Here is a 57,671-nt window from a genome sequence, read left to right as displayed (position 1 = left end):
CGATCGGTCTTCAGATCGTCGGCCGGTTTGGCGACGAGGCCACACTGGTCCGTGTTGCACGTGATCTGGAGGAGGCAAGACCCTGGAGCGTCCGGCGACCAAAGGTTCGAGCAGGGTAGCTGACGATCCCCCTCCACAGTTTCCAATCTGAATGCTAGCAATGTTCGTGACCAACGCGATGTTGTCGCATAAGTTCTCCATCAAGCAACAAAATCACTTCTCTGCACGGCTAATCGCGGGCTTGTGCCCGTAGATGTCCGGTCTTGGTACTTCCGCGGCTAAGTCGAACACCCATGGCCTGGGCGAGACCTTCGGCTTATCCGGAGCCGCTCGTCCACGGGGTGCAGATGTCAAAGACTCCGAGTAGGGCCCCTTAGGCAGATAATCGAAGGGCCGCAGCACCGGTTACCTACTTCAATCTCGATTCGCGATGAACGGACCCTCGTATCTGTATTGGACTTTGTCGGTTGCATTCATACAGTTCGCGCTGTCGCCGCACCGTAACGCTCGGCAAAGCAATGGCAAGCCTCGACCTGTCAGCGCTGGTCTCTCCAGTTTTTGCCAGTCGAAAACTCTTTTGGGTGATTGAATGCGCGTTCTAAATTTTTCCGAAGCTGAGTACAGGTCGCGACTGGACCGCGTAAAGAAGCGTATGGCGGAAGTTGGTCTAGATGTACTTGTCGTCACGGAGCCAGCGAACTTATATTATCTAAGTGGATACGACGCTTGGTCATTTTATACTGTTCAGGCATTAATCGTGTTCCAAGATGTTGAGTTGCCCCTGTGGATTGGGAGACTGGTTGACTCGGCAACCGCGCATGTCACGACCTACCTCCCAGCCGACCGCATAATCCCGTATCCCGATGTCTATGTTCAAGCTGCGGATCGGCACGCGTCACAGTTCATTGCCGAAATGATACTGCAGGAATCGCCAAGCGCGAATGTAGTGGGAGTTGAGATGGGTGCCTACTACTACACGGCTCGAGACCACGCGGAGTTTGTGAAGGCAATGCCCAACGTTCACTTCAAGGACGCCGAACTTCTTGTGAACTGGGTGCGGTTTGTGAAGAGCGGCGAAGAAGTCGCATATATGCGACAAGCAGGCGAGATCACCGAGCGCATGATGGCTCGCGCTGTTGAAGTCGCCGCTCCCGGTGTAAGAGAGTGCGACGTGGCGGCAGCCATCTACCACGCACAAATGTCGGGAACCGAGTCTTTCGGTGGGCTTCCCGCGACTAGCCCGCCTCATATGGGGTTCGGCGCACGAGCTCGTGAAGCTCACCCGATTTTCAGTGATCGCCCTATTGACCCCAACTCTGTTGCAAATATCGAAATTTCCGGCTGCCGGCTACGCTACCATGCTCCGATGAGCCGCACGATTTACTTTGGTGAACCGCCTCAAAGTTACCGTGATTTGGCGTCCCACGTCATTGAAGGCATCGACGCATCCCTTGATGTGGTGCGGCCGGGAGCGACATGCGAAGAGATCGAACTGGCATGGCGGAAGACTATGAGCGCTCACGGCATCGAGAAAGAGAACCGGTTGGGATATTCGATAGGAGTCGCCTATACGCCGACCTGGGGCGAGCGTACGGCAAGTATTCGTCGAGGAGATCACACAGTTCTTCAGCCCGGGGTGGCACTCCACTTGATGGCCGGCCTTTGGCTCAAAGACACAGGCATCACGATCACCCAGTCGTTTGTTGTTACTAACGGTGGTTATGAGGCGCTTACCAGAACCGCTCGTGAGCTGATTGTTAAGGACTGAATGATGCGAGACGAGATACTGCATGACGTCTCAGAGAGCTTCTCAGAGACGTATTTCGAAGCGCGCGAGAAGTTCCTGAAGCTCGCTGATTCAGCCAAGTCAGCCAGATCATATAAATCGCCAGCCCGGGGACCCGGAGGCGAGGAACTGTTCACTGACGTCGCTTGGTTTGGCGATCCAGAAGCACATCATCTCGGCATATTGATCTCGGCCACTCACGGCGTCGAGGGCTACTGCGGCTCCGCTGGACAGGTGGACTGGACGCGGAGGGGCATTGCGGACTCGCTGACGCCGGGCCAAGCGATGCTGATGATACATGCACTCAACCCTTACGGGTTTGCATGGAATCGCCGCGTGACGGAGGAGGGCTGCGATCTAAATCGAAACTTCGTAGACTTTTCGCAACCTGTTCCAGCCAATCCCGGTTACGACGCACTTGCAGATTACCTGGTCCCGGCAGAAGTCGAGGGGCCGGTGTTCGAGGCTTCCGAGAGGGCTATTGAGGAATTCCGCAAGGAAAGAGGCGAAGTCGCGTTTCAAACAGCGAGGAAGGCTGGCCAGTACAGCCACCCCAATGGTGTGTTCTTTGGAGGGTTCGGTCCCAGCCATTCTCGTTTAATGCTAGAGAATATTGCCGAGGACTTTGATCTGAAGTCACGAGATCGGGTAGTGATTGTTGACACACATACGGGTCTTGGCCCCTTCGGCTACGGAGAGCTTCAGACTGAGCAGCCCTCTGGCTTGGCTGGATATGAGCGTGCGTTGGCAATGTTCGGTCGATCGGTCACTTCGCCGGATCTCGGGACGTCGTCGTCAGTGCCGATACGTGGCTGTATTGATGAATTTTGGCAGCGGCTGCTTGGTGAACGGCACGTGTATGTGGCGCTTGAATTCGGCACGTTTGATCCTGAGAACGGTCGACGTGTCCTGCGAGAGGACCACTGGTTGGCAAAAAATTCAGATGTAGACCCCAAACTCGCAGGAGCTATCCGCCTACGTCTTCGCGAACACTACGATCCGAGATCAGCGGACTGGCGGGAAATGATCATTTGGCGCAGCCGCCAGGTGCATCGCCAAATGTTTGAGTGGCCTGCACAGTTTTGAAGGTTGGCGCGTTATCGAGCGACGTCATGCACGTGAGGCATGATAGTGGCGCGAGGGAGGGCGATTGGTGTGTGTACCTAGCTTGCGCGCCAAAGGCACTGCCACAACATCTACCACGTCACGGCAGCAGTCGAGCCAAGCCGCCCGGTGCAATCTAAGGCAACGGTTAGAAAAATGTTCCGATCAGGAGACGCGCCGTGAATAACAAGACTTTGGGGATTTTGGAACTCGAAAATAGACCGATCGGTCATCCCGGAGCGCTGTGCGCGCCCGAAACACATCAATTTCCGATCAAGTGCCTGACCGTCGAAGGTGCAAACGTGGCCAGGCTTGTGGCTGGCGATCGATCAGTAAAGGATGCCTACATCCGTGGAGCACAAAAGCTGGAGAGCGAGGGTGTGGCAGCCATAACCACCAACTGCGGCTTCAGCTCACTGCATCAAGCCGAAGTAGCGGCAGCGGTTTCTGTACCTGTTGTGATGTCGAGCCTCGCGCTCGTGCCGCTTGTCGCCAAGAGTCTGCCTTTGGGGCGCAAAGTAGGAATTCTGACCTATGACTCTACCAAACTTGCTGAACGCCATCTCATTGGGGCCGGATGGTCGTCAACCGAGATAGACGTAGCAATTGGCGGTATCGAAGGCTCTTTAACGTGGCAGCGGCTTGCAGACACCTTCCCCGACGCCACTCCCGACCTTATCACAGCCGATGTACTGGCGGGGGCGAAATCGCTTTTGAATGCGGAGCCAACGGTAGGTGCACTCGTTTTCGAATGCGCCGGCTTCACACTCGCAGCAGAAGCAGTTCGGCGCGACACTGGCTTGTTGGTCGCAGACTTCGTAACTCTCGCAAAGATGCTTATAGAAGTCAGTCCCCCTGTGTGACGTCCAACAACGCGCCGGTTCCCGCGAACGTGGTGCGCTGGGCCAAGTCGTTGGAGGCGCAGCGGCGCTGGACGCTGCGATTGCGTAGAGGCTTCGGTGCCGGAAAGGTGTGCTGGGGCAATGCGCGACCGCGGTCATGTGGCGGCAGTTGGCAACATTGGCGGCGGGATGAGTGCAATCCGGTTCGATGCGAACGGTGCATGACTAGGGCCGCGTGTTGGCGCGCCGACGGCACGCCGATCGGCGCCGGCGGCGAGTTGGCGCGGCGTGGACAGCGCCGGGAACCCAGACCCCCGTCAGCTCCAGCGTGACAGCACCCCGACGGTTGGTCTTGACGCGCTCCCCCAGGAGCACCTCGGGAAAACAAGGGCCGGAGCGACCACCATGCAAGCTGGCCAGGCTCCCGGTAACCGGACGGGCCAGCTTCGAAACAGACATGGAGCCGGCCATGTCGCCTCACCAGCTTTTGAGCGTCAGCTCGATTGCCGCCGCGCTGTTCTCAACCCCGCCGAGAAACCGGCCCCCTCCGGCCCCTCGGCGACAGCCACGCGTGCTTCGCTGCGCGACGGCGAATGCGACAAACGCCTCGCTCTACTCTCCCGTGGTCCGCCCCCGATGCACGAGACTCGGCTTGCCCGGAGCAACCCTCGTTCCCACACGAAGAACCGGCCACCGCTGCTGACCGGGAACATGACGTCTAGCGGCTCGTACGTGTCCGCCCGAAGATGAGAAGCCGCATGCGGCATGCAGATGCTGACCACATTTCAAAGCACGCCGCCCGTGTGCGGCTCGCATTTCAGTAGCCACCGCATTTTGGCGCAAGCTCTCCGTGCCGAGATGCTACCCATTTCAGGATGTTGTCTCGTGGTCAGGTCATTCGCGGGAGAATGAGGGTCTGCCCTTTTGAGATCGAAATGCCTCACGCGTAGCGTCAACAGCACTGATAGGTGCGGATTAACCGCGCCAGTGGCTCAAAGGGGAGGAACTAGAAGATGACGATTTCTCGACGCGACCTCATTAAGATCGGCATGGCCGCAGGAACGGTTGTATCGATCCCTTCGATTCTGCGGGCACAGACAGCGCCAACCGCCGCACAGATGGTCCGCATGGTGAAGACCGGAGAACTCCGTGTCTTCGATCCGATCTGGACGACGGCTAGCATCACCGCTGACCATGGCGCGGCAATTTACGACACGCTGTTCGCACTCGACTCCAAGTTTATGCCGCAGCCTCAAATGGTGGGAAAGTGGGGCGTATCCGACGACAAGAAGACATATACGCTCGAGGTGCGGGATGGCCTAGGCTGGCACGACGGCACTCCCGTCACTGCGGCGGACTGTGTGGCCTCGATCCGCCGCTGGGCCCAGGTGGCTCCCGGCGGACAACTGATCATGGAACGAGCGAAGGATATTTCGAAGAAGGATGACAAGACCTTCACGATCTCACTCAGAGAGCCACTTAGACTTTTGATCCATATCCTGGCGGACCTTACGACGCCGTGCCTGTTCATCATGCGCGAGAAGGACGCTAATCACCCTGCGACCGAACAGGTGAGCACGAATATCGGATCAGGACCGTTCAAGTTCAATGAGGCTCTTGCCAGGCCTGGCGCGAGCTTTGCCTATGACCGAAATGAACAGTACGTACCGCGCAATAACCCGCCCGATGGATTCGCCGGCGGGAAGATCGTCAAGGTCAATCGCGTCACCTGGGATAACATAAGCGATCAGCAGACAGCTTTGGCAGCCCTGCAAGCAGGCGAGATTGATTACTTTGAGTCGCCACCAGCCGATCTTCACACATTGATCGAGAGTGATCCCAATCTTGAACTTCAGGTTCTGGACAAGGCGGGCTGGGACGTGGTCCTGCGCATGAATTTTCTGCAAAAGCCATTTGATAACGTCAAGACGCGACAAGCCGTCCTCCACCTGATCGATCAGGAAGCTTTCATGCGCGTCATGAACCCGAACTATGGCCGCCCCGTGACTTCAATATTCGGCAACGATACACCTGTATCTAACGACGAAAACACGGGATGGTATAAGAAGGGCGGCGATCCGGAAAAAGCGAAGCAACTCTTCAAAGAGGCCGGTTATGCCGGTGAGAAGGTCGTCATTCTCCAGCCGACAGATTGGTCGGGAGCCAGCAATGCCTCGCAGCTATTGGCGGCGGCGCTGCGGAAGATCGGGGTCAACGCCGAGCTTGCACCGAGCGATTGGGGTGGAGTTGTTACACGCCGGGCGAACAAGGGCCCCATCGGGGACGGCGGCTGGAGCATCTTCATCACGGACGAACCCGATTATTCCCTCGGCAATCCGCTCACTGAACCCATGCTAACCGCTAATGGCGACAAGGCTTGGTACGGCTGGCCGAAGAGCGACGAATATGAGGCTCTTCGGGCCGAATGGTCAAATGTCGAAACGCTCGAAGAACGCGAGGCACTGGCTCGGAAGATGCAGCGAGTTTGGTGGGATTTTGTCGGCGATGTTAGGCTGGGGAAATACGTCTCGCCAATCGCGCGCGCCAAGACTCTCACTGGCTCAATTGGCATGCCAATGATCGTCCCGATGTGGAACATGCAGAAGGTCTGAGGAGCGCGCTGGTTGCGATAGACAAACGTGAGGCTGGGGGTCTCTTGATGGGTATGCTCGAATTCGACGGACAGCGCTATCTCGACGGCCGCGCGTCCGATCCGCGCAAACTCGGCTGGATGTGTGGTGCACCGCCGCCCGCGGACAAGCGCATTAACCGTGAAGGTGACAATTTTCTCGAGTTCCCGCAGAGGCGCTGGTCGCTGTCACACATGCGCGAGTTTTTGGCGACTGTGAATGTGTCGCGCGGGGAGGCGCGGCCTTCGCCGCTCGATCGTAGTGAGAAGGCGGCCGACATCGACGCGATCACCTTCGTCCAGCCGAACGAGCGTAGCCGCCGGTTCGATGAGGCGCTGTTCGACACCTACACCGACGGCATCGTGGTGCTGCACCGCGGCCGCATTGTATATGAGCGCTATTTTGGCGCGCTTCAGCCGCACCTTCCGCATTCGTGTCAGTCGGTCACAAAATCGTACGCTGGCACGCTTGCCGCAGCGTTCGTGCACGAAGGCGTGCTCGATGAGGGTAAGGTAATCTCGTATTACCTGCCCGAGTTGCGCGGCACCGCTTGGGAGGATGCTACGCTGCGCCAGGTAATGGATATGCAGACGGGTCTAGCCTACACAGGTGATTATACGGACGAGCATTCTGGTGTTCGGGCGTTTGGCCGAGCCGTGGGCTATCGGTGGCGGCCGCCCGGCTACGTCGGCCCGCAAACTTTGTGCGACTATCTGCGCACAATACGCAAGGAAGGCGCGCACGGCGAACGGTTCTCGTACAAGTGCGTTGACACGGAGGTCATGGCTTGGGTGATGGCGCGCGCGACCGGCCGCTCGTTCGCGCAGCTCCTGCACGAGCGCCTTTGGGCGCCGCTGGGCTGCGAGGAGAATGCCTACATTGTCGTCGACTCGGGAGGCATGCCGATGGTCTGCGGCGGCCTGAGCTCTACCTTGCGTGACTTGGCGCGCTTCGGCGAGCTGATGCGTCGCGAAGGCGAGTGGAATGGAAAGCAGCTCATTCCCGCGTCCGTCGTATACGAGGTGCAAAAGGGCGTTGAGTCCGAGAAGTGCCCCAATGTGCCGCAGCCCGGCTGTTCGTATCGCAGCCAGTGGTGGGTGACACACAACGAGCTGGGTGCCTTGGAAGCTCGGGGCATGTACGGTCAGCGCCTATATGTCGCGCCGAGGGCGGAGATGGTGGTCGCCCGCTTCGCGTCGCACCCGCTGCTGACAAATGCTGGGAATGACTCGATCACTGTCCCGCAAATGCTGGCACTGGGGCGGATGCTGCGTGCATAGCCCGCACGACGGGCACGCTCGCGTCGAGCAGTCCAGATTCCAGAGACGTTGGGAAGAATTTGAGCATTCGTACCGATTGTGGTCGAAACGCCGATGACGTTCTGATCGCCTTTTGGATCTGCTTGCGCTCGGAACGCCTCAAAAAGCAATCTTAGCTCGAAGGACTCGTCGAGCCCCGTGAAAAAGCTATTGGCGCAGGCACCGCAGCGTCCAGTCGACGGCCGAGGATCTGCCGCTTCAAGGCTTGTGTTTGGACGAAACCGGGCGGGAGTATTTTATCTTGCTCCATGTTGGCCAGGCTACCTCGTCGATAGCGGAGGGAGGGGTCCCCATCCGTGAGCGCCATTTCTTAGTCCACCGGCCCGGCGGCGGGACAACGACGCGCGCTTCATCGCCCGCTCGGCCTCTGAGCGCATGGTGTCAAAGGGCTTACTCTTGCGCCGTTCAAGCTCGAACTCAATCAAGAGAGCAAGAGAGACGCAGGCGGGCGTCACCGTCTTCCAAGATCTATCTGGCTGCGAGATAGCAAAAATAGTGAAACAGTATTTGACCAATAGGGACCCATATTTGACGGTCGACGGACCGAACAGCACTTGCCTGCGGCGTCGGCTGTTCGATCGATCGGTTAAACTAGTGCGGACCAATGAAGCCGATGACCATAGTCGAATTCCGGGCGAGTCGCTGTCAAGTACACGCATTGAAGGTGATACATTCGCCTCCGCCGACAAGAGCAGTCAGACGTCAGTGAAGACAGATAAAGAGAAATAAGGAAGGGAACGTCAATGACACGAAATGCTAGTTGGCTCGACAATCTTCGCGCTGGCCTTACGCCTCCCGAAAACCACTTAATAGATGGGTACGTCGATGGTCGCGTAAGTCGTCGCGAATTTTTGCGGCATGGCAGTTTGCTTGGCCTGTCGCTGCCCTTTCTTGGCCGGGTCGGGCTGGCAACTGGCTTGGGCGCCGCGCCGTCCGTAGCTCGGGCCGCGGGCCAGCCAGGCGCAACCATTCGGGTTGCCTGCACAGCGCCGGAGGCGGAGATCGACCCTGTCCTGGTGGGTGACTATGGTGCGTTCCTGATGCTCCAGCAGGTCGGCGAGTTCCTCTGCGTGGATGGGCCCGACTTGCTGCTAAGGCCCTCGCTTGCGACAAGCTGGAAGTCCAATGAGGACGGCTCCGTCTGGACCTTCACGTTGCGCAAGGGCGTCAAATTTCATTCTGGCGGCGAGATGAGAGCTGACGATGTCGTCGCCACCATGGACCGCCTGGCTGATCCCAAGAATTCCTCGAACGCACTTTCGGTGTTCAAGGGCATCCTTCAGTCGGGCGCTACTCGCAAAGTGGACGATTACACCGTCGAGTTCCATCTCAACGGTCCGAACGGCAACTTTCCTTACCTGGTTTCGTCAGACAACTATAATGCGATCATTCTGCCTGCCAGCTATCCCGGGCACTACGAGACGGCTTGGGACGGTACCGGACCGTTTAGACTGCACAAATACACCCGAAATGTGGGCGCGAGCTTCATCCGGAATGAAGAGTACTGGGGACGTAAGTCGCTGCCAGCAAGGACAGAATTTACCTTCTTCGCTGATATCCAGCCTCAAATACTCGCGTTGCAGGCTGGAGAGGTAGACATAATCAACAAGCTTCCCGCGCTCGCCGGCGTGGCGCTACTGAACGATCCTAGCGTCAACGTTATGACCATAAAGTCTTCCGCGCATCAGCCAGTTCACATGCAATGCGACAGTGAGGTGTTCAAGGACCCGCGCGTCCGTCAGGCGGTGTCCCTATGTCTCGACCGCGAAAAGCTCAAGACGGGTCTAATGAAAGACCGTGCCATTATCGGGAACGACAGTCCCCTCGCCTCGGTCTATCCCTCCGCGGACCCGAGCGTGCCGCAGCGCAAGCAGGACATCCGAAAGGCCAGAGAACTGATGAAGGCGGCAGGGAAGGAGAATGGCTTCCAAGTAGCGCTTACAACCGAGCAGTATCTGGAAATCCCGGCCTATGCGCAGCTGATCCAGCGCTGGGTAAAGGAGATCGGCATCGATCTGACTTTGGACATTATGGACCGGAATGTTTTCTACGGCGATGCGGTAAGAGGCAAATCGCCGTGGCGGGACTCGGTCATGGGTATAGCTGACTTCGGCCACCGCGGGGTGCCGAACGTCTTTTTAACAGCGATACTCACAAGCGACGGCTCTTGGAATTCAGCAAATCTCCAGAACAGAGAATATGACGCCCTGGCCAAATCCTACATCGGAACTCTTGATCTGGAATCGCAGCGCCAAGTTGCAGGGCAAATCCAGCGGCTTTTGCTTGAGGAGACGCCGGTGCTCTACGGTTATTTCTTCGACCATCTGACAGCGATGGCGAAACATATCGTAGGCGTCCAACCGACCGCCATGGGGCAACTTTTCCTGCAGGAGGCGGGCAAGGCATAATGCGGGTAAGGCACATGCGCGGTCGGTCGGCCTTGGTCACCAGGCCGACCGAATTAGCAATCTTTCCGCCACCTCATCCGGGCACGATCCAATGAGCCGTTTCCTAGGTAGGCGCTTCGCCTTTTCGTTGACCACGCTGTTTTTGCTGAGCCTCCTCGTGTTCTTTGTCGGACAGGTTCTGCCCGGCAATGTGGGCCGAACTATCCTTGGCCCTTTGGCCGATCAGGAGGCCGTAGATGCGCTGAATCGCCAGTTTGGCCTCGATCGACCGATCGTCGAGCAATACGGCACGTGGATATGGCATTTCCTTCAAGGCGACATGGGCCAGTCATACATCTATGGGGTGCCCGTCGCGCCCTTCATAGTGCAGGCCCTCGGCAATTCATTAAAGCTTGCGTTGGTGGCCTTCATGCTCGTCGTTCCGCTCGGCATTCTAGGAGGAGTGCTGGCTGCCCTAAATGCTGACAGGCCAATCGACAGAGTTATTAGCATGGGGGGGCTGTCGGCGACCGTGATGCCGGAATTCGTTAGTGGCGTTGTGCTGATAATGATCTTTGGCGTTTGGCTGCGCTGGCTACCGATTTCTGCTGCTTGGCCGGAAGGTGCGGGCCCCCTAACCCAACTCTACTATGTGATCTTGCCCGCCATTCCGCTCGTTCTCGTCCTGTTCGGCTACATTGCCCGAATGACGCGCGCAAGCATGATCGAAGCGCTCGACTCGGACTATACTCGCACTGCCGTCCTCAAGGGGCTGACTTGGCGCCGTGTCATCTGGCGGCACGTACTAAGGAACGCACTGCTGCCCACGATTACGGTCATAGCTAGCCAGACCGGTTACCTTATAGGCGGCCTTATCGTGGTGGAGACGCTGTTCCGATACCAAGGGATCGGATCGCTGATTTTCAGGGCAGCCAAGGCCAAGGATTTCGCAATGCTGGAGGCGGGCGTACTGATTATAGGCATCACCTATGCCGTGGCGACTTTGCTCGCCGATATCCTGTACTCCATTCTCAACCCACGTATTCAGATGGAGACGGCGAATGACTGATGTTGACGCTAGTCACCGCCAACGCCGTATCCACGAAGTGTTCGCGGCGCTGTTCGTCTCCGGCTCCTTTGTGACGGGCATGACGATAGTTCTTTTTTGGGCGCTTTGTACCGTTCTCGGCCGGCACCTTGTGCCGTATGATCCGCTGGCTGACGATATCTTGAATGCGCTGGCACCTCCCTCTGCAGAACATTGGTTCGGGACTGACCAACTAGGCCGTGACATTTTTTCCCGGGTCATTGTCGGTTCGCGAGACATTCTTACAGTAGCGCCTCTGGCGACGATCTTGGCGACTGGTGTTGGCACAGTACTCGGTCTTCTAACCGGCTATTTTCGAGGTGTTGTAGACGACGTCGTCTCGCGCTTTAACGAAGCGATGATGGCGATGCCGTCGGTCATTGTTGCGCTACTTGCGATCGTCGCGCTGGGTACCTCAGAAACAACGGTGATCATCGTCATCGGTCTGTCTTTCGCCCCTGTTATCGCCCGCACTGTCCGCTCTACTGTTCTCGCAGAGCGTGAACTCGATTACATCGCGGCTGCCAAGCTCCGTCATGAGAATTCCATGCACATCATGTTCGTCGAAATTCTTCCCAACATACTCCCTCCCATCCTCGTCGAATTCACGGTGCGTCTTGGCTATGCGATCTTTGCAGTCGCCACACTGAGCTTCATCGGTTTCGGCTTACAGCCGCCATCACCTGACTGGGGGCTGTCAATATCGACCAACTACTCAATGATCAGCGGAGGTTATTGGTGGGCCGTGGTGTTTGATGCGCTAGCCATTGCCAGCCTTGTGATCGGGATAAATTTGGTGGCCGACGGGCTGCAAGGAGCACTCAATGACTAAACCGACTCTCTCCCTGGATCGCCTCTCTGTCGGGTACCGGTCTGGGGAGCGGGAGCACGCCGTGGTGCGCGACGTCAGTTTGCAAATTGCACCGGGAGAGGCTTACGGGCTAGTCGGCGAAAGCGGCTGTGGCAAATCCACGGTGGCACTCACTGTTGTGCGCTATCTTCCGCGTAACGGCAAGATTACCGGCGGATCGGTCAACCTCGACGGTGCTGATGTCATGCAGCTTGGGCCTGAAGCGCTTCGGAGCCTGCGCGCAAAAAAGGTCTCGATGGTCTACCAAGATCCCGGTAAAGCACTCAATCCTTCGCTAAAGGTGGGCCGCCAGCTAGCGGAGGTGTTTGAAGTGATGGGGGTACCGCCGGCAGAGCGCGAACCTCGCGCGGTCGAAATGCTGAAGAAGGTGCGGATCGCCGATCCTGATTCAGTGATGCAGCGCTATCCTCATCAGCTTTCAGGCGGGATGCAGCAGCGAGTCGCGATCGCCATGGCTCTGGCAAACGATCCGACAATGCTGATTCTTGACGAGCCGACCACCGGTCTTGACGTCACCGTAGAAGCCGAGGTGCTCGACCTTGTCGCTGATCTGCGGAATGAAATCGGCGCCTCCATCCTATTCATCAGCCACAATCTCGCGGTAGTGGCTAAAATGTGTGACCGGGTTGGGGTCCTTTATGCCGGGATGCTTGTGGAGGAAGGGCCTGCACGCGACATATTCGGTTCACCGAGTCATCCCTACACTGTCGCACTTCTGCGTTGCATGCCGCATGCTGGGCAGACAAAAACTCATGGGCTGCTTGAGTCTATTCCGGGCTTCCTACCTCCGCCCGGCGCGCAGCTTTCCGGCTGTCCCTTTGTCAAGCGTTGTCCTCTCGCCGACGGCCGCTGTCGCGCAGAAATCCCTGAACTACAGGACTGCGGCGGCCGGCTCGTGCGTTGCCACTACCCGGATCGGGCGGCTAACCTTCCGCCCAGCATAGAGGCTGGCGACGTACTTCCGAAGCCTCCATCCGAAGCCGCGCAGATACTTCGGGTTAGCAATCTCTCGAAGACCTACGGTCAAGGAAACCATGCCATCCGAGTGGTAACCGACGTTTCACTAAGCTTGCAGGCAGGCGAAACACTCGGCCTGGTTGGTGAGTCGGGCTCGGGCAAAACCACGCTCGCCCGAATGCTCCTGGGCTTGGTACCGCCCGACCCCGGCGGAAGCATTGAGCTCGACGGCAGACCCCTCGCCGGTAGTCTCGAGCGGCGACGGGAGGACGAGGTAAAGGCGGTGCAGATCGTGTTCCAAAACCCAGACTCGGCCTTGAACCGCTCCCACTCCGTCGCACGTATCATTGGTCGCGCACTGCGCAGGCTCGGAGGCTTTCGGGGAACCGACTTGGCTAAGCGTCTCGACAATCTTGTTGAGGCGGTCCGATTGTCGCCTCGACATCTAACTTTGCGCCCGAGGCAACTTTCTGGGGGGCTCAAGCAGCGCGTGGCCATAGCGAGAAGCTTCGCTGGCGATCCTCGCGTCGTAGTCTGCGACGAGCCTACTTCTGCGCTTGACGTTTCGGTCCAGGCAGCAATCCTCAACCTTCTCACTGAGCTTCAAGCAGCCCGGGCGGTAAGTTACGTGTTCATCTCCCACGACCTAGGGGTCGTGCGATACCTCTCAGACCGGATTGCGGTCCTTTATCTGGGCCGAGTTATGGAGATGGGACCATCTGAGCGTGTATTCGGAGGGCCAAACCATCCATATACCGAGGCGCTTCTTTCCGCTGTCCCGAGCATAGGAGGCACTCAAACCAACCGTATCCGCCTCACCGGCGAGAGTCCCTCCGCCGCCAACCCGCCGCCCGGGTGCGTCTTCCAAAGCAGATGCCCGCGAAAGATTGGCGGGATCTGCGAGGTGTCCGAGCCGCCAGTTACCGAGGCCGAGCCCGGCCACTTCATCCGTTGCCACATCAGTGCGAAAGATCTCATGCGCATTCAGCTACAAAACAAGGGCGGTGCTAGCACGAGGCGTTCGGTGCAAAGTGCCCCCTCGGTCGCGACCCTCTCATGAAGTATGCCAAAGGACAAACGCTTCAAAAGAGCGGCCAGCTCGTTGAGCACGTTTCCCAGTGAACCTCCAATCAATACCTGTCCCGCGGACGAGCCGGGCGTCGGATCCGCAGAAACGCAAGCAGTTTGGGCAGCTTGCGGGGCGGTTTCACCGTCAGGCCAGACCGTGTTCTCCCTCGACCGCGATTTAGCCTGAAGTACAAATAACTTGAGTCTTCGATATGAAGCCGCTGAGGGAAACTAGGATGACTTTGAGCGAGTACACAGAATATGATGCCACCGGTTTGGCCTCTCTTGTGCGGAGAGGGGAAGTATCGCCCTTAGAGTTGACGCGGTTAGCTCGGGAGGCCCATGACGAGGTCAATTCGCGGATCAACGCCGTGATCGAATTCTATGCAGATGCCGAGACTGTTACCGGTGCGGACGAAGGAATTTTCCATGGCGTACCGTTCTTTCGCAAGGATGTTGGAGCCACCGAAACTGGCCGCCTGCAAGAGAGAGGGAGCCGTCTGTTCAAGGGCTGCCGTGCCGATACCGACAGCTATTTCTTCCGTCGCGCCCAGAAGGCCGGACTCCGAACCATTGGGCGAACCAGGGACGCGTCGTTTGGTCGAAGTCGGCAGTTTGTTGTATGCCGGACGGTCCGCGATATGGCGGCTGCCCTGGACGTCTTTTCAGGTCCCCATCCGGGCGACCCATTTATAATCGTACAGCCCAACCGTCCCTATAGAGAAGAGCTTTCGCGACCCACCGGCAAATTGCGGGTAGGGCTGGCAAGAACCAAGTGGGGTACGGTCGATCTCGATCCGGAAGTTGTGAGCGCAGTGGAGTCGACTGCCTCACTTCTCGAAGAAATGGGCCACCTTGTGACCGAAGTTGAGCCACCATATGCGTCCCGTGAGTACACGCGAGTCATGCTCGCCGGGTCAAGTTATTTCGCCATTTCACTCGAAGAAGCCGCGCAGACTATTGGTCGCGAGATCAACGCGGAGACTTTGGAGCCAATCAATCTGAAGATCTATGAATACGGCCGGAGTTCGCAGCGTCCTTCAGGCGACATCGAAGAGGTCTTGAGGAGGCTGCGGTTCCGCGTCGGCGAGGCAGTCGATCCTTATGATATCCTGCTTACGCCAACGATGCCAATGGTGGCCCTGCCGCATGGCGGCATCTTCAGTACGATCAACCCTACGCTCTCCGCGGAGGAATTCAAGGAAGCGGATGCCGCGCTCTATCAGTACACTGGCGTATTCAATGTCACTGGACAACCTTCTGTGTCTCTACCTGTGGCACAAAGCACCGCTGGGCTACCAATTGGAATTCAGATCGTCGGTCGCTTTGGTGACGAAGCCACTCTGGTTCGCGTCGCACGCGATATCGAGGAAGCCAGACCTTGGAAGAACCGCCTACCCGATAGTCGAGCAGGCAGAAGGAGAAGCTGACATCGCTGATTAGATTCTTGCGTCAGACGAAGCGGTAGCGCCTTGGGCCGAAGAGCTAGTTACCTTGCCCCTCTGATCTAATCCGGTTTGAAGTTCGTTCTGGCCCATCGAGAGGACCAGGACATGAAACGTAGCCGCTTCTCTGAAGAGATGGGGTGTTCGGTTCAGCTCCCTGAACGTCTGGCCCCTTTTCGGATCATGACGTTTGTCTGATGCTCAGAACCGACCTGGCAAGAGGAGATCGGCATGAGCGTTCATGCGGGACTGGATACTTCACTCGACGCGGTAGCCATTTGCGTTATCGCCGAGACCGGCGAGATGCTGTGGCAGGGGAAGGTGCTCGGTGACCCGGATGCTGTGACGGCTGCACTTCAGCGATGGCGGGACGATCTCGTCCGCGTTGGCTTAGAAGCCGGTGCGACATCGGAGTGGATCGGCGGACACCTGGTCGACGTGGGCTTCCCTGTCGTGTGTCTCGAGAGTCGACATGTCAAGGCGGCTCCTCGGCATGAGGAACGGCGGGCGTGTAAAGCCATCGGCTGTTGCCGCATGACGGTTCGCTACGAGACCAGCAGGCCGGACGACCGCGAGGTTCGCGAGCCGATGAAGGCGATCGCGCAGGAGCGTCGCCGGTTCGGCTACCGGCGTCTTCTCGTGATGCTGAGGCGGGAGGGCCTGGTCGTGAACCACAAGAAGCTGTTCCGGCTCTATCGGGAGGAGAAGCTCGCCGTTCGCCGCCGTGGCGGCCGCAAGCGGGCGATCGGGACCAGGGCGCCGATGCTGGTGCCGCTGAGGCCCGACGAGCGCTGGTCGCTCGACTTCGTATCGGACCAGCTCACCGACGGGCGCCGCTTCCGCATCCTGGCCGTCGTCGACGACTGCACGAGAGAGTGCCTGTCACTCGTCGTTGATACGTCTCTCTCGGGCATGCGGGTTGCCCGCGAATTGGACCGGCTCATCACCGAGCGCGGCCGGCCCAGGATGATCGTCAGCGACAATGGCAGCGAGTTCACCTCGAACGCCATCCTCGCCTGGGCGGATCAGAACCGCGTCGAATGGCATTACATTGCGCCCGGCAAGCCGATGCAGAATGGCTTCATCGAGAGCTTCAACGGCCGACTGCGCGATGAACTGCTCAACGAGACGCTGTTCACCTCGCTGGCTCAGGCGCGCGTAGCCATCGCCCTGTGGCACGCCGACTACAACACCGCGCGGCCGCACTCCCAAATCGCCTGGCAGACCCCGGCAGAGTTCGCCAGCACCTTCAATCCGCGACGGTCGCTCGCGCTGCGCTATGCCAAAGGCTCCGGGCCAGCGCCCGTCGCTTCACCCGCCCAGCAGGGCACAACCCACGCCGGAAACGAACTCAAAACTGGATAGAAACTGGGGGCAAGATCACAAGGCTTAGTCAGTTACGAGTGGAGCGCCGGCTCAACTGCCGGAAGAATCAAAGGCCATCTGCCGCTCTGAGCTAGCTGGTGCACAACTTCGGGAATGAGTGTGCGTACTGCGGCGACTTCCACTGACCGCTCGTCCCTAGGATTCACTGCGAGAACTACAGATCGGGTAATCACCGGATCGACAACTCGCACAGTTCGAACTTGGTCGAGAGAGACCTCACGTTGTATGGCCGAAGGGGTCAAGATCGAATATGCTTTTCCATCCATCACCATACTGACAATAGTCGACAGAGAATCGACTTCAAATCGCACATCCAGCGTGCATCCGTGCTGCGCCACGACGTCCGCCACGGAACGGCGAACGTTGTTGGCGCCCATCGGCACAGCCAAGGGATAGAAATGCAGGTCACACAGGCGGATCGTGTCTTCGAATGGTGGCTGGTTCGGAGGCACCACAAGGCAAAATTCTTCTCGGGCCAGCACTGTCGAGTTGCCGATACTCTCGCCGTTCTTATAGAGGATCGCGAGATTGAAGCGACCGGCAGTCATCCACTCTTCGATAAACCCGCTCATCCCTTCGACAATCTTGAGGGAAACCTTCGGAAGGCGTTCTCTGGCCAACGCAAGGAGTTCCGTCACCATGACGCGCGCTGCACCGGACGGTATCCCGATCGTCACTTCGCCGGCAGGTGATTTCGCTTTGCTCGTCAATTCCTCTTCGGCGAGTTTGACTTGGCGCAAGATCATGCGTGCGTGGTCTAAAAGTTTCGTCCCGGCGGTCGTAGCCGTCACTCCGGTTCTTTCGCGGACCAGGAGCTGCGTGCCGAAAGCTTCCTCCATCTGTCGGACATGGTGACTGAGCGCACTCTGTGCCACGTTCAATTGTTCTGCAGCTTTGGTGAAACTACCCGCATCCACCACGCCGACGAAATATTTCAGTTGTCTCAGTTCCATGGTGTCCCTTGGGGGAGCCGCTGTTCGTGACGTTCCGAACCCGTTGGGTTCTCAACGGCTATCCTCGACATTATCTCGAAACGAGATGGCTTGAAAGCCGATTTTATATTGGCGTGTATCCGGCCCCGCTGGGCATACTGCACCGCGAAGGGGGAGGCACCGCCGCGTCAGAACCGCTGCTTCCTCGAAGTCGCTACAGTTGATTAACGACGTCGAAGAATTGGGTGCGCTATCATGGCAACTGCTCTCAAAGTAAGAGATGTTATCCTGGCGCCGGGAAATGGTAGCTTTTTCTATGATGATCAAGCAGCGATTCGAGCAGGCGTCGCCACTGATGGTTTCCGGTATGTAGGGGCACCTCGGACATCCGGCTTTGAAACTATCCGAATGCCCTCCCGGTCCGTCAGTCTTGGCCTTGTCCTGTCGGACGATGCGATCGTCTGGGGGGACATGATGAGTGTTCAGTATTCAGGCACAGGCGGTCGCGACTCTCTTTTCCAGACTGACGCAATTGCAGCACTCGCGAGATCTGTCGTTGTTCCGCGACTTTTATCCGCTGATTTGTCGAATTTTCTGGGTGCGTGCGACGATGTCCTTGCCTATCACGATGGAAAGCGGCTTCCGCTTGCGATCGAGTATGGCGTGAGCCAAGCGCTGCTCGGTGCTGCCGCACACGTTGCGCGGACCACCCTAGCCGAGGTCATTTGCTCGGAGTTTTCCCTGCCTCTGCCAGAGAGGCGTGTGCCCATCTACGCCCAAAGTGGAGATGCCAGGGAGATCAACGTCGACAAGATGATCCTCAAGTCCGTCGATGTGCTTCCGCACGGGCTTATCAACACCCGGGAGAAGTTCGGCCCCTCGGGAGCAACATTCCGAGAGTTCGTGAAATGGGTCGGGAGGCGGATAACAGAAATCGGGGAGCCAGGGTATCATCCTATCCTGCACTTCGACGTCTACGGCTGGATCGGTCTGGAAATTGGGCTTGAAGCCGGAAAAATCGCGGACTTCATGGCGCGGCTTGCAGATGACGTGCCCGGCTTCCGACTGCATGTCGAGTGCCCGGCAGACTTCGGGTCAACCGATGCGCAACTAAACGAGTACGCGAAAATTGTCGACCTTCTCGACGCCCGGGGCTCCGACGCCCGTCTGGTAGTCGACGAACACTGCAACACCCTTGACGACATCCGGCGTTTCGCCGAAGCGAAAGCAGCACATGTAGTTCAAATCAAGATGCCTGACGTCGGTTCGATCGCCGACACGGCCTGGGCCGTTCTGGCCTGCAAAGAACACGGCGTATGGGCGTATGTCGGCGGCAGCTGCACCGAGACCGACTTGTCGGCAAGAGCCTCGGCGAACGTGGCAGTGGCAACACAGGCTGACATGATGCTGGCAAAGCCCGGGATGGGCGTCGATGAAGGCATTTCTATTGTCGGCAATGAGCAGAGCAGGCTGCTCGCCGCTCTCAACTATCGACGCTCCCGGAACGACGTCCAGGACGCCAACGCGGAATCTGCATGAACAGTTCTCTCGAAGGTATTACTGTTGTTGCTGTAGAGCAGGCGGTGGCGGCTCCCTATGCCTCGTCGCGGCTTGCTGATGCCGGCGCGCGTGTTATTAAGGTCGAACGCCCCAATGGTGACTTCGCAAGAAATTACGACAAGCTTGTGCAAGGCCAGAGCGCGTATTTTGTATGGCTAAACCGCGGAAAGGAGTCGATCTGCCTTGACCTGACGGCAGACGAGGATCGCGCGATTCTTGACGCTATGGTTGCTGGAGCCGATGTTTTCATCCAAAATCTCAGGCCCAGCAGTATCAACAAGTTCGGCTTTGGTTCTGACGAGCTTCGTCAGCGCTTCCCTCGCTTGATAACCTGCGACATATCCGGGTTTGGCGATGCTGGAGCTTATTCCCATTTGAAAGCATACGACCTTATCGTGCAGGCAGAGACAGGGCTTTGCGCCATAACGGGGACGAAGCATGGGCCGGCGCGGGTTGGCGTTTCGGTTTGTGACATCTCGGCCGGCATGACTGCACACAGCGCGATCCTGCAAGCGCTTTTCCAACGTGAGCGCACTGGCAGGGGAACCGGGATTCAGGTCTCGCTCTTTGACGCCGTGGCCGACTGGATGAACGTTCCGGTGCTGCAGTTTGATTACAGTGCCTACCAAACGATGAGAGCGGGGGTAAATCACCCCTCTCTCGCGCCGTATGGGGCCTACCGTTGCGCTGATGGGAAGGACGTCATTTTCTCCGTCCAGAATGACCGAGAATGGGCCAACTTCTGCGCCAAGTTTCTCAAGCAGCCTGAACTTACCCGCCGTCCAGATTTTGCAGATAATATGAAGCGGCTCGGCAACCGGGCGGCGTTGGATGAGATTGTTGTCCAGCGCTTCGCCGAATTATCGAGCGACGAAGCAATGACCGAATTGGAGGCGGCAGGTTTGGCCTACGGACGCCTCAACCAAGTAGAGCACGTCTCCAAACATCCACATCTGCGACGGCTATCGGTCGCAACGCCGTCGGGAGTAATCGAAATGATTGCGCCCGCGGCGATCTTTGACGGAGAAAAAGCTCCGCTGTTGCGACCCGTTCCCGCCATGGGAGCCCATTCTGAGGCTTTGCGCAAAGAGTTCGGCGCCTCCACGAATACCGCTCGACCAACTAGCGCAAACGATTCCCGTGCAAGTCGAACTTGTTAAGGTTGGGGTTGATTGGTGACTTTGGACTTCACTTGGTGGGGAGCCCTGTGGTCGAAGTTCGCAGCTGGACTGCTTTGCGATTGACATCCTGCTTCCTCGGCTTTGCGGCAGATACTCTGCCGCGTGACCGCTACCGCACATTGGACACCGCCTCATCATCCGTCAGCGGGAAGGAGGTTCCCAATACGATTGGCAGCACTAACCGGAAGCAGAACGATACGCGTGACTACGTGGCCATCCGTCACTCGACCGAGCGGAGACAGTTTGCACGTCTCGTCAACTGTTCGAGACGATCAGCGGACTACCTGACTAGTAAGTGCTGACCACATTCCCTGAGTACCCAGCCAGAAACTCGAACTGCCTAACCGCCAGTTGCAGCAAGGCTCTGCAAAAAATACTCCCTGCGTGGGTGTTTGGTCGGCTCGCAAGCTTCCCCATCTCCCGGCGAGATGCCCCCGATCTACATTCTCTGTTTGTGAGAAGTGAGAATTGGCCTTCTTATGCAGGATGTCGGCTTCGCATGCCACCCTCGCGATACGTTAGAAAAGGGAAAATACAATGAAACGCCGCTCTTTTCTGCAATCCTTGGCACTCGCGACCAGCGGCCTCGCTCTACCAAACATCGCTTGGGGTCAGGAAAAGCGATTTGAGGGGATCACGCTGAATATCAACGGATATGGGGGGGACTACGATCGAATCCTCGTCGAGACCGTTGCAAAGCCCCTGGAAGAGCAGACAGGCCTAACGGTTATGCACACTCCGTCCACTGCGGCAGCGGCAACTGCGAGAATTCTTGCGTCGCCCGCCAATCCTCCTTTCGATCTGATCATGGCTGATAGTCCAAATATGCCGGATTTGATCAAGGCCGAGGCTATAACGCCTACGGATTTGGATGCCGATCTGATTGCAATGCTGTCCCCAAATATTCGAGAGTTTGGGGACCACGGTATCCCGATGTCTGCATCATCGATGGTTCTGACCCATAATACAAAGTTGGTTGACCCGCCAGTTGAGTCATATGCAGATCTTGCGCGACCAGACCTTGAGGGGCGCGTTGCAACCTTAAATTTGGAGAACGGGGGTGGGGTGCTGTTTTTGCTTGCGCTGGCCAAGGCGAACGGCGGCAGCGAAGACAACGTCGGCCCTGGCTTCGAGGCACTCCGCAGGATCAAGCCAAACATCACCTCGACCACTGCGTCCACGGTAAATCTGCTTCAGCTATTCGAACAGGAAGAAGCGCTGGCAGGCCCCTTTTGGGATGGGCGCGTATTTTCAATGCAGAGGGCAGGGAAACCGATGTCGCTAATCGTACCGGTTGAGGGCCTGTATGGGCTCCGTTCGTATATAAATCCAGTCAAGGGAACAAAGCATCCGGAGGCCGTAAAGGCGTACCTTGAACAACTGCTGACCGGGCCATTTATGACAGAGATGTCCAGGTTCTTTGGCTATGTGCCAACCACCCGCGTACAATTGCCGCCAGACGTTGCTGCGAACATGATTCCATACGGAGAAAATGGTCTTCAAAACCTCCAGCCGGTCGACTGGCAGAAGGTTGCCGCATACAGGAGCGAATGGATCGCCCAATTCAACCGCGAGATGCGGTAGGCGTGGCGGGCGCTCAAGCCTGCCCCGTCCTTTTTGATTAGCAGTTCTGGCAAGCAGGAATTTGAGTTGCAAAACCGGTCATTGGTCAGGTTTAAAGCCCGCGATAAACGATCCACAGTGTGGGTATGGCTGATCACGCCCAGTGTAGGTCTGTTGCTGCTCTTTATGATCGTCCCTCTCGCAGGAGTCATTCGCACCAGCTTTTACCCTGGTGTGCGATCGTTCGGTGCAGAGGGGTTCTCTCTTGAACAGTACCTAGAAGTTGCACTTGATCCCTTCTATCAAATCGTCTTGGTTGAGACTATTGTTTATGGATTGGTCGTCTCCGTCGGCAGCCTACTGGTCGGATTTCCGGTAGGGTACTCACTGGCGCGTTTACCTGCAAACAAACGCCGATCACGACTGATTCTAGTCATCTTGCCCCTGACACTCAGCCTTGTAGTTATCGTGTTCGGCTGGATTGTTATTCTTGGCCGCAGTGGCATCGTAAATCAATTGCTTATCGGCATCGGCGCTGTTGATAGTCCGGTTAGACTTCTATACACAAAAGGCGCAGTACTGCTTGTCCTATTGCAACAGTTTCTCCCGTTCATGATACTATCCGTGATGAGCGTATGCTCGAAAATCGATCCAGTGCTGGAGCACGCATCTGCGAATCTGCGCGCAAATAGATTTACGACGTTTCGCCGCGTTGTTATTCCGCTTGCTATGCCGGGCATCATGACGGGGTTTACCCTTGTTTTCATTTTGACCGTATCTGCATTTATCACTCCACGACTTGTTGGCGGCGGATCAGTGCAGATGCTGGGAAGTATCATTTATGAGCAAGTTGTCACCGGACTGAATTGGCCGCTCGGGGCGGCGCTGTCTGTGGTTATGCTAGCCGTAACTAGCTTGGTCGTGGGTGTTGCCAACACGCTTGCCGCAAAAACCTTGACGGGACACCGGAGTATCGCAAAGTGAACAGTGATCTTATCGACACTGTGTTGGGCGTTGCAGGGTTGGCCGTTCGCTTCACGGTGTACGTTATGCTGATTTCGCCAGCAGGCATCGTAGTTCTAGCATCCTTCACACGTGAAGACACTTTGAGCTTCCTTCCAAGTGGGTTTTCGTTGCGATGGTATGAAGCTGCATTTAGCAGTTCGCCATTTATGTCTGCGCTCTGGACAAGCAGTCAATTGGCGATTGTGGCCACAATTGTTGTTCTAATACTGGGTACTGCGGCCGCTTTCGCAATTGCTCGATACCGCTTTAAGGGATCATCGCTTTTCCAATCTCTGGTGTTGTCTCCGCTCATCGTACCTATTGTCGTTCTAGGCCTTGGACTTCTACAGTTCCTTGCTTGGGTGGGACTCAGCAACTCGTTCGTCGGGCTCTTTGTTGGCCATCTGGTGATAATGTTGCCATACGTGGTGCGCACAATGATCGGTGGCCTCCTGGTTCTTAACCGTGCATTGGAGGAGGCCGCGATGAATCTTAGGGCGCGGCCATTTCGTGTGTTCAGGAGGATAACGCTGCCTCTTTTGGCGCCTAGCTTGATTACCGCCGGAGTGTTTGCGTTCGTCACCTCCTTTGGCAACGTAACGCTTTCATCCTTTTTGGCGGTCACAGGAACGGTAACTTTGCCGGTGCAAATTTTCACTTACGTAGAGTACAGCTACGAGCCCATTGTGGCTGCGGTATCAAGCATAGTGATTGCCGTCACTATAGTAGTCATACTCATAATTGAACGAGTAATCGGAGTGGATAAGCTATTCTAGAGATGGGTCATAGGCTGTCGTATGTAAACGGGTGCGAAGCAGAACGGGGCGAAGATGTCAGTAGTGTCGCTAAAAAATATATCAAAAATGTATGGTGCTACTGCTGCGGTAGAATCGGTCTCGCTTGATGTGGAGAAAGGCGAGTTGCTGTGTTTGCTGGGTCCATCCGGCTGCGGTAAGACAACCACGCTTCGGATGGTGGCTGGCTTTGTCAAGCCGACATCGGGGACCGTAGAGATCGAAGGCAAAGAGGTCACAGATTTGGCGCCATATCGGCGCGACACCGGGATGGTGTTCCAAAGCTATGCTCTATTTCCGCATATGACTGTTGCCCAAAACATAGCGTTCGGGCTTGAGAACCTGGGCAAGCCTCCAAAGTTGAGAGAACAGCGCGTCCAGGAAATGCTTGAATTGATTGAGTTGGCACATCTTTCTCGGCGATATCCAGCTGAATTGTCTGGCGGGCAACAGCAACGAGTGGCTCTTGCGCGCGCGCTCGCGATGAATCCTGCTGTACTACTTCTCGACGAACCCTTCTCAAATCTCGATGCGCAGTTGCGAGTACGTTTACGCGAGGATCTGCGTTCCTTATTGAAGCGGATTCAAATCACAACGTTGTTCGTAACCCACGACCAGGAAGAAGCTCTGATGTTTGCGGATCGGATTATGGTGATGCGCAATGGGGGTGTAGAGCAGGTAGGCACACCGTCGGAGATTTACGAGACCCCAGCAACACGTTTCGTCGCAGAGTTCATTGGATGGTGTTCGATCTTTGATGGCATGGTAAATGGACAAGGCGAGTTTTCCGTCGGCGATAGCATTCGGTTGCCAGTAGACGCCGGTCCAGGCCCTGCTACCGTCATTGTGCGGCCCGAACACGTGAAGCCTGTGGAGATTCCTGGTCAAGCACATGCATTTGAGGCGCGGGTGACATCGAGCAACTACCATGGCTCTCTCTGCCGCCTTCGGCTGGATGTTTCGGGCCAGGAAGTGCTGATGGAGGCTCATTATCCACACGGACGGGCTCCAAAGGTGAATGAGCGAATTGCGATAAGTATCAATTCCAAGGGAGTTAGGCGCCTTCCTGGGTAGGAGTGAATTTTCAAGGCTGAGGAGTCGGATCATCGGATCACCCACCACGGCAAGACCCACGGACTAGGGCGAGCGACCGCACCAAAGGGGACCGGCGAACGGCTGCGCGTAGTAAGTGGGCTTGGCCGGATTGGGGTATACGGCCGGCGAGGGCGCCACGATGCATAGACACTTCAGCCCTCTAGTATCTCGCGATGTGCTGCCGCCATTCGTCTGGACCTTGTCGACGATTTTAAGCGCGCGATGCGGGCGGCCAAGGAGGTTAGCCAGTGCTATATGGTCACGGGCGACGCCGATTTTGTCCTGATCGTGGCTGTTGAGGACGTCGAGGCCTTTGACGTCTTCGTCAAAACGAAGCTCTATACCAATCCTAATGTCCGAAAATTTAAGAGCATGATCGCGCTTGATCGTGTCAAGTTCGAGCCGCGGGTTTTGGTGTAACCTTGGGCGGATTGCGCTGAAGCCTTCACTCCGGGCTGCCTTTTGAAACCGCCATTGCGCATCCACCATCAGATTGGGCTTTTTCGCGTGGAGAAACGTGCGATCTACGGACGCAGTGGATCCTGCGTCGGGACGGTGTGGTTGCCAGACTGCTCGACGCGGGCAAAGCAACCGTCCCGGGGGTAAGGAAGGAGAAAGAATGACGCTCGCTATGACGCAGCTCTTAGGTGCTCTTCCAACTGTGGACGAGCATCACGTCGATCGACGTCAGTATCCGCGCGGGGTTGCTTTCATGGATGGGCAATACCTGCCCATGTCCGAGGCCAAGGTCTCCGTGCTCGATTGGGGTTTCCTGCACTCGGATGCCACCTACGACACGGTGCACGTCTGGAAGGGCAGGTTCTTCCGGCTGGACTTGCATCTCGACCGCTTCTTTGGGGGCGTGGAACGGCTGCGAATGAAGCTTCCCTATGATCGCGAAAAGATAGCCTCGATCCTCAACAATTGTGTCGCTCTGTCGGGGCACCAGTCGGCGTATGTGGAGATGATCTGCACGCGCGGCACATCGCCGACATTCAGTCGCGATCCCCGCCAAGCGGAGAACCGCTTCATGGCGTTTGCTGTGCCTTTTGGCTCGGTCGCCAACAAGGAACAGCTGGAAAGAGGCTTGCACGTCGCGATCAGCGAGACCGTCCGCATTCCGCCTAAGTCGGTCGATCCAGCGATCAAGAACTATCATTGGCTCGATCTCGTGAAGGGGCTTTTTGACGCCTATGACATGGGGGCTGAGACAGCGCTGATCGTCGATACGAACGGGCACATTGCGGAGGGCCCCGGCTTCAATGTGTTCGTTGTTAAGGACGGCTCCCTGAGGACGCCTGCTTTTGGCGTGTTGCCGGGGATCACGCGCCGAACCGTGTTCGATCTTTGCGCCGAGATCGGCCTCTCTGCCACGGCTGCCGATATCAGTCGCGCCGAGATCAAAGACGCTGACGAGGTGTTCATCACCTCGACTGCCGGCGGCATTATGCCCGTGACCCGCATCGGCGACGCCTCGGTCTCTAATGGACACGTCGGACCCGTCACCAGACGGCTCATGGACCTCTACTGGCAAAAGCACGATGATCCGCAATGGACGACTGCTGTCACCTACCCGTGATTGGAAACGAGCCATGTGCGAGCAATTTGCTAAGCGGGCTCGTGACGATGACAATGGATATGTCGTCAGGCAAACACCCGAAACCCGAGCAGGCGCGCTACGGTGGGGTTTCCGCCCCGGGTTTGGTGGCCTGCCGATACACGCCGATGTCTCCTGCTGTTGGGAGCTCAGCTAGGAAACGTGCGATGCCGATGGTGCGGCAACTTTCCCGCGCCGCCGAGCTCGCATCGCCCGAGGACTCTTACCTCAACGAGGCAAGCGAACCGTTCGCCATTGCCTCGAAGCGCGCCAGGTTGAGCGAATTGGCAACCGCTGCCGCGCTCTGATGAGCATATGCCTCTGTAAGGCGTACTCCATGCCATTCCTGCGAAGTTGCCGATGAAGAACGATTTTGTTGCCTATTTGTCAGCGGAACTAGCTGGCTTGAAGTCCGTTGGGCTCTACAAATCCGAGCGCGTGATCGCTTCGACACAGTCGGCCGAGATCGAACTCGCGGATGGCAGCAAGGTCCTGAATTTCTGCTCCAATAACTATCTCGGCCTAGCCGACAACGCCGAACTGCGCGAGTCGGCCAAGCAGGCACTCGATCGTTATGGTTACGGCATGGCCTCCGTCCGCTTCATCTGCGGCACTCAAGAAGAGCACAAGCAACTCGAGGCGCGCATCTCCTCATTCCTCAACAAGGAGGATGCGATCTTATATTCATCCTGTTTTGACGCGAATGCTGGATTGATCGAGACGCTGCTCAGCGAGCAAGACGCCATTATTTCCGATGCGTTGAACCACGCCTCGATCATTGACGGGGTACGGCTTTCAAAGGCCATGCGCTTCCGGTACGCTAACAATGATATGGAAGCTCTCGAAGAGGAGCTCAACAAGGCCGAAAGCAGCCGCTTTAAGCTGATCGCCACCGACGGCGTTTTTTCCATGGATGGCGTCATCGCCAATCTTGGCGGCGTTTGCGACCTGGCCGAGAAATACGGCGCGATGGTAATGGTCGACGACAGCCATGCCGTCGGGTTCGTCGGCAGGCATGGGCGCGGCACGGCGGAACATTGCGGCGTCGAGGGCAGGGTGGACATCATCACCGGCACGCTCGGCAAGGCGCTCGGCGGCGCTTCGGGCGGCTACACAGCAGGCAAGCGTGAGGTCATCGACTGGCTTCGCCAGCGCTCGCGGCCATACCTATTCTCCAATGCGTTGATGCCTGCGATCGCAGCGGCGTCGCTGAAGGTTTTCGATCTGATCGAACAAGGTGATGCGCTGCGCCAAAAGCTCTTTGCCAATGCCGACCGCTTCCGCTCGAACATGTCGAAGGCGGGGTTCACGCTGGCTGGCGCGGACCATCCAATCATCCCTTTGATTTTGGGCGACGCCAGCCTCGCGCAGCAGATGTCCGATAAGATGCTTCAGCGTGGCATCTATGTAATCGGATTCTCCTTCCCCGTCGTGCCGAAGGGCCAGGCGCGCATCCACACGCAGATGTCCGCCTCACATTCGAGTACGGACGTTGACCGTGCGGTCGAGGCGTTCAAGGAGGTAGGCAGGGAATTGGGAGTCATTCGATATCGGACATGAGGGAATATTCGTCGACGTCTGCGAGGAAATCAGGATAGTCCTTTGCGTGAACCCGGGTCGGTGTCTGCGACTTTGGCGACAAGTCGACTCAACATTTATCCGGTCAAGGGATAGCTATCACGGTCAAGCTCGATGCATCGGCGTCACAGGATGCCGTGGGTCGGCAAAGGTCAGGCGCGTGATATGTTCTATAGTTGTGGCCGTGTTTGGGTTGGAGGTTGTCGGCTGCAACTGCCGAGATACTTGCGGAGGCCATTTCGGGTGACCTGTCTGCCGAGGCACGACAAGTTGCCTAAGCGCGACGGAGGAGTGCGATGCTATCTCCGATGTAGAGACAACGCGTATTGGATCATATAACTGAAGATTGCGCCCGTATCGCCGTGAAGGCACCCGGCGATTTAGCGAGGTACAAAGCGTCTCTGTCGTGATCGGCATCTCATCTATCACGAGGCTATTTGAGCGTTCCGACCAACGACGTCCAATGCGAGTTGGCGGGCGCAGCTCGTGCCGCCGCTGGCCAGCGCAAGGCCTGACCGGTGAGCGCTGCTCACTCATTGAAAAGAGACCAATGCCCATGCCGTGCCGACAAGTGGACGCCTCGAAAGTTCCCCTTCTAGGACTTGTCCGTCTGCGAGCGAAGATGAACTGCCCCGGGCAGCCGGCGGAGACTGAGATATTTCAAACCACGCCGCTTTGTGGGGCTTGCATTTCAGCAGTCGATGCATTTTGGCGCGAACTCTCCTCTTCAGGGTGCTAGCGTTTCCAAATCGCCGCCACCCGATTGGGCTCGTTAGAAACGCAAGCAATACCTTCGCTGGTGGTGTCGACAAGTCCAAAAATAGCGCGCGAATCAACCGCGCCATTAACTCGAAAGGGGAACTGGAACATGATCTCTCGACGCGACCTTATTAAGACCGGCATGGCCGCTGGAGCGGCCATATCGATCCCTTCTCTCCTGCGGGCGCAGACATCGCCGAGCACGGACCAGACGGTCCGCATGGTGATAGACAACCTCAGTGTATTCGACCCGGTCGTTACAACGGCTGACAGTACCTACACCCATGCCTTCGCGGTTTACGATACACTGTTCGGGACCGATTCGCAGTTTGCGCCGCATCCACAGATGGTGGGAAAGTGGGACGTATCTGACGACAGGAAGACCTATACGTTCGAGCTCCGCGATGGTCTCGGCTGGCACGACGGCACCCCTGTTACCGCGACGGACTGTGTCGCCTCGATCCGCCGCTGGGGCCAAGTGGCTCCCGGTGGCCAGTTGCTCATGGCGCGGGTCAGGGATATCTCGAAAAAGGATGACAAGACTTTCGCAATCGCGCTCAAGGAACCGTTGGGGGCTCTGCTCAACATTCTGGCTTTCCAAGGCCCATTCATCATGCGCGAGAAGGACGCGAATCTTTCTCCAGCAGAACAAGTAACCGCGAATATCGGATCGGGACCCTTCAAGTTCAATCACGCTCTTGCCAGGCCGGGCGCGAGCTTCACCTACGACCGCAACGAAAAGTACGTACCACGTACCGAAGCACCTGACGGACTGGCCGGCGGGAAGATCGTAAAGGTCGATCGTGTCATCTGGGACATCGGCTTGTTCGCCGATCAGCAGACGGCCTTGGCGGCCTTGCATTCAGGTGAGATTGATTTCTTGTTGGCGCCCCCGCTCGATCTCTTACCGGTCATCGAGAGCGATCCCAACCTTGAACTGCAAGTTCTGGACAAGGCGGGCAGCGACTATTTGCTTCGCATGAACTGCCTGCAAAAGCCATTCGATAACGTGAAGGCACGCCAAGCGATGCTTCACCTGGTCGATCAGGAGGCCATGATGCGCGCCGCAGTCGGCGACCCAAAATACTTCCGCACCGTCACTTCGATGTTTGGAAATGAAACGCCGATGTCCAATGACGAAAACACGGAATGGTTCAAAAAAGGCGGCGATCCAGAAAAGGCCAAGCAACTCTTCAAGGAGGCGGGATACGACGGCGAGAAAGTCGTCATCCTGCAGCCCACGGACTGGGCGGCGGCAAGCAATGCCTCGCAGCTGCTGGCAGCTGAGTTGCGGAAGATCGGGCTTAATGCCGAGCTTGCTCCGAGCGACTGGGGCGGGGTTGTCGCCCGCCGCGCGAACAAAGGCCCCGTTGAGGACGGCGGCTGGAGCATCTTCATAACGACCGAACCTGAAGCGATTCTCGGCAATGTTATCACCGACGTCACCCTGCCTATGAACGGCGAAAGTGGTTGGTTCGGCTGGCCTAAGAACGACGAATATGAGGCTCTTCGGGTCAAATGGGCAGATCTCGAAACGCTCGAGGAGCGCAAGGTGCTGGCTCGAAAGATGCAGCAAATATGGTGGGACTATGTGCCCTCGGTTCTGTTAGGTCAGAGTGTTGCGCCAAGCGCGCGACGCAAGACGCTCACTGGCCTCATCGGCGTGCCGGCCTGGATCCCATTTTGGAACATGCAGAAGGCTGAGGCCTGATGGCTGTCTACATCCTACGCAGGTCGATCTCTGCCATCGGCGTCATGGCGATGGTCGGGATGTTCGTCTTCCTGCTTCTCAGGCTGGCGCCTGGCGACCCGGCGGCCATGATCGCCGGCAGGTCGGCCACGGCGGAGATGATCGCTGGCATCCGCGAGCAGATGGGACTGAACGATCCCCTGCCGGTTCAATTCATACGTTGGGTGCGGGATTTGATCGGCGGCGATTTCGGCACTTCAATCTTTGCCGGACGACCGGTTCTCGAACTCATCTCGCAGCGGCTTGAACCGACCATTTCCCTGTCGATCCTGACGATGATCGTTTCCGTGACGGTCGGGGTCTCCTTTGGCGTCCTCGCCGCATGGCGAGCTGGCGGTCTTGTTGATCGCATCCTGACGGCATTCGCGACAGTTGGTTTTTCTGTCCCGGTGTTTGTCGTCGGCTTCTTCCTCATATACTTGTTCGCGATCAGGACACATTGGCTGCCCGTCCAAGGATACCAGCCGATCGACCATGGCTTCGGGCCATGGCTTGTGCACTTGATCCTGCCGACCGTGACTTTGAGCGTTCCCTACATTGCTTTCATCGCCCGGATCACGCGCGCGAGCATGCTCGAGGTTCTGTCGGAAGACTATATGCGAACAGCCGCCGCCAAGGGCGCGTCTTCCTATGCTATGCTTTTCCACCATGCTCTGAAGAATGCGGGGGCCCCGATCCTCACCGTCATCGGCTTAAGTTTCGCAGGTCTGATTGGCGGTGTCGTCATCACGGAAACGGTGTTCAACATACCTGGTGTCGGACGTTTGGTGGTCGATGCGATCAACAACCGCGACTATCCTATCATTCAAGGTGTGCTCATCCTGGTTTCGGGTCTTTACGTCCTTATCAATCTCGCGGTCGATCTTTCCTACACCCTGATCGACCCCCGCATCCGGTACTGATTATGACGCTCCTCTCCGCACCAGTTGAATACGTCCCGACGGGTCGCCTGCGAATATCTGACCTTCCCCGTCTGGCAAGGCGGCATCGCCTGGTCGCCATCGGCGGCGGCCTCTTAGCTCTGTTAATCGTTTTAGCCCTCGCTGCCCCGCTTTACGCCGGCGATCCATTAAACATGGATCCATTCAAACGCCTTCAGCCGCCTTCGGCCGAGATGTGGTTCGGTAGTGACAATTTGGGCCGTGACGTATTCGCACGGACGGTGTTCGGCACCCGGATATCCCTTATGGTCGGATTGACGTCGGCGGTGGGCGCGGCCTTGGGCGGCGCTCTGATAGGTGTCCTCGCCGGCTACAACCGGACCTTTGATAATATGGTCATGCGGGTCATGGACGGGCTTATGTCGATCCCGACGATTCTGCTGGCCATCGCTCTTATTTCTCTGACAGGGCCTGGCATCGGTATCCTCATCGTCGCCATCACGATCCCCCAGTTACCAAGCGTTGCACGGCTGGTTCGTTCGGCGGTTCTGAGTGTTCGGGAGCGTCCGTATGTGGAGGCGGCCCTCTGCGGCGGGGCCCGCATGCCGAAAGTGCTGTGGCGGCACATCCTGCCAAGCACCATTCCGCCGCTTATGGTGCAGAGCGCCATAATCTGCGCAGATGCGATTCTGACAGAGGCCGGCCTGAGCTTCCTGGGCGCGGGCGTGCCGCCCGAGATTCCGAGCTGGGGCAACATGATTTCAAGCTCTCGACTGTATCTCGCTATCGCCCCAATGACGGTTTTCGCCCCCGGTATCTGCCTTGCTGTCATGGTCCTTGCCGTTAACCTGCTCGGGGATGGCTTGCGCGACCTGTTCGATCCCCGTTCAAAGCGGAGACGTTGATATGCTCATGCGAGAATCCGCAGGGGATGACGTGCTTCTCGACGTCCGAGACCTGGAGACGCACTTTTACGGCGAAGAAAGTGTCACCCGCGCCCTGGGCGGCATCAGCTTCCAGGTGAAGAAAGGCGAAACGCTCGGCGTGGTCGGCGAATCGGGATGTGGGAAAAGCGTCACCGCCCTCTCCATCCTTCGCCTGTTGCCGAAGCTGACCGCCAGGACCGTCGGCGGCGAGGTCCGCTTTCACGGACGTGACCTCCTTGAACTGTCCGATCGGGAGATGCGACAGATCCGCGGCGACCAGATCGCCATGATCTTCCAGGAGCCAATGACGAGCCTGAACCCGGTCTATACGGTCGGCCGCCAGATTGCCGAGGCGGTGCAGATCCACACCAAGGCTTCGCGGTTCGATGCGATGGCAAAGGCGCAAGAGATGCTCCGTCTTGTCCGCATTGCGGACCCCGAGCGTCGCGTCAACAACTATCCTCACGAAATGTCGGGCGGGATGCGCCAGCGCGCCATGATCGCCATGGCTCTTGCCTGCTCACCAGAACTATTGATCGCCGACGAGCCAACCACTGCGCTTGACGTTACTATCCAGGCGCAGATCCTGCGGCTCATGGTCGATCTGAAAGAGCGTACGGGAACGGCCGTTATGTTCATTACGCATGACCTGGGCGTTATAGCCGAGACATGCCAACGCGTGATTGTTATGTATGCTGGCCGAATCGTCGAGCAAGCGACCGTAACTGATCTGTTTGCGCGTCCGGCGCATCCTTACACTCAGGGCCTCATGCGATCGGTGCCTGACCGGCGGCGCGGCCGACAGCGCCGCCTTCCGGAAATTCCCGGCATTGTCCCAAGTCTTCGCGAGCCCATTGTCGGGTGCAGCTTTGCTCCTCGCTGCCCGTTCGCTATCGACATTTGCCGCGACACGACCCCCCCCCTGCGTGATGTCGGGTCGAGCCACGCCGCAGCTTGCTGGCGCGCCGAAGAGGTGATGAGCGCATGAACGGTCCTCTGCTGAAAGTCGAGAATCTGACCAAGCACTACCCGCTTGGCTCGGGAATCTTCAAGAAAAGCATTCCGGTAATCCGGGCGGTGGAGGATGTATCGTTTTCCGTCGAGGCGGGCGAGACGCTTTGCATCGTCGGCGAATCCGGCTGCGGCAAGTCCACCGTGGCGCGGCTCCTGATGCGGCTCGTGGAACCGACGGGCGGGCGCGTGCTGATCGACGGGACCGACATTGCGAGCCTCAAGAAGGACGCGCTTCACGCCTGGCGCCGTCGGATGCAGATGGTTTTTCAGGATCCTTACTCGTCGCTGAACCCCCGTCTCACCGCCGGACAGATCATCACCGAACCCGTCGAGAATTTCGAGCGCCTCAGCCGGAAGCAGCGCACCGCGCTTGCTGCGGACCTTCTCCAGAAGGTCGGAATGTCGCCCGAGATGATGCACAGGCTCCCGTCCGAGTTGTCGGGCGGCCAGCGGCAGCGCCTCGGCATCGCGCGGGCGCTGGCCCTCCAGCCCTCGCTCATCATCGCCGACGAGGCGGTGTCAGCCCTTGACGTATCAGTGCAGGCACAGATCTTGAATCTGCTTCTGGATCTCCAGCAGCAGATGGGCATTGCCTTCGTCTTCATCTCACATGACCTTAGCGTCGTGGAGCATATCGGCCATCGTGTCGCGGTCATGTATTTGGGTCGGATAGTGGAACTCGCACCATGCGAGGCGCTCTTCGCCAAACCGGTCCATCCCTACACGGAGGCGCTGATCGCAGCAGCCCCGGTCCCGGATCCGACGCGGGCTCGGCTGGAGGTGCCCGTGGAAGGCGAGGTGCCAAGCCCGATCAACCCGCCGCGCGGGTGCGCGTTTCACCCGCGCTGCCCGCTCGCGGTGGAGCGTTGCCGCATCGAAGTACCACCTCCGGTGCCGATGCCAGATGGGCGGGTCGTGGCCTGTCATGTGCGTGCTCCGGCTACAGAGAACATCCCGACCCAACCGGCTGTAGCAGACGATCATTCGCCTGCTCATGTGTCTTAGCCTCATCACCCGGTCCTAGGTATGGGAAACGCAATAGCTGCAGTCAAAATGCAAATTCGTGAAAGGTAGGAGATCTTATGGACTCGCATGAAGATGGTCGCCCTCCGATCCAGCAGGATGGTGGCTTTGATACGGTGGGTTCGATTGCCACGAACGTTGCAGACGGCTTCACGATGGCCGCAGTCGGCGACCTTCTCTTCGCTCGGCCCGTAACAAAAGGCTATCATCCCGGCTTGGCTGATGTCCTCAGGATCTTTGATAAGGCTGACGTCGTTTTCGGAAATCTGGAGACCAACATCTTGGATGTTCAGTCTAAAGGAAGTCCCCAGGCTGAGTACGGTGGTGCGTATTGCATCAGCGCCCCAGAGCTGGGACGTGACTTAAAGACGATGGGCTTCAATATGCTCAGTCGCGCGAATAACCACACACTTGACTGGGGCGTCGAAGGGATGCGCGAAACAACCCGGGCGCTTGACGAGAACGGGATCATCCATGCAGGTGCCGGCGAAAACCTGGCACAAGCCGGCGCAGCTCGCTTCTTGGAAACCTCGCGCGGTCGCGTTGCGTTGGTTTCGTTTGCGACGACGTTCTCGCCGATGTCCCGTGGGTGCAATCCCGCCGGCGATGCGCCAGGCAGACCAGGACTCAACGCCCTTCGTTTCACGACGAGCATCGTAGTCCCGCCCGAGATGCTCGAGAGCTTGAGACGGGTGCGCGAAGTGTTACCAGGCTACAATCCCGCCGGACAGGATTCCAGCCGGGTCGTACTGGGCGGGGTGACATACAAAGCGGGCAACAAAGCCGGTTACAGCTTCGAAACAGACCCTCGCGACGTCGCCGGTATTCTGCGAAACGTTCGTCAGGGCAAGCAGTTCTCCGACTTCTGCATCGTCACGAACCACGGACACGAGCCCGGGGAATGGAGCCAGGAGCCGCCTGACTACGAACAATCGTTTGCCCGCAGGCTCATTGATGCCGGAGCAGACGCATACGTCGTACACGGACCGCATCTGTTGCGAGGCATCGAGATCTACAAAGGGCGACCGATTTTTTATAGCTTGGGGAATTTCTTCTGTCAGGATCTCCGGTCGCCGGTAGGCGCTGATATGTTCGAGGCATACGGCAAGGACCCTCAGGTTGATACGGATGCTGAGGTGACCGTAGATGAGGTGGCAAAAGGATATCCGACGGCAGCAGGATTTGTAGGCCCCCAATCCGATGCGGTCTATTATGAGAGCGTTGTCACTATCAGCCGCTTTGAGCAGAACCGGCTTGCTGAATTGAGGCTCTATCCAATCGAACTCCGCCGCTCGAACAGGTTTGCCAACCGGGGAGTGCCGCGTCTTGCTCCCGCAGCTCAGGGAATAGCCATTCTGGAGCGTCTCCAAAAGCTCTCCAAGCCGTTTGGCACCGAGATCGCCATCGAGAACGACGTCGGACTGATTCGACTGCGACCCAGCTCGGCGCAATGACACGGCATGTCATGATGTCTCGGGTGCAGCTAGGCGAATCCCCCGCCCGAGGGCACTAGCCAGGGCCGTTGGGCCGCGAGACTTGGGCTTTGCCCAACCGCTGGTACTTGCAATAGAGGCCTACGACCCGACCAATCAGAACAATTTGTCAGAACACCTGGGCCACGTGGACTACCTGCCATACGTTTTCAACGAACGAGGAGACTATTGATACATGCTCGAATTCAATGGACAGCACTTTCTCGATGGCCGCGCGTCTAATCCCAATGCACTCGGCTGGATGCGCGGTGCGCCGCCCCCCGCGGACAAGCGCATAACTTTCGAGAGCGACGAATTCCTCAACTTTCCGCAGCTGCGCTGGTCGCTGTCGCACATGCGCGAGCTTGTGCCGTCTGTCAACGTGTGGCGTGGGCGGGGTGGCCCTGCGCTGCTCGAACGCAGCGACAAGACCGCGGAAATCGACGCTCTCACCTTTGCCGACGCGAACGGACGCATGCGCCGTTTCGACGAGGCGCTCTACGATACCTACACAGACGGAATCGTGGTTCTGCATCGCGGGCGTATCGTTTATGAGCGATACTTCGGCGCGCTCGAGCGGCACCTACCGCATGCATTGCACTCGGTTACGAAGTCATATGCGGGTACGATCGCCGCGGCGCTCGTGCACGAAGGCGTGCTCGACGACTCCAAAGCGCTCGCGCACTACCTACCGGAGCTGCGCGGCAGCGCATTCGAGGACGCGACGCTGCGCCAGGTAATGGACATGCAGACAGGCCTCGACTACAGCGAGAACTACGCCGATAGGCACGCTAGCTTCTGGGCGCATGCTCGCGCCTGCGGCTGGCGACCTCGGCCTGCTGGGTACAGCGGTCCGCAGACTTTGTTCGACTACTTGTGCACGCTCCGCAAGAAAGGCGTACACGGCGAATTCGTTGACTACAAGACCGTGAATACCGATGTGCTGGCCTGGGTAATGAACCGCGTAACCGGGCACTCCTTCGCACAACTGCTGCATGAACGCCTGTGGGCTCCACTCGGTTGCGAAGAGGACGGATATGTCTTCGTGGATTCCGCGGGCACAGCAATGGCTGGAGCCGGCCTGTCGGCGACCGTGCGCGATTTGGCGCGCTTCGGCGAGCTTATGCGACGCCACGGCGAGTGGAACGGGAAACAGCTGATACCTAGCTCAGTTATAGAGGACGTCCAAAATGGGGACGCCCCGTCCAAATTCGCGTATGAGGAGATGCAGGGCTATGCGTATCGAAGCCAATGGTGGGTGACGCATGATGAACTGGCCGCATTCTTGGGTCGAGGCATGCACGGCCAACTGCTCTACATCGCGCCAAGAGCGGAGATGGTGGTGGCGCGCTTGGCGTCTCATCCCGTAGCGGGCAGCTCCGGAAACATTCCGATTACTCTGCCACAGATGCTAGAACTGGGTCGGGCCCTGTCCGCATAGCGTACGTGGAGCAGCCTGGGATCTGCTTGCACTTTGAGCGGAGACCTACACCGGCCACGTCGCCTCTACGCGCTTGAGGGGGTTCGCCGAGCCAGAATGGATTTGTCAGAAACCGTGATGCACACGTCGGCAACGAACGAGGAGAGACTCGACACGCATGCTCGAATTGGACAGACAGCGCTACCTCGGCGGCCGCGCGTCCGATCCCGATTAACTCGGCGCGGTGCTCCGCCGCCGGCGGACAAGCGCATCACTTTCGAAAAGTCTCGCATTCCTCGATTTTCCGCAGTTGCGCTTGGTCCCTGTCGCATATGCGCGAGCTGGTGCCGACGATCTACGTGAGGCGGGGGCGGGGCGGGCCTACGTTGCTCGATCGCTGCGACCAGACCGCCGACATCGACGCGCTCTCCTTCGCCGACGCGGACGGGCGCGTGCGCCGGTTCGCTCTACGATACCTGCACGGACGGGATCGTTTTACATCGTGGGCGCATCGTCTACGAGCGCTATTTTGGCGCGCTTGAGCCGCACCTGCCGCATGCGTGCTGGTCCGTCACGACGTCATATCGGCCACGCTCGCCGCGGCGCTCATATATGAAAGCGTGCTCGACGAATCCAAGGCGTTTGCGCACTATCTGCCGGAGCTGCGCGGCAGCGCGTTCGAAGAGGCCACGCTGCGCCAGGCCATGGACATGCAGACAGGCCTACACGACAGCGAGGACTATGATGACAAAAGCTCCTTGGCCTACACCGACCACGTGGCCTCTACGCGCTTCAGAGGGATCGCGGCAGTGTGGGCGGCGCCTGCTCGGCGCAGGCGCGCAACCACCTTCTCCGCCTTGTGCGCCACATACAGAAGCTGGCCGTGCATGCCTCTGCCTAGGAAGGCGTTGTGTGATCTACTAACCGCCGGCGCAAGAGCCTGCAGGGCGAAGTGATGCCCGGTCCCGCCGAAAGCTGAGAATTGTCCAACGAGAAGATCGCAAATGAGCTGCCGCGTGCGCAAGGCGGAGGCTGAGGCTGAGACATTTCAAACCACGACGCTTTGTGCTGTCCGTGTTTCAGCAGCTGACGCATTTTGGGGCAAACCCTCCTGCCCAGGTGCTACCCTACGCGTCCTCGAACGTGTTTGTGAAGACGAATGCTTCGCCCGTGGTCGACAAGACGTAATAAGCGCGGATTAACCCGCGCCAGTGGCTCAAAAGGGGAACTGAAAGATGACGATTTCTCGACGCAACCTCTTCAAGGTGGGTGTCGCCGCCGGAGCGGCTTTATCGATCCCTTCTGTCCTGCGGGCGCAGACATCACCGGCTCCCGACCGGACTGTCCGCATGGTGATAGGCCTCGGTGTGTTCGACCCGGTCGTTTCAACGTCTGACACCACCTTCACCCACGCCTTCGCGATTTACGATACGCTGTTCGGGGTCGATTCGACGTTTGCACCGCATCCGCAGATGGTGGGAAAGTGGCGCGTATCCGACGACAGGAAGACCTATACCTTCGAGCTCCGCGATGGTCTCGGATGGCACGACGGCACCCTCGTTACCGCGGCGGACTGTGTCGCCTCAATCCATCGCTGGGGCGAGGTGGCTCCCGGCGGGCAGTTGCTCATAGCTCGGGCCAGGGATATCTCGAAAAAGGATGACAAGACCTTCACAATCGCGCTTAAGGAGCCGATGGGCGCTCTGCTCAGCATCCTGGCTTTCCAAGGCCCATTCATCATGCGCGAGAAGGACGCGAATCTTCCCCCAACGGAGCAGGTAACCGCGAATATCGGATCGGGGCCCTTCAAGTTCAATCACACTCTTGCCAAGCCGGGCGCGAGCTTCACCTACGACCGCAATGAAAAATACGTACCACGTACCGAAGCGCCCGACGGACTGGCCGGCGGGAAGATCGTTAAGGTCGATCGTGTCATCTGGGATAATATAGCCGATCAGCAGACGGCCTTGGCGGCCCTGCAAGCAGGTGAGGTTGATTTTCTCTCGCTGCCGCCAGTTGATCTCTTGCCGGTCATCGAGAGCGATCCCAACCTTGAACTGCAAGTTCTGGACAAGACGGGTCAGGATATGTTCCTGAGCATGAACTGTCTGCAAAAGCCGTTCGACAACGTGAAGGTTCGCCAAGCGATGCTTCACCTGGTCGATCAGGAGGCTGTGATGCGCGCCGCGTTCGGCGACCCAAAATACTTCCGCACTGTCACTTCGATCTTTGGAAACGAAACGCCGATGTCCAATGACGAAAATACGGGATGGTTCAAAAAGGGCGGCGACCCGGAAAAGGCCAAGCAACTCCTCAAGGAGGCGGGATATGCAGGCGAGAAAGTCGTCATTCTCGAAACCACGGATTGGCGGGAGGCCGACAATGCCGCGCAGTTCCTAGCGGTCGAGCTGCGAAAAATCGGGGTCAATGCCGAGCTTGCGCCGAGCGACTGGAGCGCGGCTACCGCCCGCCTCGATAACAAGGGCCCCGTGGAGGACGGAGGCTGGAGCATCTTCATAACTAGCGAACCTGAAGCGATACGCGGCAATGTTATCACGGCCGTGACCCTGACCATGAATGGCGAAAAAGGTTGGGTCGGTTGGCCGCAGAATGACGAATATGAGGCTCTTCGCGCCAAATGGGCAGATGTCGAAACGCTCGAAGAACGGAAGGCAATTGCCCGCAAGATGCAGCGAATATTTTGGGACTATGCTTCCCAGGTTCCGTTAGGTCAACAAATCACGCCAATCGCGCGCCGCAAGACACTCACTGGCCTCATTGGCGTGCCGGCGTGGATCCCTATGTGGAACATGCAGAAGGCTTGAGGCGCAATGGCCGCCTATCTCCTTCGCCGGTCGATTTCGACCATCGCCGTCACGGCGATGGTCGGACTCTCCGTTTTCTGCTTCTCAGTCCGGCGCCCGGCGACCGGCAGCCATGATCGCTGGCGAGTCGGCGACGCCACAGATGACGCCTGGTATTCGCTTGAGGCGCGCCGGCGACCACTAGGTAACCAAAGGTGCGAAGCGGTTCCTTACGTCGGACATGAACGGCGCTCGATTACCGGTTTCGCCTTCGCCGATCTGTCATCCCGAAACGCGTGACCTTTCACGCAGCCGCGTTACAGCCGATTTCCCGAACTGGTCAGACAGCGACACATCCAAAAGGCTGACGAGATCACAAACCACGCCGCTTCGTGCGGTCCGTGTTTCAAAAGCCGATGCATTTTGGCCCAAAACTACCTTCTCCATGCGTCATATCTCCTGAAGGACGTCCACCAGCATCACCACCGAGGAATGACGATCATGACCAGGGCACCCACCGATTTTGACAAGCGCGTCGACGCATTGTTCAGCGAGTTCAGCGGGCCGGAAATGCCTGGCGCTGTCGTCGCGGTGACCGAGAACGGTCGCGAGATTTTCGCCAAGGCCTATGGTTTGGCGAACATCAACTACGACGTCCCGATGGGGCGCAAGACCATCATCCGCATCGGTTCGCAGAGCAAGCAGTTCGCTGTGTTGCTGATCCTGATGCTGGAGGCAGAAGGCAAGCTCACTCTGGATGACGAGGTGCAGAAGCACCTGCCCTATGTGCCCCGGCTCGAGTACCCGGTCACCCTCAGGCATCTGGCCTCCAACACCAGTGGCTACCGGGACCATTTGGATGGCATGATCGTTAGCGGTCTATCAATCTTCGCGCCGTCCGACCGCCAGACCGTCCGTGATGTGATCGCCAAGCAGGACGCGCTCAACTTCAAGCCCGGCAGCGCGATGATCTATTCGAACGCCGGCTTCTTCATGCTGTCTGACATCATAGAGCAGATCGAGGGTGCGCCCTTCAACGAGGTCCTGCACAAGCGCATCACCAGCCCGCTCGGCATGAACGACACCTCGCTCGTGTTGCGCGACGGCATGGCGATAAAGCGCCTGGCCGCCCACTATACGAAACGCGCTGACGGTTGGATCCAACTGGGCTGGGGGCTGGAATTCGGCGGCGAAGGTGGCATGGTTTCGACGCTCAACGACATGGTGGTCTGGCAGCAGAACCTGATCGACGCTAAAGTCGGAAAGACGGAAATGTATCGGCGCATGGCGACGCCTTGTGTCTTCGACAATGGCGCGAACGGCTTCTACGGGCTTGGTTTGGTGACGGACGTCTATCGCGGCCGCCGCGCGGTCGGCCACGGCGGCTCCGTTGCTGGCGGCAATTCGCAATCAATGCGCTTCATCGACGGCGGGCTCGGTATTGTTATCATTGCCAACAACGACCAAGTCGCCGCCTTCGCGGTTGCTCGCCGTATCGCCGACATCTATTTCGGCGACGCCGCACCAGCGCCGATCGAACTTGCTCCCGGCCGCTACCGGCAGGAAGGCGGCCCCGATGTGTTCGAGATCGTCGCGAAGGATGGCGTGCCGACCTTCCTCGATTCCGGTGGTGTGTGCGGGTTCGATTTCGGCCATCCAGGTGGCGCCAAGCCCGAGCGCGGGATCACCGACCTGGTTCTTAGCCCCCGGCCGGACGGCAAAGTCGACGGCATCTTCTGCGGCACACCGAGGCTCTACGCACCCTTGGGCCCGGACGCCAGGGCAGCCGCACCTCTCGCCGGTCGCTACGCCAACAAGGCGCAAGGCCTAGAGGTCGAGATCGATGGCGATGCGCAGCGTGGCATGTTCCGCCTGCGCTCCGATCTCGGCTCAATGAACGCGCCCATCATCACCGCGGCCAGCGATCTCTGGTTCCTGCTCCAGCCCGGCACCAACATGCGTCACGATCCGCACTGGAGGGCGACGCTGAGCGTCACCGCCGACGGTTTCGAGATAAACTCGGACCGCGTCAAGAAATGGCGCTTCACGCGAGCCTGAGCAACATCAAAAAGGTATCCAATGTCTTCCTGAAGAGCCTTTTCCCAAGGAATTGAGACGCTGACAGGTGAGTATCTCCGCTAGATTGCTTTCTCGGCGCGGCTTCCCGGCAGGTGCGCCTGCGTTTGCGGCAGCGACCGCTGGCAGCCAGCCCGATGTCGCCCTCGCGCAGTAGGGCGGGAAGGCTGCGCGTTACCGCTCCGAGCAACTGGCACACCTGATCTATCAGCCTCTGGCTCGCTTGAGCGTGAGGTGGCGCAGCCGGGAGAAGGCTGCGAGGCCTGCAACCAAACGCTCGCCTTGAAGTTAAAGTCCCGTCGATCATCCGCACGCCACCTCGCACCCGGCCTCCTTACTGAGCGCATTCTTCCGGGCCGCTCGACCACACTGAAGCGATCGACCCAAACGGTCATCGACCAGAAGCGGCGATCTGGCTTCCTTCGATAGGTCCCAAGTGCGTCTCGACAGCTGGCGACATTTCAAACTGCACCGCATTGTGTCATGCACATTTCAGCAGGCGGTGCAGTTTGGCGCGAAGCTCACCTCAAAAAGGGCTTCATTGTCGCAGTTCCTTTCCCACCGCAACCTGCGGAAAAGAACATTGAAGCGGGTCGGAGGAATGCGTCCGAAAAGGGCTATGCAATATGAGAAGTATTGAAAAGTTCGAAGTGTTGCAGCGCGAAGCAACCGAGTGGCGCCGCTACCTCCATGAAAATCCAGAGCTCGACTATCGGTTACACAACACAGCAAGGTTTGTGACCGAAAAACTGGCCTCGTTTGGCATCAATCACATCGAAACGGGGATTGCTGAGACCGGTATCGTCGCATTAATCCAAGGCGAAGGTGGAGACGGGCCGACCATCGGATTAAGGGCGGACATGGACGCCCTGCCAATCGTTGAGGCCTCAGACAAACCCTGGTCGTCGAAAATACCCGGCAGAATGCATGCATGCGGCCACGACGGGCACACGGCCATGCTGCTAGGTGCCGCGAAGTATCTTGCGAGTACGCGCAAATTCAAGGGCTCTGTTGCCTTAATCTTTCAGCCGGCAGAAGAGATAGAATTGCCATCGGGCGGCCTAAAGATGGTCCAGGAAGGAATCATGGATCGTTTCAACATCTCCCAGGTCTTCGGCATGCACAACAATCCGGGTATGGAGATCGGCACGTTCGGCATTTGCGATGGCCCGATTATGGGGTCGCAGGACGATTTCGATATTGTCGTAAAGGGCAAAGGCGGCCATGCGGCCTCGCCGCATCGGACTGTGGATCCCGTGGTCATTGCCGCACAGATCATCGTTGGATTGCAAAGCTTGGTCTCGCGCAAAACCGATCCTAGGGAGTCGCTCGTGATCTCCGTTACGAAGTTGAAGGCCGCAGAGGCCTATAACGTCATTCCCGATCACGTCGAAATCGCCGGAACTGTCAGGACGCTCGCATCCGACCTGCGAAACTTCGCCGAACGAGACATCTTGGCATCGGCCCAGGGGATTGCGCGCGGGTTCGGCGCGGACGTGGAGTTCAACTACCGTCGATCCGTTCCGGTTACCTTCAACCATACCGAGGAAACCAATTTGTCGATCACGGCGGCACGCAACCTCGTGGGCCCCGCCTCAGTAGACGACAAGATTGGAATCAGTATGGGGGCGGAGGACTTCGCCTATATGCTTGAGGCCCGGCCTGGCGCCATGATTTTCCTTGGCAATGGGTCATCCCCGCCCCTGCACAATCCAGCGTACGATTTTAACGACGAAGCCTTGTCCTATGGCATCCGCTACTGGGTCCGCTTAGTCGAGACAGTGTTGCCCGTTTGAGTTGGAACTCGACAGAACTGGGTGGTCGACATCTCAACGGGTTGCGCGCAACGGAGGTACTAAGAAGAAAGCCATGGCCGCTCACGACTTTGCTCCCATGACGATCATCTCTCACGCACCGTTGTCGCAAATCGAATATCAACAGCGGATCAGACGAGTGCGGCATTTAACGAGGGAAACATGCTCTCTTCGAACGAATCCGTGATCATTGACAAGCCAGGCAAAAGAACGCGGATCGTCTCATGCAACCATCCTCGAATTCTGAGGTTTGCACCAAATGGGTCAGTTGCTGAAATGCGGATCATGCAAACCCGCGCGTTCTAAAATGTTGCAAGCTTAGACCACTTCGCACCGATTTAAAACCGGAATGGGCGCGCATTCGATCATCCAGCGACCGAGGAGTGCGTGGTTTGTTTCAGTTTTCGGGAGAAATTGCAATAGACATTGCGCAAATTCGTGCGAATGTTAAAGTCCTTGAGCGATTATTGAGTCTTCGACATGGCGGCATTGCACGGTGGACGACCTAGACCGAAGGATCCTTACTGCGCTGCAGAAGAACAACCGGCTCTCCTTTGCCGAACTCGCGGAGCTTGTCGGTTCTTCGGCCGCCTCGTGCATGCGTCGAGTGAACAAGTTGCGTGTGGATGGCGTAATCGTCGCGGATATCTCGCTCGTGGATCCGAAGGCTCTTGGCAAATCGCTTGCCGTTGTGGTGACCGTAGAGCTTGATCGTGAACGTCTGGACCTTGTCGACGATTTTAAGCGCGCGATGCGGGCGGCCAAGGAGGTTAGCCAGTGCTATATGGTCACGGGCGACGCCGATTTTGTCCTGATCGTGGCTGTTGAGGACGTCGAGGCCTTTGACGTCTTCGTCAAAACGAAGCTCTATACCAATCCTAATGTCCGAAAATTTAAGAGCATGATCGCGCTTGATCGTGTCAAGTTCGAGCCGCGGGTTTTGGTGTAACCTTGGGCGGATTGCGCTGAAGCCTTCACTCCGGGCTGCCTTTTGAAACCGCCATTGCGCATCCACCATCAGATTGGGCTTTTTCGCGTGGAGAAACGTGCGATCTACGGACGCAGTGGATCCTGCGTCGGGACGGTGTGGTTGCCAGACTGCTCGACGCGGGCAAAGCAACCGTCCCGGGGGTAAGGAAGGAGAAAGAATGACGCTCGCTATGACGCAGCTCTTAGGTGCTCTTCCAACTGTGGACGAGCATCACGTCGATCGACGTCAGTATCCGCGCGGGGTTGCTTTCATGGATGGGCAATACCTGCCCATGTCCGAGGCCAAGGTCTCCGTGCTCGATTGGGGTTTCCTGCACTCGGATGCCACCTACGACACGGTGCACGTCTGGAAGGGCAGGTTCTTCCGGCTGGACTTGCATCTCGACCGCTTCTTTGGGGGCGTGGAACGGCTGCGAATGAAGCTTCCCTATGATCGCGAAAAGATAGCCTCGATCCTCAACAATTGTGTCGCTCTGTCGGGGCACCAGTCGGCGTATGTGGAGATGATCTGCACGCGCGGCACATCGCCGACATTCAGTCGCGATCCCCGCCAAGCGGAGAACCGCTTCATGGCGTTTGCTGTGCCTTTTGGCTCGGTCGCCAACAAGGAACAGCTGGAAAGAGGCTTGCACGTCGCGATCAGCGAGACCGTCCGCATTCCGCCTAAGTCGGTCGATCCAGCGATCAAGAACTATCATTGGCTCGATCTCGTGAAGGGGCTTTTTGACGCCTATGACATGGGGGCTGAGACAGCGCTGATCGTCGATACGAACGGGCACATTGCGGAGGGCCCCGGCTTCAATGTGTTCGTTGTTAAGGACGGCTCCCTGAGGACGCCTGCTTTTGGCGTGTTGCCGGGGATCACGCGCCGAACCGTGTTCGATCTTTGCGCCGAGATCGGCCTCTCTGCCACGGCTGCCGATATCAGTCGCGCCGAGATCAAAGACGCTGACGAGGTGTTCATCACCTCGACTGCCGGCGGCATTATGCCCGTGACCCGCATCGGCGACGCCTCGGTCTCTAATGGACACGTCGGACCCGTCACCAGACGGCTCATGGACCTCTACTGGCAAAAGCACGATGATCCGCAATGGACGACTGCTGTCACCTACCCGTGATTGGAAACGAGCCATGTGCGAGCAATTTGCTAAGCGGTTAGTCCAATTCAGTTGGCCCGGTGACCACAATCGAATTGGTAGGCAACCGCGAGAACAAAAAGCGTTTCGACCCGTCGCTCAAAGTGGGGTGGCCCACCTCGAGAGTTGGCCGAATTGTGGTCTGGTGGTTCGCGCAATGCCGACCAGCGATATCTTTGGACAGCGCTGTGCGCTGACGGCCGGAAGATCTTCCGGCTTCGCTGTGCTGGTCGCTACGGCTCCAAATTCGCATCGCCTAATTCTGCCGAGCGGGGCTGTATCGGAAGATTTGCACCTAGACCAATTTAGTTCGCCCGGGCGAGTCAGATGACTTTTGACTTTGAGTTAGCTCGAAGAGCGGCGCGAGAAAAACCACGCCTTTGTCCGGAATTTTCAGATCGAACGGGTATCTGGTTGCCGAATATGATCGAGCGGCTGTTTCTTGTTGTCGTCCGTCGAAGGATTGAGGGCGGCTTGGATCTAAAAGATCGAGAATCAAAGGATTAGCCCGATAGATAAAAATTCACACAAGCGGAGCAGGCGATGTCGGACGCCGCGAGCTATGACCCTTTCGAAGCCATCTGGCGAGCCGGCTGTGGCTGGCGAAACAGCCACGACGCAGGGCTGATCGGCCATGGCGTCGGACACGGGCCTGTAGCATTCATTAATTGTGCGAAGGCCATTGGTGATTCTGAACGGCCAGAACGATCTAGATTCCAGATGGACCTCGGCAATATTCCATATTTGACCCGCCGCGGCCGTAGCGATGAAACTGGCCCAAGCGAGTTCAGCAGTTTCGATATCGAAACCGCGCTCGTATGGCCAGAATTGATTCAAGTGGAGCCCTCGATGTCCGACGCCAAGAGCTATGAGCTCTTCATTAACGGCAAATGGCGAGCCGGTGGTAGCCGAGCCTCTTTGCCGGTGATCAACCCGGCGACGGAGAAGGTATTTGCCTCAGTGGCCTCGGCTACGGTTTCGGACTTGGATGAAGCTCTTGCTTCGGCAGAACGCGGCCGCAAGGCGTGGTCCTCACGATCCGCCAAAGAGCGTGGCGAGATCCTCGTCTCTGCCGCCAGCATTCTGGCAGAGAAAGCTGGCGTCGCAGCCAGGGACCTGTCGTCCGAACAGGGAAAGACGATTGCCGAGGCGGCAGGGGAATACGCGCGCGCGGTCGAAACGCTGGAATGGAATGGCCGACATGCCGATGAGTTGTCGGTCCCGATTCCGTTGGGCTCGAACAGGATGATAGTCCCGGAGCCGCTCGGTGTCGTCGCTGCCTTTACGCCGTGGAACTATCCGGCCGTTCTTATCGCCCGCAAGCTCGCCCCCGCGCTGGCGGCAGGCTGCCCGGTGATCCTCAAAGGGGCCGAAGAGACGCCAAGCGTGGCTGTCCATATCGTGGAATCTTTGCGTCAAGCAGGGATACCGGAAGGCGTGGTCAACCTGGTCTTCGGTGTTCCTGTGCATATATCGCGGCATCTGCTCAGTTCGCCAATTGTGAAAGTCTTGACGTTCACGGGGTCAACTGCTGTTGGAAAACAGCTGGCCACGCTCGCCGCGAATAATTTGCAGCGCTGCATCCTCGAACTCGGTGGACATTCCCCGGTTATTGTGTGCGAAGATGCGGACCTGGCAAAGGCGATACCGGCTATTTCGGAATACAAATTCGAGTGCGCGGGCCAGAGCTGTAATGCGCCCAGCAGGATTCTTGTCGCCCGATCCCGCTATGAGGAATTCCTGGTCCGGATGACGGAGGCGGTCCGAAAAATCAGGATCGGTCCACCGGATGACCCTGCAACGCAAATGGGGCCAATGGCAAACGCGCGGCGAATCGAGGCCATGCAACGCCTGACCAAAGATGCGGTAGAGGGCGGCGCCCGCATCGAGACCGGTGGCACCCCCCTTGACCGACCGGGGTTTTACTGGCCGCCAACCATCCTGACGGGCGTACCGAAGCAAGCGAGAGTGCTTCATGAAGAGCCGTTCGGACCGATTCTCACCGTGGCGCCTTTCGATACGATCGAAGAGGCGATCGAGGAAGCCAACGCCACCGAGTACGGGCTGGCCGCCTACTTGTTCACTGGCGTTGCCGATACGCAAGAGAAGCTTATCAATGGTCTTCTGCGGGCGCTGTTAGTGTGAATTACCTGAAAGGGGTTTCCGCTGATGCCCTTATGGAGGAGTCAAGCAAAGCGGCTATGGATATGAAGGCGGCGAGCAGGGGGTGCGAAGCTTCCAAATCCTTAAAATGGTGAATGGCCTCGGTTCATTTGGATAAAATCCGGTGGGAAATAGAACACGGACCATCGCGGGCAAGGACATCACAAGAAGCGTCGCCGACGCCCTTCAGACATCTCATACTACCCCCCCGATAATCCGGCTCTTCTCACGCATACCCAGCGGAGCCGTCGGCGAGAACGCCATAGGTCAGCTGCTTGCATGGCGGCCTGGCGGCGCCGACGTCAGGAGGCTGTGGTGGCTTCGCAAAGGGGCATGAGCCCGATCAGTCCGCATTTCGCTGATCTGTGAATGGGCGTACGCCCCCCGACCGCTCCCCCCCCCCCCCCCCCCCCCCCCCCCCCCCCCTCCAGATCCCACCCCAGCCGCCCCCCCCCTCCCCGCCTCCGTTTCCGACTGGGTGGTCATACCGTTTCGACCCTTGGCAGCGGGTGGTGTCCCTGGACTGATCTCTGTCGGCATCGGTGGTAGCGCTGAAAAGGCGATGCTGCTGGCCAAGGAGGCCATGAATGAGCCCATCGATATGGCGGAACTGATCGCAATGGGGGCGTCAAGCGCAGAGGAGGGGCTGCGGATTGAGCTTTATGAGCGGATCAACGCGCTTGGTATCGGCGCCCAAGGCCTTGGTGGTCTAACGACAGTCGTTGACGTCAAGGTTGCGACCTATCCTACTCATGCGGCGTCCAAGCCTGTGGCGCTCATCCCGCAATGCGCCGCCAACCGGCACCTGAAGTTTACTTTGGACGGCTCTGGACCCATCACCCTCCAGCCGCCCGATTTGCGCGAATGGCCCGACATCGGAGCCGACGAATTGAACCCAGCCGGCGTCCGGCGGGTCAATTTAGATACGCTGACGAAGGAAGAGACGGCATCGTGGCGCTGCGGTGAAACGCTCCTGCTGTCTGGAAGATACTGACGGGCCGTGACGCTGCCCACCAACGAATGATCGAGCTGCTCGTTGCCGGTAAACCGCTTCCGGTCAACCTGCGGGGAGGCGTGATTTACTACGTCGGCCCCGTCCGGGCAGTGAGGAATGAGGTTGTTGGACCCGCTGGTCCAACAACCTCCAGCCGCTTGGACGATTTTACGGACAAGGTGCTCGCCGAAACCGGCCTTTTCGCGATGGTGGGCAAAGCGGAGAGGGGACCGGCGGCCATCGCGTCGATTGTAAGACACAAAACGCCATACCTTGCTGCAGTGGGTGGCGCTGCGTACCTGATTTCAAAATCGATCAAGGCGGCGCGGATCGTTGCCTTTGAAGACCTGGGCATGGAAGCCATCTATGAATTCGAGGTGCAGGACATGCCTGTCATCATGGCTGTCGATGTTGAGGGAAACTCCATTCACAATTCCGGGCCTCTTGAATGGCGGAAGCGTATGGCGGCAGACAGCATCGCACGCAACATCGGCGTTTGAGTCTTTCCGTTGGGCGATTTCGGCCAGACTCCCGCGCCAAATTGTCGGGCAAGCCGTAAGACGAGCGGCATTTGCGGTGCCATGCGCCTCGGCGAGCCGGACGAGCAAGGCCTTCAATTCACTCCAATAGCTGAATGTGCCAGTGAATACTGCACTGAATATGCCATACACGCGATCGAGGCTCGAATGCCGTCGCGGCGTCTATCAAGTACGGCAGCGGAGTTCAGTAAATGGGTTATCTATTTTATCAGGAGGTCTCCGCCGCGGCCGGCTATCCTCTCCAGCTGCATCATTGCCCCGTTAGGCGTCGGGGCGATAGCCAAACTACTTCTGCAGCTTTTCTCAGCGGATCGCTCTCCCTCAGCTGATTTTCGTACCCCATTCTGGCACATCTCGGGCCGAGAAACAGATGCCTTCCACTACTACATTCGGTCGTTTCAATTGATGATAGAATTGATCGGCACACAACGCGATGTCGATCGCTGCTTGAGAGCATAGGTTATGAAGTCGAAACCCGATCCCGTGCAACTCGACAGTTGGGACGTCCGGATTCTCTCCGAAATTCAGGCAGACGGTCGGATTTCAAAAAGTGAGCTTGCAAAACGAGTTCATCTTTCGGCATCGGCCTGTTCGGAGCGGCTCCGAGCACTCAAGGCCGCAGGGATTATTGAGGGATTCTATGCGCGACTGAGTCCTGCCCTCATTGGCGGCATGATCTTTGTGATGGTAGAGGTCGTGCTGGATCGTCATCGTCTTGAGGACCAACGACACTTCGAAACTGCAATCCAAGAGATTCCGGAAATCCTGGACTGCTGGGCAATTGGGGGGCGCGTCGATTATCTGATGCGGGTCGCATCTCGTTCTATGGCCGCCTATCAGGATTTCATGGAGGGACTGCTGCAGGCAGGCTTAGGGATTGATCAATACTATAGCCTTGTCGTTACGAAACCAGTGAAGTCCAATTCACCGATACCCTTGTCCGCCCTGAGGCAACGGTAAAACCGAAAAGCTTAAGTTTCAACGGCGTTTGGCACGGATCCCGTAGATTCGTCGGCAAAAAGCACCCATTCCGACGAAACTCAAGGGACATTTGCGGTATACTAATTCCTGGAAAAAGGTGGCCGAGCGCTATCCGCCAGTTGATGGCGAGGAAGGACGATGCGCTTGAGCAATCTGGAACCGATCAATTCCAGGAGACGGATCGAAGCAGCCATCGGACGCACTTGGCCAGCACGGTTGCGGCGAGAAGCCAAACCGGATCGTGCCTGGTGGAGGAGGCGTCCATATCTGAGATGCGAAGTGCCGAAAAGTGCATCTACAGCTATCTCAAGGGGGGAACCTTCGCCCTGGATTGGCGATCGGGGGCGATTGAGCTTAGTCGCGGTCAGCGCATCCGTGTAGGGGGCGAAATCTACAGCGAGGAATTGGCAAGCCGACGGGTAGCGGGAGTGCAAGCTGGCCCGCTCGGCCTTGGCGAGCAAACCGGCCCTCGACGCCTGCGGATATTCGGAGATCGCTCCATCTCCTTTCTACGTCGTAAGTTCGTTGCTGTTCGAGATTAGGAGATTGTCTGTCCTGTTTGACATTGCTGGTCTCCGCAGCCTTCTGAGCGAGGAGCATCGCTGAGCCGCGGTCGCGTAGGTGGGTGACAAGGCCGGTCACGCCCGCCAGCCGAGTGGTCTTCGAGAAGGGTGGAGGTTGCGCTACCGGCTGGAGAGAATGGTGCCAGTTTTCACAAGACAAGGGGTCGCTTAATCGAATGGGCGTCTAGTTCATAGATTGCGAACAGATCATGGGGGATTTGAATAGTGCTACTGACCGAGGCAGAGCTGAAAAAAGTTGCGAATGCCAGTCGAGGACATAGAGCCGCATCGATCGTTCTAAAGGAAGAGATGGCCGCAGCTACAGCCAGATCGTCATTCGACGTTTTTCTGTCACATTCGTTCAAGGACGCAGAGATCGTTCTCGGTGTGAAGCGAATTTTTGAGGAGCTTGGGTTCACTGCTTATGTAGATTGGATCGAAGATTCACAATTGGACCGCACAAAGGTCTCCTCTGCCACTGCCGAGTTGCTGCGGACCCGTATGAGGCAGTCAAAGACGCTAATCTATGTGCATTCAAACAATTCTCCAGGATCCAGATAGATGCCTTGGGAGCTTGGCTTTTTCGATGGCTTTCGGACCGCGGTAGCAGTTCTCCCCGTGGCAAAAAATTCTTCGGAAACATTCTGTGGGCAAGAATTTTTGGGCCTATACCCGTACATCGATGGGACCGGACCTGCAATCCTGTTTATAAACAGAGGGACCGCGTCTAGCTCAAGACTAGGCTCTGTAAGCTCGACTGCAAACGTTACGTTTGCCAAATCATGGCTTAAAGAATTTGCTGGCACAAATAGAGGTGCTCTGAAGTGAAATATCCTGGACTTTATAATAGCGCCGACATGGCGTCTAACGAGCAGCAGGCGACATTTCTTAGCCTGATCCGGGCAGAGTACGTTATTCTTTTTTCGGCCTCTGTTCTCTCTTTGGATTTGTGGCCATCAAAGGCCTATTTCGGTGTGTATGCTGCGGTGTTTCTTTGCTCAATGGGAATCCTCATTTTCCGGTCGGTCACAAAGCCCGAGCAGGTCTGGTATCAAGCTAGAGCTTTGGCAGAGTCAGTAAAGACATTGACCTGGCGCTTTGCGATGCGAGCACAGCCGTTCGATGACACGCGTGCGGCCGACGCTAGAGCTGATTTTCGCAAGCTCATGGAAGGTATCCTTGATAGCAATCGAAGGGACTCCCCGCTAAAAGAGCGAAAAGAGCTATATCTGCAGACACGAATTTGCGAGCAACGTAAGTGGTACGAGAAGAAAGCGCGCTCGAACAGAGATCCGCAAAAATTTGGATGGGCCTTGGTGTGATTGCTTACGCTCTGGGGTTCTCGTTCATCGTGGTACGCATCGCTGACCCAGCGATACCAGGCTGGCCGCCAGCTCACGAGATCGGATTGACTGCCGACCTTATTACGGACGCCATCTCGGATGAGGCATTCTCCGCGGCGGTGAACGAAGCCGAACTGGCTTTCTCAAGGGAGCACACCCAGTGGGTTGCTCGTCAAAACAACTAAGAGACAACAATGGCATACAGCGATCCGATCTATGTAATATTTGACGGCGATGAAGACGCTTGGGCATACCGCTTTATGAAAGGGTGGAATGCCAGCGAGAATGTGAGTTTTGAATTCGCGAACGCTCACGATCTGGACAATATGACGAGCCGAGCACAGGACGAAGATTATGTTAAACGCAATCTTCGCAACAGAATGAATGGATCGAGCCAGGTACTTGTCCTGATCGGTGAGAAAACGAAAAACCTTTTTCGCTTCGTGCGCTGGGAAATGGAATTGGCCCTTGATCTAGGTCTGCCGATAATCGCAGCAAACCTTAACGGCTCGCGACAACTAGATGCGAGCTGTCCGCCCATCATCAGGGACAAATGTGTTGTGCCACGTGCCGTTCAAGATGAAGGCTATCAAGCACGCGCTTGCCCATTGGCCTAACGAGTTTCATCGGCTTTCAAACGCTCAGCGTGCCAATGGCGCCAGGAGCTATGGCGAAACCACGTATCGGAATCTCGGGTTATAATAACCCACCTAAAGTACTTAGCCGCAGGACATCCTCGCCATCCACTGGCGGCGACTAACCTTGCAGCGTTCACCGGCGCGTTCCGAGCTTGCCGAGCCGCTGATAATCCGTGGAGACGTCCCATTTGCTGAGTTTGGCTGAAGGGTGCAGGTCATGAGCGCAACCATTAGGAGGAGCCCTGCTCGAAGCATGAGATCGAGTGATCACGTCGGGCGAGGGGCGCTGGTTTCGAGAGGAAAAGGAGCGGCTGCTCGACGTTTGAGGCTTGAGCCAGCGTTTCAAGACTGCACGATTGGCCAGCATTGATGGAGGCAGCTTTTCAGGCGGCGCAAAGAGTTCTGTCGGTTCGCCCGCGTCCCGCGAGCCGCAGCTCGGCTCGCCCTGCGCAGCAACCACGAATTTGCGATCGCAAGAAGGGCAACACACTGACGACAGAACTTGGCGGCGCTGGTCGGCTGCGAATCAAGATGTCGATGGCGAGGCGCTCTCGCCGCGCGTCTTTGCCGGGCCGAACCTGCTGGCTGTTCCTTTGAGAAGTCTGCCGAGCACCAGCCGCTGCACCGCCAAAGCGATCGCTATGCGCGAGGGCACGACCTCAGCCTCTCAGCGCTGGCCAACCAGGTTGGGGCCTGTGCCGCGGCACGGAACCCGCCGCCTGCTGATCGAGGCGAATGTGATTTTCCCCTGATCACCTGCGTTACCACCCTGGGGAAGGGCAAGACCGATCCGGACCATCAGAATGTAAGGGATGACCGGCGTTCGGCGGAACATGGCCGGCGGCGCTCTATCGTGCCTCGCGCTGGGCTATGCCAAAGGCTCCGCGCCAGCGCCCGTCGCTCACCCGCCCAGCAGGGCACAACCCACGCCGGAAACGAACTCAAAACTGGATAGAAACTGGGGGCAACGTCACCCGCTAATCGGGCACTATGCTGGGCGCATACGTGTCGTAAGCTGTTCGTGTTTGCAGTACGCGCCCTGACGTCGCAAAATCAGTGAGATCCAATTCAACGCTCCTGCGAAGGTGGCGCCTTAGTTTTCACGGCAATTCGGGCCGATCCCGCGAATTCCGCGGCGAATAACCTGCATTCCCGAGAAACTCGAGAGACGTTTCCGGTATGCTATTTGCTAAACAGGTGGCTGGCCGAGTGCCCTCCGCCAATCTATCGCGAGGAGAGGGACGATGCGCTCGAGCAATCTGGGAACCGAGCAACTCCAGGAGAAGGATCGAAGCTTCGTCTTTCATCCGTCTACACATTTGGCCAAGCACAGTCGCGGAGAGACGCCAAACCGGATCATGGCCGGAGCGGACGGCGTCTATATCTGGGACACCGAAGGCCGACGGAGCCTCGACGGTTTCGGAGGGCTCTACTGCGTCAACATGGGATACGGGTGCACGGAGATCGCCGAGGCCATTGCCAGGCAAGCACGCGAATTGCCGTTCGCGCACGTCTATGCCAGCCAAGGTACGGAGCCGGTCGCCCTGTTGGCAGAGGCCGTGGTCGAGTATTTCGGTCAGAACATGCGAAGGGTCTATTTCGGCCTCTCCGGTTCCGATGCTAACGAAACCAACATCAAGCTGGTCTGGTACTATAATAACATTCTTGGCCGGCCCGAAAAGAAAAAGATCATCTCGCGAAATCGCGGCTATCACGGGTCTGGATTGGTCACGGGTAGCCTAACTGGCCTTCCCTTCTTTCACAATTTCTTCGACCTGCCTCTGGATTTGGTGCGCCATACAACCACGCCGCACTATTACCGCCAGGCGCGTATCGAGGAGAGCGAGGAAGCGTTCTCCCGGCGCTGTGCCGATGAGCTTGAAGCCTTGATCCTGGCCGAAGGACCGGAAACGGTTGCAGCTTTTATCGGAGAGCCGGTACTTGGGACAGGAGGTATTGTGCCGCCCCCCAAAGGGTACTGGACGTCCATTCAAGCGGTGCTCGACAAATACGATATCCTTTTAATCGCCGATGAAGTGGTCTGCGGCTTCGCGCGAACCGGCGAGAAGTTCGGTTCCCACCTGTATAACATGCGTCCGGATTTCGTGACCATCGCAAAGGGTTTGAGTTCCGCCTACCTCCCCATCTCCGGGTCAATCATTGGCGACCGTGTCTGGTCGGTTTTGGAACAAGGAACTGAGAAGCACGGCGCACTCGGCCACGGCTGGACATATTCGGGGCACACGCTTTGTGCCGCAGCCGCGCTCGCCAATATTCGACTGCTTAAAGAAAAAAATATTTTGGAGCATGTCCGCGATGTTGGACCGTATTGGCAAGACCGGATGAAGGCCGAGCTGGCGGGGCATCCCATCGTTGGTGAAGTTCGCGGAGTGGGTATCCTGTCGGCCGTAGAGATGATGCGGGACCCAAAACAAAGGATACCATTCGAACCCGACCTTCAGGTCGGGGTGCGCACTGCAGCTGCTCTGTTTGAGAATGGTGTCATCGGACGGGCCATGCCGCATGGCGACATCCTCGGTTATGCACCCCCCCTGATCATTACCCGAAAAGAGATCGACATCATTGTCGACGCGACGGTAAAGTCGGTCGATACCACCTATCGCGCGCTGAAGGCCGAGGGTGCCGTATGATTTTGCGATCGCGAAGGAGCGAGTCCGGAGGCAGGCATGTCCCTGCGCGCTACTGCGCCGAGCAGACCCAAAACTGTTGAATTCCAGATATCTGATCTTGAGCATGCTCCGGACTATTTCAGTCACGAACCGAATCAGTTCTGCCGCCGCTGTCCTGTTGCCCAACGACCAGGACCTCTGTGCGGCGCGCCCTGCGGGTGTACCTCCCCGCCGGCAGGGCGCCCTTTTTGACCCACGTAATCAGAATCATTATGGCCCGTCCGGAATCGAGGGTCTGGTAAAGGTCATCTGCACGTTCCGATGCAGATTGAGCTTAGACTCGCCCTTTACATCATTGCAGCGGGCCACGGTCGCCGGTTCCAAAGGCGGCAACGCCGAAGATATCTTCCTTCACATCACAAAGAGCAGAATAATCATTGCGGTGAATTTTATCACGTCATGTATATAAAAGGACGATACTCACACGCCATCCCGTTCACAAGGAAAAGGCATTTTAACATTGTTGAGACGATTTGCCTATCAAAGAAAAGAAAGCATCGCAACACTTCGTTCCGGATCATGGCGCCCTGGGTGGGGGATGAGCGGCTATCCGAATTGTTATGCTCGTGCCGACCCAAATTCCTGCAAAAGCTGGGTCAATGATGGCTTTTGGTCAGCGCAGGATGATTTCTCCTGATTTGGACGGTGCAGGGGCGGTCATGATTTAATGCATGGAGATTCTCTGATTGAGCTGTTGAAAGATCATGAGGCGTCTGCCAGACACCCATCGGGCGAGCCCAGCATGATTGGGATGACCGGCGAAGATCGAAAGTGTGGCAGCATTCTGGAGCCTGGTCAGCCCAGCGACGCCCGCGAAGTCAATCGCGTTTGTCGGGACATACACGACGCAGCCGGAAGGCGTGCAGAAAGAGGAAGAATCGAGCGCGACGATGACGAGGGACATGCCACTTGTTTTCGAGACATTCCTTGAAAGACTGTCACAGAGTATCGATGAGGCAGATTTCCGGGATGCCATGGCTGAGGCGGCCGGACGACTTGACCTAATCTCCTTTGCGTACCTCTCCTTGCCAGCACGGCCTTCCGGCAAACCGAGGCTAATTTCGAACTATCCACCCCGCTGGACCAGACAGTATCTCGAAAATCAGTATGAGAAACTCGATCCTGTGGTCTTGCGTGCTCGAAATGGCGGCTGCCCGTTTCACTGGGGATCGAATTTGGGAGGCGATAAAATGTCGCCGGCTCAACAGCAGCTATTCGATGAGGCGGCTCAATTCAGCATCTGCTGCGGTTTGACGATCCCAATTGTCGATCTCCGCGGCCGCATCGCTGCGGTTACTTTTGCCGCCGATGAGCCTCGTCCAGTATTTCTTCGGGTCGCTGAGCGGTACGAACAAGCTCTTCAGCTGATGGCGGCCTGCTTTCATCGTTGCGTTCGCCGCAAACTGCCGAGCGATCGAACAGTGGATGGGATTTCGCTGACATCCCGCGAATATGAGTGCCTGCGGTGGGCAGCGCGGGGTAATTCAGCCTGGGTGACCGGCCGCATC

The 57,671-nt window shown here is 57.6% G+C and carries 41 protein-coding genes and 3 pseudogenes (2 of these 44 only partly in view); 43 read left to right on the top strand and 1 reads right to left on the bottom strand.

Annotated elements, in window-relative coordinates; translation table 11 throughout:
• The 12 genes and pseudogenes from EJ070_RS01875 to EJ070_RS01820 form a co-directional block, all read left to right on the top strand.
• A protein-coding gene (locus EJ070_RS01875; protein ID WP_126038142.1) for an amidase crosses the window boundary here: on the top strand, nt 1–119 show its 3' portion. It extends 1,306 nt beyond the left edge of the window; only the last 119 of its 1,425 coding nucleotides appear in the window; its start codon lies off the left edge, out of view; its stop codon occupies nt 117–119.
• Between the two features lie 470 nt (nt 120–589).
• Nucleotides 590–1,768: a Xaa-Pro peptidase family protein gene (locus tag EJ070_RS01870; protein WP_126038145.1), complete on the top strand. Its 1,179-nt coding sequence runs from the start codon at nt 590–592 to the stop codon at nt 1,766–1,768.
• Between the two features lie 3 nt (nt 1,769–1,771).
• Entirely contained in the window at nt 1,772–2,872 is a 1,101-nt protein-coding gene (locus EJ070_RS01865; protein WP_126043837.1) for a M14 family metallopeptidase, read from the top strand.
• Nucleotides 2,873–3,069: 197 nt separating this feature from the next.
• A complete protein-coding gene (locus EJ070_RS01860; RefSeq protein ID WP_210211051.1) occupies nt 3,070–3,753 on the top strand; it encodes a hypothetical protein in 684 nt (227 codons plus the stop codon).
• A 992-nt stretch (nt 3,754–4,745) separates the two neighbouring features.
• Nucleotides 4,746–6,344: an ABC transporter substrate-binding protein gene (locus EJ070_RS01855; protein WP_126038151.1), complete on the top strand. Its 1,599-nt coding sequence runs from the start codon at nt 4,746–4,748 to the stop codon at nt 6,342–6,344.
• Between the two features lie 47 nt (nt 6,345–6,391).
• Entirely contained in the window at nt 6,392–7,642 is a 1,251-nt protein-coding gene (locus EJ070_RS01850) for a serine hydrolase (protein ID WP_126038154.1), read from the top strand.
• 782 nt (nt 7,643–8,424) lie between these two features.
• Entirely contained in the window at nt 8,425–10,089 is a 1,665-nt protein-coding gene (locus EJ070_RS01845) for an ABC transporter substrate-binding protein (protein WP_126038157.1), read from the top strand.
• 91 nt (nt 10,090–10,180) lie between these two features.
• A complete protein-coding gene (locus EJ070_RS01840) occupies nt 10,181–11,137 on the top strand; it encodes an ABC transporter permease (RefSeq protein WP_126038160.1) in 957 nt (318 codons plus the stop codon).
• A complete protein-coding gene (locus EJ070_RS01835; protein WP_126038163.1) occupies nt 11,130–11,987 on the top strand; it encodes an ABC transporter permease in 858 nt (285 codons plus the stop codon). Before EJ070_RS01840 ends, EJ070_RS01835 begins: the two co-directional genes overlap by 8 nt.
• On the top strand, nt 11,980–14,043 hold the full coding sequence (locus EJ070_RS01830) for an ABC transporter ATP-binding protein (RefSeq protein ID WP_126038166.1): 2,064 nt from the start codon (nt 11,980–11,982) through the stop codon (nt 14,041–14,043). Before EJ070_RS01835 ends, EJ070_RS01830 begins: the two co-directional genes overlap by 8 nt.
• Before the next feature lie 379 nt (nt 14,044–14,422).
• Nucleotides 14,423–15,481 carry an amidase family protein gene (locus EJ070_RS01825; RefSeq protein ID WP_245455130.1) on the top strand — a complete coding sequence of 353 codons (1,059 nt, stop codon included), beginning with the start codon at nt 14,423–14,425 and terminating at the stop codon, nt 15,479–15,481.
• Between the two features lie 513 nt (nt 15,482–15,994).
• Nucleotides 15,995–16,861: pseudogene (locus EJ070_RS01820) on the top strand (IS3 family transposase); the annotation flags it as partial.
• Nucleotides 16,862–16,893: 32 nt separating this feature from the next.
• Here EJ070_RS01820 and EJ070_RS01815 read toward each other — a convergent pair.
• Nucleotides 16,894–17,835 (bottom strand): LysR family transcriptional regulator, encoded by a 942-nt coding sequence (locus tag EJ070_RS01815; RefSeq protein WP_126038172.1) that lies wholly within the window; start codon nt 17,833–17,835, stop codon nt 16,894–16,896.
• Nucleotides 17,836–18,069: 234 nt separating this feature from the next.
• Between EJ070_RS01815 and EJ070_RS01810 the strand changes: the two genes are divergently transcribed.
• From EJ070_RS01810 to EJ070_RS01650, 31 genes and pseudogenes are all read left to right on the top strand, one after another.
• Nucleotides 18,070–19,353 carry a methylaspartate ammonia-lyase gene (locus EJ070_RS01810; protein ID WP_126038175.1) on the top strand — a complete coding sequence of 428 codons (1,284 nt, stop codon included), beginning with the start codon at nt 18,070–18,072 and terminating at the stop codon, nt 19,351–19,353.
• Entirely contained in the window at nt 19,350–20,534 is a 1,185-nt protein-coding gene (locus EJ070_RS01805; protein WP_126038177.1) for a CaiB/BaiF CoA-transferase family protein, read from the top strand. Before EJ070_RS01810 ends, EJ070_RS01805 begins: the two co-directional genes overlap by 4 nt.
• Nucleotides 20,535–21,092: 558 nt before the next feature.
• Nucleotides 21,093–22,139 (top strand): extracellular solute-binding protein, encoded by a 1,047-nt coding sequence (locus EJ070_RS01800; protein ID WP_126038180.1) that lies wholly within the window; start codon nt 21,093–21,095, stop codon nt 22,137–22,139.
• Nucleotides 22,140–22,205: 66 nt separating this feature from the next.
• Nucleotides 22,206–23,102 (top strand): ABC transporter permease, encoded by an 897-nt coding sequence (locus EJ070_RS01795; RefSeq protein WP_126089945.1) that lies wholly within the window; start codon nt 22,206–22,208, stop codon nt 23,100–23,102.
• The gene (locus EJ070_RS01790) at nt 23,099–23,899 is read left to right on the top strand and encodes an ABC transporter permease (protein ID WP_126038185.1); all 801 of its coding nucleotides are present in this window, start codon (nt 23,099–23,101) and stop codon (nt 23,897–23,899) included. The genes EJ070_RS01795 and EJ070_RS01790 overlap by 4 nt, the downstream gene beginning before the upstream one ends.
• Nucleotides 23,900–23,953: 54 nt before the next feature.
• The gene (locus EJ070_RS01785; protein WP_126038187.1) at nt 23,954–24,991 is read left to right on the top strand and encodes an ABC transporter ATP-binding protein; all 1,038 of its coding nucleotides are present in this window, start codon (nt 23,954–23,956) and stop codon (nt 24,989–24,991) included.
• Between the two features lie 243 nt (nt 24,992–25,234).
• Nucleotides 25,235–25,432, top strand: a complete 198-nt coding sequence (locus EJ070_RS01780; protein ID WP_348639581.1) for an Lrp/AsnC ligand binding domain-containing protein — start codon at nt 25,235–25,237, stop codon at nt 25,430–25,432.
• Nucleotides 25,433–25,631: 199 nt separating this feature from the next.
• Nucleotides 25,632–26,591, top strand: coding sequence for an aminotransferase class IV (locus tag EJ070_RS01775; RefSeq protein WP_126038190.1), 960 nt, complete (start codon nt 25,632–25,634; stop codon nt 26,589–26,591).
• Between the two features lie 185 nt (nt 26,592–26,776).
• On the top strand, nt 26,777–26,917 hold the full coding sequence (locus EJ070_RS36090) for a hypothetical protein (RefSeq protein ID WP_189350314.1): 141 nt from the start codon (nt 26,777–26,779) through the stop codon (nt 26,915–26,917).
• A 52-nt stretch (nt 26,918–26,969) separates the two neighbouring features.
• Nucleotides 26,970–28,169, top strand: coding sequence for a glycine C-acetyltransferase (locus tag EJ070_RS01770; protein WP_126038193.1), 1,200 nt, complete (start codon nt 26,970–26,972; stop codon nt 28,167–28,169).
• An 886-nt stretch (nt 28,170–29,055) separates the two neighbouring features.
• Nucleotides 29,056–30,657 carry an ABC transporter substrate-binding protein gene (locus tag EJ070_RS01765; RefSeq protein ID WP_126038196.1) on the top strand — a complete coding sequence of 534 codons (1,602 nt, stop codon included), beginning with the start codon at nt 29,056–29,058 and terminating at the stop codon, nt 30,655–30,657.
• Nucleotides 30,657–31,598 (top strand): ABC transporter permease, encoded by a 942-nt coding sequence (locus tag EJ070_RS01760; RefSeq protein WP_126038199.1) that lies wholly within the window; start codon nt 30,657–30,659, stop codon nt 31,596–31,598. The genes EJ070_RS01765 and EJ070_RS01760 overlap by 1 nt, the downstream gene beginning before the upstream one ends.
• A gap of 2 nt (nt 31,599–31,600) precedes the next feature.
• Nucleotides 31,601–32,482, top strand: a complete 882-nt coding sequence (locus EJ070_RS01755) for an ABC transporter permease (RefSeq protein WP_126038202.1) — start codon at nt 31,601–31,603, stop codon at nt 32,480–32,482.
• Nucleotide 32,483: 1 nt separating this feature from the next.
• Nucleotides 32,484–33,491, top strand: a complete 1,008-nt coding sequence (locus EJ070_RS01750; RefSeq protein WP_126089944.1) for an ABC transporter ATP-binding protein — start codon at nt 32,484–32,486, stop codon at nt 33,489–33,491.
• On the top strand, nt 33,488–34,522 hold the full coding sequence (locus EJ070_RS01745; RefSeq protein ID WP_126038205.1) for a dipeptide ABC transporter ATP-binding protein: 1,035 nt from the start codon (nt 33,488–33,490) through the stop codon (nt 34,520–34,522). The genes EJ070_RS01750 and EJ070_RS01745 overlap by 4 nt, the downstream gene beginning before the upstream one ends.
• Before the next feature lie 77 nt (nt 34,523–34,599).
• Nucleotides 34,600–35,994: a CapA family protein gene (locus EJ070_RS01740; RefSeq protein WP_126038207.1), complete on the top strand. Its 1,395-nt coding sequence runs from the start codon at nt 34,600–34,602 to the stop codon at nt 35,992–35,994.
• A 214-nt stretch (nt 35,995–36,208) separates the two neighbouring features.
• On the top strand, nt 36,209–37,453 hold the full coding sequence (locus EJ070_RS01735) for a serine hydrolase (RefSeq protein ID WP_126038210.1): 1,245 nt from the start codon (nt 36,209–36,211) through the stop codon (nt 37,451–37,453).
• A gap of 1,214 nt (nt 37,454–38,667) precedes the next feature.
• Entirely contained in the window at nt 38,668–40,257 is a 1,590-nt protein-coding gene (locus tag EJ070_RS01725; protein ID WP_126038213.1) for an ABC transporter substrate-binding protein, read from the top strand.
• Nucleotides 40,258–40,263: 6 nt separating this feature from the next.
• Nucleotides 40,264–40,536 (top strand): hypothetical protein, encoded by a 273-nt coding sequence (locus tag EJ070_RS01720; protein ID WP_126038215.1) that lies wholly within the window; start codon nt 40,264–40,266, stop codon nt 40,534–40,536.
• A 201-nt stretch (nt 40,537–40,737) separates the two neighbouring features.
• Entirely contained in the window at nt 40,738–42,294 is a 1,557-nt protein-coding gene (locus EJ070_RS01715; protein WP_189350312.1) for a serine hydrolase domain-containing protein, read from the top strand.
• A gap of 644 nt (nt 42,295–42,938) precedes the next feature.
• A complete protein-coding gene (locus EJ070_RS01710; protein ID WP_126038220.1) occupies nt 42,939–44,108 on the top strand; it encodes a M20 aminoacylase family protein in 1,170 nt (389 codons plus the stop codon).
• Nucleotides 44,109–44,622: 514 nt separating this feature from the next.
• Complete coding sequence (locus EJ070_RS01705) at nt 44,623–45,075, top strand: Lrp/AsnC family transcriptional regulator (RefSeq protein WP_126038223.1); 453 nt, start codon at nt 44,623–44,625, stop codon at nt 45,073–45,075.
• Nucleotides 45,076–45,274: 199 nt separating this feature from the next.
• Nucleotides 45,275–46,234, top strand: a complete 960-nt coding sequence (locus EJ070_RS01700; RefSeq protein WP_126038190.1) for an aminotransferase class IV — start codon at nt 45,275–45,277, stop codon at nt 46,232–46,234.
• An 867-nt stretch (nt 46,235–47,101) separates the two neighbouring features.
• A pseudogene (locus tag EJ070_RS01695) lies at nt 47,102–48,533 on the top strand (NAD-dependent succinate-semialdehyde dehydrogenase).
• A 345-nt stretch (nt 48,534–48,878) separates the two neighbouring features.
• A pseudogene (locus EJ070_RS37575) lies at nt 48,879–49,909 on the top strand (FumA C-terminus/TtdB family hydratase beta subunit); the annotation flags it as partial.
• A gap of 501 nt (nt 49,910–50,410) precedes the next feature.
• Complete coding sequence (locus EJ070_RS01680) at nt 50,411–50,908, top strand: Lrp/AsnC family transcriptional regulator (protein ID WP_126038228.1); 498 nt, start codon at nt 50,411–50,413, stop codon at nt 50,906–50,908.
• Between the two features lie 1,408 nt (nt 50,909–52,316).
• Nucleotides 52,317–52,814, top strand: coding sequence for a DUF4231 domain-containing protein (locus tag EJ070_RS01675; protein ID WP_126038231.1), 498 nt, complete (start codon nt 52,317–52,319; stop codon nt 52,812–52,814).
• A 215-nt stretch (nt 52,815–53,029) separates the two neighbouring features.
• Nucleotides 53,030–53,452, top strand: a complete 423-nt coding sequence (locus tag EJ070_RS01665) for a TIR domain-containing protein (RefSeq protein WP_245455131.1) — start codon at nt 53,030–53,032, stop codon at nt 53,450–53,452.
• Nucleotides 53,453–53,829: 377 nt separating this feature from the next.
• Complete coding sequence (locus EJ070_RS01660; protein ID WP_126038234.1) at nt 53,830–54,225, top strand: hypothetical protein; 396 nt, start codon at nt 53,830–53,832, stop codon at nt 54,223–54,225.
• A gap of 492 nt (nt 54,226–54,717) precedes the next feature.
• Entirely contained in the window at nt 54,718–56,124 is a 1,407-nt protein-coding gene (locus tag EJ070_RS01655) for an aminotransferase (protein WP_126089941.1), read from the top strand.
• 929 nt (nt 56,125–57,053) lie between these two features.
• Nucleotides 57,054–57,671, top strand: the 5' portion of a protein-coding gene (locus tag EJ070_RS01650; RefSeq protein ID WP_126043841.1) for a LuxR family transcriptional regulator. It continues 120 nt past the right edge of the window; the window shows 618 of its 738 coding nt (coding positions 1–618); the start codon lies at nt 57,054–57,056; its stop codon lies off the right edge, out of view.

Source organism: Mesorhizobium sp. M1E.F.Ca.ET.045.02.1.1, assembly GCF_003952485.1.
Lineage (GTDB): Bacteria > Pseudomonadota > Alphaproteobacteria > Rhizobiales > Rhizobiaceae > Mesorhizobium.
The sequence above is the reverse complement of the archived record's forward strand: the minus strand, read 5'-3'. Positions and strand labels throughout refer to the sequence as shown.

Bases quoted from the DNA above. Each gene is read 5' to 3' on its own strand.
- EJ070_RS01870 (WP_126038145.1), top strand. From the start codon at position 590: ATGCGCGTTCTAAATTTTTCCGAAGCTGAGTACAGGTCGCGACTGGAC.
- EJ070_RS01865 (WP_126043837.1), top strand. From the start codon at position 1,772: ATGCGAGACGAGATACTGCATGACGTCTCAGAGAGCTTCTCAGAGACG.
- EJ070_RS01725 (WP_126038213.1), top strand. From the start codon at position 38,668: ATGACGATTTCTCGACGCAACCTCTTCAAGGTGGGTGTCGCCGCCGGA.
- EJ070_RS01680 (WP_126038228.1), top strand. From the start codon at position 50,411: ATGAAGTCGAAACCCGATCCCGTGCAACTCGACAGTTGGGACGTCCGG.
- EJ070_RS01845 (WP_126038157.1), top strand. From the start codon at position 8,425: ATGACACGAAATGCTAGTTGGCTCGACAATCTTCGCGCTGGCCTTACG.
- EJ070_RS01750 (WP_126089944.1), top strand. From the start codon at position 32,484: ATGCTCATGCGAGAATCCGCAGGGGATGACGTGCTTCTCGACGTCCGA.
- EJ070_RS36090 (WP_189350314.1), top strand. From the start codon at position 26,777: ATGCCGATGGTGCGGCAACTTTCCCGCGCCGCCGAGCTCGCATCGCCC.
- EJ070_RS01745 (WP_126038205.1), top strand. From the start codon at position 33,488: ATGAACGGTCCTCTGCTGAAAGTCGAGAATCTGACCAAGCACTACCCG.
- EJ070_RS01840 (WP_126038160.1), top strand. From the start codon at position 10,181: ATGAGCCGTTTCCTAGGTAGGCGCTTCGCCTTTTCGTTGACCACGCTG.
- EJ070_RS01700 (WP_126038190.1), top strand. From the start codon at position 45,275: ATGACGCTCGCTATGACGCAGCTCTTAGGTGCTCTTCCAACTGTGGAC.
- EJ070_RS01800 (WP_126038180.1), top strand. From the start codon at position 21,093: ATGAAACGCCGCTCTTTTCTGCAATCCTTGGCACTCGCGACCAGCGGC.
- EJ070_RS01855 (WP_126038151.1), top strand. From the start codon at position 4,746: ATGACGATTTCTCGACGCGACCTCATTAAGATCGGCATGGCCGCAGGA.
- EJ070_RS01760 (WP_126038199.1), top strand. From the start codon at position 30,657: ATGGCTGTCTACATCCTACGCAGGTCGATCTCTGCCATCGGCGTCATG.
- EJ070_RS01740 (WP_126038207.1), top strand. From the start codon at position 34,600: ATGGACTCGCATGAAGATGGTCGCCCTCCGATCCAGCAGGATGGTGGC.
- EJ070_RS01715 (WP_189350312.1), top strand. From the start codon at position 40,738: ATGACCAGGGCACCCACCGATTTTGACAAGCGCGTCGACGCATTGTTC.
- EJ070_RS01780 (WP_348639581.1), top strand. From the start codon at position 25,235: ATGCGGGCGGCCAAGGAGGTTAGCCAGTGCTATATGGTCACGGGCGAC.
- EJ070_RS01850 (WP_126038154.1), top strand. From the start codon at position 6,392: ATGGGTATGCTCGAATTCGACGGACAGCGCTATCTCGACGGCCGCGCG.
- EJ070_RS01775 (WP_126038190.1), top strand. From the start codon at position 25,632: ATGACGCTCGCTATGACGCAGCTCTTAGGTGCTCTTCCAACTGTGGAC.
- EJ070_RS01830 (WP_126038166.1), top strand. From the start codon at position 11,980: ATGACTAAACCGACTCTCTCCCTGGATCGCCTCTCTGTCGGGTACCGG.
- EJ070_RS01770 (WP_126038193.1), top strand. From the start codon at position 26,970: ATGAAGAACGATTTTGTTGCCTATTTGTCAGCGGAACTAGCTGGCTTG.
- EJ070_RS01735 (WP_126038210.1), top strand. From the start codon at position 36,209: ATGCTCGAATTCAATGGACAGCACTTTCTCGATGGCCGCGCGTCTAAT.
- EJ070_RS01655 (WP_126089941.1), top strand. From the start codon at position 54,718: ATGCGCTCGAGCAATCTGGGAACCGAGCAACTCCAGGAGAAGGATCGA.
- EJ070_RS01710 (WP_126038220.1), top strand. From the start codon at position 42,939: ATGAGAAGTATTGAAAAGTTCGAAGTGTTGCAGCGCGAAGCAACCGAG.
- EJ070_RS01755 (WP_126038202.1), top strand. From the start codon at position 31,601: ATGACGCTCCTCTCCGCACCAGTTGAATACGTCCCGACGGGTCGCCTG.
- EJ070_RS01810 (WP_126038175.1), top strand. From the start codon at position 18,070: ATGGCAACTGCTCTCAAAGTAAGAGATGTTATCCTGGCGCCGGGAAAT.
- EJ070_RS01805 (WP_126038177.1), top strand. From the start codon at position 19,350: ATGAACAGTTCTCTCGAAGGTATTACTGTTGTTGCTGTAGAGCAGGCG.
- EJ070_RS01785 (WP_126038187.1), top strand. From the start codon at position 23,954: ATGTCAGTAGTGTCGCTAAAAAATATATCAAAAATGTATGGTGCTACT.
- EJ070_RS01835 (WP_126038163.1), top strand. From the start codon at position 11,130: ATGACTGATGTTGACGCTAGTCACCGCCAACGCCGTATCCACGAAGTG.
- EJ070_RS01765 (WP_126038196.1), top strand. From the start codon at position 29,056: ATGATCTCTCGACGCGACCTTATTAAGACCGGCATGGCCGCTGGAGCG.
- EJ070_RS01665 (WP_245455131.1), top strand. From the start codon at position 53,030: ATGGCATACAGCGATCCGATCTATGTAATATTTGACGGCGATGAAGAC.
- EJ070_RS01720 (WP_126038215.1), top strand. From the start codon at position 40,264: ATGGCCGCCTATCTCCTTCGCCGGTCGATTTCGACCATCGCCGTCACG.
- EJ070_RS01815 (WP_126038172.1), bottom strand. From the start codon at position 17,835: ATGGAACTGAGACAACTGAAATATTTCGTCGGCGTGGTGGATGCGGGT.